We start from the raw sequence: 57,671 nt of genomic DNA, 5'->3' as shown, positions 1-57,671 counted from the left end.
TTTATCGTTTGTGTTTCTTTTCTTGGCCACGGGGCTTTTGGTTTTCCAACTTTTTGTGGGAAACTATATTCTGCTAGACCTTTTGGCGGCCGCTTTAATCATTATTGCCATTTTACGTATCGAAAAACTGCAGCAAGAAGCATTGATTGCCAAAGAAAAGGTGATCAAGCGCCAGCGTGAAATCTACAATGTCACTCATGACAAACTGACTGGATTATACACCAAAGAGGCTCTTTTCCAGAAAATCAAGGACGCAATCGCCAAGAATCCCGATGTAGAGTACTGGATTGCCTACTTTGACATCAAGGACTTCAAAATCGTCAACGATATCTTCGGTAGCGACATGGGAGACAGCGTGTTGCTGAAGGTTGCCTCCTGGCTTCGCGAAAATTCCACCAAGGAATGGGTCTTCGGACGCCTGGGTGGAGACGACTTCGGCATTTGCCTACCGGCAGGAGACGCAAACCTGCAACAACTGGAACGCCGTTTTTCCCGCTACGTCATTTCCAACGGCTCCATCGAGCACCGCATTCTAATGCACATGGGCATCTACAAGATTACCGAACGCGATATCGGCATATCGATCATGTTCGACCGCGCCCAATTGGCATTGACCTCCGTCAAGAACGAATACAACAAGCACATCGCCTTTTACGACAACAAGATGCGCAAACAGGTCATGTGGGACCAGATGATTTCTGCCCAGATCGAAAAAGCCATCGAAGAAAAACAGGTACGGCCCTACCTGCAACCCATTGTCGACAAGGAAGGGCACATTATCGGGGCAGAAGCGCTTATCCGCTGGGATCACCCCAAAGAAGGCTTCTTACAGCCTGAAACCTTCATCCCTACTTTCGAAAGAAACGGCATGATTGCCGACCTGGACAAGTACATTTGGCGAAGCGCCTGCGAAATACTTTCCACCTGGACCGGCGAAAAAGCAAACCTGTTCATTTCTATCAATATTTCGCCGAAAGATTTCTTGTTCATGGATGTCTTTGCAGAAGTCAATTCCCTGATCAAGGAATTCAACATCGAGCCCTCCCGTTTGCGTATTGAAATCACCGAAACCGTGATGATGACCGAAGTCGAAAGCCGCATGGCTATTCTGAATCGGTTCCGCGAATCGGGATTTATCGTCGAGATGGACGACTTCGGCAGCGGTTATTCTTCGCTGAACCAGCTCAAGGACATGCCGCTTGACGTTCTGAAAATCGACATGAAGTTCCTCAGCAGTTCCAAGAACAGCCAAAAGGCAGAAATCATTCTGCGCAACGTTCTAAAGCTTTCTGGCGATTTGGGACTTTATTCCCTTACCGAAGGCGTAGAAACCGAAGACCAGTACAATATGCTGAGCCAAATGGGCTGTAACCTGTTCCAAGGCTACTTCTTTGCAAAGCCCATGACCGTCGACGAATTTGAAAAAATCTGCGAATCTAAAGTCGCCTAACCGACCACTTAATTAGCGGAATCTGTAGTGCAAGCCGTCGGTGCTATCCGTAAGCACCATGTACTCGCTTCCGCCTTCCAATTCGATATTGTCGAACCTGTACGAAGATTCCGTCGTCTTGATTTGCATCGTGAAGGTTCCGACCCAATCCGCTTCGTACACGCGGCTCTTTTCGCCAGCGGGAATCGTATCCTGAATCCAGATTCTGTAGGCAGATCCGTCTTCAGAAACGATACCGATTTCAACTATCGTCTGACTAGTTCCGTTCTCAACCTGGAGTCTTGTGGTAGAATCCACAAACCAATGCGTCAGACACCCCGAAAGCATAGCACAGCAAGAAACCATTCCTGCAAGCAAAGACACTTTTTTCATTGCCGCCTTCATTAGTTACCTCCTTCTGTACTTGCTGCAGGTTGAGTCTTTTCGTAGCGGATTCCCTTGGCTTCAATCGTCTTGGGAGCGCCTTTACCAGAACCTATCGGAGTAATTTCGTTGGAGCTTGACTTTTTATCGGACTGCTTGATAATATCGGTTTCCATCGGTGCGCTACGGGCAGCACCGCGGTTGAACAGCCAGCCATCAACAGTCGTCAAGTTAAACTTGAATTCCACAAGGAAGGTGCCCTTCGCGCCAAAGAAGTTGTCGTAATCGTAAGCGGCATTGTAGGCGAAGCGGGCAAACAGCAAGTCAATTGCACCACCCCACAACAAGTCGCTTTCTTCTTCAACCAAGTCATCGGAAATGCGTTTCTTTTTGACACGGTTCAAGCAAGTCGCTTCAAAACCGATCATGCGGGACGGATCCGGATAAAACTTGAGAGCCGCACTGTGGAACCAGGTATCGTTCAAGTCAATCGCGACTTCGGCATAAAGCTGCTGGGCATACAAGTTCTGTTCCCAAGTGACGCGCATGGAATCAACATCGCTCTCGTCGTCCTCATTGTACATGGCAAGCGATACGTTCGGCAAATAAGTCAACGGTCCCGACTTTTTGCCTCCGTAAATAGAGCGGCTTTCCAAATCCAGCGAGAACCGGAACAAGCGCCAGTCCGTACGGAAGAAATTGGCCTGGGCACTGAATTTGCTAAAGCGCAAGTGAGCCCAACTATAAGCTAGGGAATCCTTTTCGTAAGGGTAAATCTTGCCGCGGTGTTCCAAATTTTGGTGCTGCATACCTGCCGCAAACGTCCAATCCATCTTGGCATCGGTAAAGGTCAAACCCCATGTGACAATGGAGCGCTGGATACCGAAATCACCATAGTGCGGAAGCAGGAGAAAGTCTTCGCCATCCCAACCGGAGCGGTCAAACCAAAGGAGCGCACCCATGTGGCGGTTCTTGGCGACTTCACCGGCGCCAAAGCCCGCAAAATGCTGATTGAACGCAAAGCCGTCGTGTTCACCGTACTCACTTTCAAGAGGCAGCTGTTCACGACTCGGCGTATAGTAAAAACCGAAGTCGATGTGACCGCCACGGCCACCACGCATCACATCGCGGATCTCGGTGAGATGCCTATCTCGAGTGATAGCGCCATCTTTCGCCAAAGCCTCGGGTTTAATGCCGTCGGCAAAAGCAACTCCGACAAGCGTAAGCGCAATCAAAGCGGACTTTAATACAAATTGCATGTAGGAAAAGTAGTAAAAAGTAGGAAGTAGGAAGTAGGCGGTAGACAGTTGGACGTTCTAATTTTTCGCTCTAACGGCATATAGGTACAGACTATAACTCGGATTACTATATTTGGCGGCATGAATGAACAGGAAAAAGCATTAATCGCTGCGTGGAGCAGCCACCCCCGCGAATGGGAAAACAACACTTGGGTGTACCCAGTGATTAGCCGCCGCGCAGGCGGGCTTTCTTTAGGCGTCAATTTGAATCCGGATCACCACTGTTCCTTTTCCTGTGCCTACTGCCAGAGCGGCCCGCAAGAAGGCCACAAGCGCATTCCCGTCGATATTGACGCTGTGGAACGCGAACTCCGTGCATTCCTCGCCTATTACGCCTCTGGCGAATTTGCCAAATGCGACGCCTACAAGAATGTTCCTGAGCAAAACAAGCTTTTGAAGGATATTTGCCTTTCGGGCGACGGAGAATCCACCATCGTCAAGGAATTCCCCGAAGTTTGCCGCCGCATGCGTGAAATCCAAAAGGAATTCGCCCCTAAACTCGGTGACTTTAAATTACGCCTGATCACCAACGCAAGTCACATTGAAGCGGAATCCGTTCAACAGGGGCTTGCCCAATTGCTCGAAAGCAATGGTGAAATTTGGGCAAAGCTTGACGCCGGCACCGAAGAATGGTTCAAGAAGGTGAATCGTTCTCCCCTGCACTTGGCCAAGATTCTAGACAACCTAACCAAGGCCATCAACCTTTACCCGCTCTGCATCCAGACCATGCTCTGCGATTTGCAAGGCGAAATTCCGAGCGAACAGGAAATCGAACGCTACATCGAAAATTTGGCCGCCATCCATTCCGCAAATCCGGACCACCTTGTTGAAGTCCAGCTGTACACGGTTATCCGCGACACCTTGCTTAAGGGAGTAGAACCTCTGCCCAAGGAATTCCTGGAAAGCGTCAAAACAAAAATCACCGACGCACTGCCGGTGAAAGTAAGATGCTTTTAATTGAAAGACGCCGCTAAAAAGCGGCGTTTTTTTAAATCAATTCGTCAGGCGGAAGGTGGTCGAGGCTTTCCGGTTCCTGGTAGCAAGTTTCAGGAACTTGCACCTGCATCTGGAAATAAGCCTTGTGAGCGGCAATCACCTTTTCGCGGGCGAAGTCGGCGTTCTGCCATTCACCAATCTGCACATCCTTACCTTCCAGTTCCTTGTAGTTCTGGAAAAAGTTACGCGTAATGCGCAGGAACATCTGGTCCACGTCGGTGATGTCCCTGATGGGGCGCGGGTTGAAAACCGGAACGCCCAAAACCTTATAGTCCTTGCGACCGCCATCGGTCATGTCAAGCGCACCAATGACGCGGCAGGTGCAAACCGTACCCGTCATCATGGAGGCGGGGCTATAAATCAGCATATCGATAGCGTCGCCATCGTCAGCCTTAGTGCTGGGAATAAAGCCGTAAGTACAAGGATAGCTCATGGAGCTGAGCAAGCAGCGGTCCAGACGGAACACGTGCAGGCGTTCGTCATATTCATACTTGAGGTTCGTGTCTTTGCCGATTTCGACGACACAATCTACTTCATAAGGGTACTTCTTACCGATAGGAAGGTCTAGATAGTTAATTGCCATTTATACTCCAAAAGGCCCACGCTGAGCCCATATTACCTTTTTATTATAAATATGAGTCCTAATTTAGTATTTATCCAAAATTTGTAAAGGGTTGTTTACTTTATTTACGTCGGAATTGGTTATCTGCCACGCCAGCGCGACGTAGACACCTTTTCTATCATGCCAAAGAAGTATTTAGGTTCTCCCCTGTCGGGGCTGTATCCCACTTCAAAACGCAGACGGTCAACAGCGGGAACCACCAGATGAATACCGCCATAGACGGCACCTTCGTAATCATCCCAACCGGGGCGCCCCGAATTCCAAATAAGGCTTCCGTCGAGACCCGCCACCAATTGCACTCCATAGAAGAAATTCACGCCCGCGATACTCGCCGGCTGACGATCCAACAGAATAAAGCGTTCTTCGAGGTTGAGCAAGGCTTCGTGTACGCCCAGGCGCTTTGAATCGCCATAACGGCCACGATAAGAATTCACGCCGCCATGCGAAAAATAGTCGAAGCGGTACACTTCACCCGGACGGTAACGCACGAGCGCCGTCGCCCCCGTCACAAAACGACCAACTGGATAGTAAGCGCGGGCATCGTTCAAAAGTTCCCAATAGTCTTCGCCTTCGGTGTAACAGCTGCCGCCACAGATAGCAATCCGGTCTAATTGCTTCACATGCGTAAGCATGTATTCATAATAGACACCCTTGCGGGTATCAATCTTGGTATCACGGAAATCAAAGGCAAAGCCAAGGCCATATTCCCATAATTCAGCAGAGTCTTCATCGAACGTGAACACCGCTTTTTCCAATTCGCGATACGCGACCGTGCCTAAAATAGAAAGGTGCGGCAGCAGTTGATAGTCCAAATCCAAATCAATCAGCCAGCTGTCATCTTGGTAATCGCGAATGTCATCGTAACTGTCGGTACGCAGGAACTCAAAATTCCAGCCGAGCGGAAGCCCGAACAAGTAAGGAGAACTTGCATAAAAGGCATACTCGTTGTTATCCAGGAACCGTTCAGAAGAGGTGCGGTACTGAACTTCGGCACGGATATCTTCGCCAAGCACATTGAGGTTTGCAAGAGCAAGGCCAATCATGAGCCCGTCGCGCTCGGTCGTCTTACCTGCAGGGGCAGGAATCCAACGGAAGATTTCGACGAAAGAGTATTTCAGATTTCCACCATTACAATCTACCGACACATCGGTAAACAAGTCCAAGTCTTGCAGGCGGCGTTTTTCAAGATCGAACTTTTCGGCAGAGAACGGCTCCCCCGCCTTGTTCAAGAGCTCTCGTTCCACCACGCGAGCCTTCGTATGCTCTAGCCCTTCGTACGAAATCGACGAAATGACCGAGCCTTCAGGACAAGCCGCAACATCAGCAAAGGCTGTGCCCGAAAAAAGCGCCGTTACAGCACATGTAAAAAAAACTCTTTTCAAAAGACTTATCACAGTCACGAATATAGAAAAGCTTGCCTCCTTAAAAAAGCGTCGGCCAAGGAAGGGGAGGGTGCAGGGAGGGGACCGTGCGGCCTTCGCAACTCCGAGCCGGGTCCCCTCCCGCATAAATCATTTATTTTTCTATATTTTCTTTCGTAAAGAAAAGAGGTTTTTATGTTAGATTTTCTCGCCAACTATTGGCCGTACCTTGTAGCCTTGTTTCTCATCGTTATGGGCGTATTTGCATTCCGTGGAGTCCGCAAGGCTCTTAAGGAAGGCGGTGGTGCTTTCAGCCTTGAGACCATCAAGAAGAACACCGAACCGAACTTTGCCGCTCTCAAGCAGAAGTCTCGCGCCCTTTTGGCCGATGCCGACATGATTTGCGAAGTCAAGGAAGGTTCCCACCTCGTGGTGCCCAAGAAAGAAGACCTCAAGTTCTTCCGCCGCGCCGTGTCTCAGAAGTACAAGCTCGCCATGTTCCTGGTGCCCGGCACCAACAAGGTCGCCTACTTCTTCTGCAAGACCGAACAGGGCCTGCGTCGCCGTATCGACAACCTGGTAATCAACCAGAAGTTCCACGAAGGCAAGAAGCCTTACAACGACGTTGCCACCGGCGAAAAGCTCAAGTTCCCAAGGTAGTAGCGAGCACGGCGCAAAGCGCGACCCGTTAGGGGAGCGACCTCACGCCTCAATATGAATTACAAAGATTTAGCACTCGCCGAAGAAGAAGGCAAACTGGAAGCCGCGATAGCGGCTTCTCGCAATTTATTGATTGAAGCGCCGACCGGTTCGGGCAAGTCGCTATTCATCCCCTACTTTTTAAGCAAGCACTGCAAAGGCCGCGTGGTCGTATTGCAGCCCCGCCGCATTGCTGCACTTGCGCTTGCGCAGTTCTCGGCAAAACTCCACGGTGAAAGCTGCGGAAAGACAGTCGGCTACCAGTTCAGGCAAGACAGTTGCAAAAGCGCAGACACGCGCATTCTCTTTCAGACCTACGGTAACTTTCTGCAGGAGTTGCTGCACGGCAAACTGGACGCCGACTGGATTGTCTTTGACGAATACCACGAACGCAAGGCTGACATGGACTTGCTGTTTGCGTTTTTTAGGGGAGCCGAACGGCCTCGTATAGCAGTGATGTCGGCAGCACTCAACCGCGATGAGTTGGAAAACGCCCTCAATGTAAAATGCCTGAGCTTGGGCCACCCGCTCTACCCCGTCCAGATTATCAACCAGACTCCGGCCACGGGGACATCGCTTGTTTCAGGCGTTGGACTTGACGCCGAAGTGGTGCGGGCGCTCCGCACATTATACCGCAACAACATCTGGCAGACCACGCTGGTATTCTTACCGGGCAAAGCAGAAATCGCCCGCTGCCACACCGCCGCCGCCGAAGCCCTCGGACAGAACTGCGCCGAATTCCTGGAGATCTACGGCGGACAGGACCGCGAAACGCAAGACCGCATATTTGAAGTCACCGAACGCCCGCGCGTGATTTTCACGACGAACATCGCCGAAACTTCTATCACCGTGCCGAACGTGACAGGCGTTGTCGACAGCGGCATCGAACGCGTCAGCCTGTATGACGACAGTGAAAAAGTAAATGTACTGCGCACGCTCCCCATTTCTATGCAAAATGCCATTCAGCGCAGCGGCCGTAGCGGCCGTACGCAGAATGGTTGTGCCATACGCCTCTGGAGTGAAGAATCCGAAAAGCGTATGCCCCAAGGGATCGTGCCCGAGGTTCTGCAAATAGAGCCCTCGGAATTGCTGTTGCAGAAAGCAGCGTTAGAGAACACAGACGAAAGAACGCTCGCAGGCTCGCTACAGACGAGAGACGAGAGTATCGCAAAGATCGAGTTGCCGACAGCGATTCCGGAAGCGCGAGAAAAGACGGCGACGGCGCTGCTTCAGAAATTCGGGATGCTCCAAGACGGCGCCATCACCGAACTCGGCCTCAAGGCCATCCGCACGCCCATCTCAAGCATTCCGCTCGCGCTGCTCCTCGCATCGGCCCAAAGCAAAGCAGACCTCCCCGACCTGCTCCTCGCAGCACTCGCCTGGATTCACTCTGGCACCGAATTCTTGCAGAAGGCAAAAGTCGCCTACGATATTCTAACGCTTGCAAGCGATACGTTGTCCAAGAACAGGGATGTTCCGCGAGAAGTTTCGTTCACACTTAGACAGCTGCGTGACTACCGCAACCAGCTTGCAAACCCCACACCTCAAAGGGGCGAAGCTCCGACCTCAAACCTCGTCACCCAAAGTCTCCTCAAGGCATTCCCCGACAGGCTTGCGACTCCGAGCGGAAACGCCTACAAGCTCGCCAACCAGAATGTGATTCGCCTGCAAGTTGCAGAACCGCCTTACGCGATTCTCGCGCTCAGCATGCTCCGCACCGGCACGACCAAGTCGGAACTCAAGGTGAACCTTTACGCGCCCATTTCGCAAGACATGCTCGGCGGAAGCAACGCCAGGACCCGCTACGAGCTTCTGTGGCGCAGCGGCCAAGAAAGATTCATCGGAGTCGAAATCAGCGAATCCGAAAACGCCGACGGTTCTACCACCGAACTTTCCCGCAAAGAAATTCTCACGCAAGAGGCCTCGCCTAAAGTTCTCGAAGAACTCAAGAAACTCACCGTCGACGCCTGGCGCGAAAAAATCGAGAAAGAAAACTGGAGCGGCAGATTCCTGACCGACGTTGTTCAGACGCAACTGATCAAGATGCGCCTAGCCGCTAAGCTTTACCCCGAATACGGCCTCCCCGAATTCAACGAAGAAGATATGGAACTCATCTTCGACGAATTCGCAAGCGGCAAGTTCCTGCTCCGCGATATCAACGAAGACCGTTACCGCAGTATCGTCGAAGATTATTTCGGCAAGTCCATGCTGCAATGGCTCGGCAAGACATTCCCCGACCATTACATGCTCCCGAACGGTAAACGCGCCCGCTACAGCTACCAAGAAGTCGCCGTCACCGACGACGGAAAATCGGTGCAAAGCATCGAAGGCGTTCTGGTAGAAATTTCGGCCCGCATCGAAGATTTGATGCAACTCCGTGGCGAACACAAGATTGCCGACGGCAAATTAAAAGTCCGGTACGACATTCTCGCACCGAACTTCCGCACCATTCAAAAAACTTGGGACTTGACTGGCTTCTGGCAGAACACCTACGCCGAGGTGCGTAAGGAATTGCGCGGCCGCTATCCCAAGCACCCGTGGCCCGAATCCGTTATTTAATCGTATAAATCGTCAGCGTCTTGCTGTATTCGTAACCGACAACGAGCAAAGCTTGGCCGTTCATCGGGCTTTGTTCGGCGGGAATAAAGAGGACGCCTTCAGGCCCACGATCCAGCGGATCCAAATAGTAATCCACCAACTGCGGCGCCATCGGTTCCGTAATGTCGAAAACGGCAATACCACTGGTACGTTCCAAGCCAGCAAAAGCATAGCGACGGGCACCCACTTCGCCCACGGTCACGTTTTCGGGTTCACAGCCCTTATCCGAACTGCGCTTATCCATTTTGGCCTTGCCCTTCTTAGAATTCCAATTGAAGTATTCCGGCGCAATCTTTGCCAAGACACGTTCGAACATTTCACCGGAATCCCAAATCACTTTACCGGTTTCGCCATCGAAAATGCTCACGGAGCGGGAACCGAAAGTATAAGCATATGGGCACTTGCCATTGTGGGTGCGATACTTGCCCTCATCGCAACGTTCCAGCGCACTGACCGAAAGATCCTTCAAGTCCGCCGTCATCTTTTCAGTAAACACGGCTTCATCCAAACGGCCCTGTGCCACAAGTTCCGGCACATTCGTCACATCGGTCCAAGCCTTGTAATCATTGACAGGAGCGCCTTCGTTTGCAGTCAGCACAAAGTGCCTATCACCTGCCATGAACGCGGCAATGCCATCGGGCTGGCGCAAACCACGCAGCGGGTAATAATTCTTGATATCAATCTTTCCATCGCTTACGGCGTCAATTGCAAAGCCATTTCTGGAATGATCCACAAAGCCAAGCGAAAACACCTTCTTGATTTTCTTTGCCGGCACATCAATAATTGCCATGGCGTTATTTTCTTGCAGGCTCACCCACGCCAATTTGGAATCGTCAGACACCGTAATGTATTCCGGTTCCAGCGACTTCAAAAAGCCCTGATTTCCAGGAGCGCGCACGCCAGCCTTCTTCAGCGCATTCGTATCGAGATGGTCAAAGCCGGCCACCGTAAGTTCCGCCGTCTTCCACGATTCGGCATCAGCCTTGGCTACAGACAAGAATGCGATTCCGCCGTCGGGGTCAACTGCAAAATCCGTGCTAGGCGAACCTTCACAAGCCACCAGCAAGTTCTTGCCATCGGGCGTAAACTTGATCATGTCCGGCTGGCTGCAAACCGTGTACAATCCAAGCACTTCGAGATCATCGGTATAACGCATCACCTGCACCTGGCCATTGCGCCATTCTTCTATTTCAAGCATGCTGACCGCGACCAAGTCCCCATGGACCGTCACGCTAGAGGCGTTCCCCGGAATACTCACTTCCGCAATCTTTTTCGGAAGTCCAGGATTCGCCAAGTCCACCACCTCGATTACATTGGCATCGCCAACCACAAACAGCTTTTTCTTGGCTGGCATATACGCCGAAATTTCAGCCGTTTTCATGGACAAGGTAGAAAGCGGTTTTAGCGTATGCCCCCACTGGAAGGGTCCAGCAGGCACTGCGTTTTTCGCAAAACAAAAGCCTGCGCTCAAAAGCAGGCATGCACTCAATACAACTTTATTCATTCGCTCCTCAAGCCCGATTACTTCATAATCAGCCACATGATCAAAAGGCCAATGCCGATACCGCCCAAGAACGAAGACGATGTTGCCAATGCGGCTGCACGGCGGTCGTTATCTTCTTTTTCTTTCTTATTGACATTCACGCCAATAGACGTACTCAACATCTGGGCACACGTTTCATTGTCTTTCTTAATGACGTTGTAACTCTTTTCCCAATTTTCGCTTTTCGCTTTTTCGGTTTCGATAACAGCCCGCAAGGAATCCTTTTCAACGGAGCAGGCGTTTCCCTGTTCTTGCATGACGCTATCGCGTACAGCAATTTCCTGTTTCAATTCGGTTTCTGCAGTCGATGCCTGAGAAGCTACAGCAGGTTCTTCGGCTAGTGCCATTGAACCACAGAACAAAAAGGTAATCGCAAGAATTTTAATCAAACGCATCATGCCGTTAAATATACAAAAAAAAGACAAGTTCCTGGCAAACGCGGCCAGGAACTCGCTGTAAAAGAATTTTAGGCGATCAAAATCTTACGGCAATTCAACCTGTTTTTTCCATCGACCGTCCGCGCCCTTCACGTAATACACGCCAGGCACAAGAACTTCACCGGCCTTGATTTTGGAACCGTCAAGCCTGCGGATTTCGCGAGCCTTGAATGCACGCGGAGAGTTCACCAAGCGGCCAATTACCGTCGTATGCTCCGAAGAACTAGATTCTACTTCAGACGAGCTCGATTGTTCAGAAGAACTCGATGCTTCTACAGACGAACTAGAAACTTCGCTGCTAGAAGACTGTTCTTCAGACGAAGAAGACGCAACGCTGCTAGACGACGCCGGCAGATTCTTATTCGGATCCACCAGCACCCCATGGAGTATCTGTAACTGGACCTTCGAAACCGAATCCGGTACATCTAGGCCATTCACCGATGTATTCGCCGCCGTCAAGGAGTCCAAGGCTACAACGGAAGCATAAGAATACTTAGTTCCTACAAAATAGAAGGCAATTGAATACCACCAGTCAAAACTGAATTCAAACGTTTTTGAAACCATCAAATCATTAGTGGAGAAAGAATTGTTTTGGGGAAGGCTCCCCTTTTTAATGGCAATGATATTGAAGGAATTCGTTGCATCATAACCCTTGAAGGAGAACTGGTTTGCATCCATGATCATGGTTGCGTAATCATTGTCATTATTGACTAGCGACCATTGCAAGTCAGACCATATCGCATACTGGAATAAATTGCGTTGACTTTCTACACAACTCGCCGTTATGGACACCGGAAGCTTTGTGGCACCATTGAATTTATTCTTGTACGGTTTTACATCCAGATAGTCCTTGTAGACCGTCTTCTTGACGGAATCCGCTTTGGACAGATTTTTCGAACCATACCACATCGTTTCTTCAATCTGTTGCAACTGCAATTCCACTTTCTTTGCACCCAGCGTATCGCAAATATTGCGGATATAGGTTTCTTCTTGAGCGAAAGAAAACGCCATTGCAACCATTATCAAGCAAAGAATGCGTTTCATCATGTTAAACCTCCACTTTCACCTAAATATAATTTTTCTTTACAATTATGCAAAGTGAAAAAAAGGAAAACAGGCCAAAAATTCTTTTTAGCCTGTTCTACTGTTCAAAAAAGGGACTTAAATTAGCCGCGAGCCGCTAAAATTCGCTTCCAGCCGTCTTCCGGAATCTGGGCGCCCATCACCTGGACCACTTCGTTAGAAACGACGCTTCCGAGATTTCCAGAACGTTCCATATCCCAGCCGTTCATGTAGCCATAAAGGAATCCCGATGCCCACAAGTCGCCTGCACCGGTAGTATCGATAGCCTTGGCAGGGCCAGCCTGCACATGCACCACCTTGCCGTCCTTGGCAATCAGGGCACCGCGCTTGCCGATTTTCACCACGGCGACCTTCGCCTTCTTGGCGAGGACATCGAGAGCGGCTTCTTCCTTGACGCCGGCATAAGCATAAGCTTCGTCTTCGTTCGCGATAATGATATCGATCATTCCTTCGGCAAAGAGTTCATCAAAAAGCTTGCGGCAGGCTTCCACCACGCCAAAGCTGCTAAAATCGAGAGCGGTTTCTACACCCAGGCTGCGGGCCAAGGTAAAGGACTTCTTGAAACAATCTGCGTTAAAGGCACGGTAGCCTTCGGCATACAGCAAGCCAACGCCGTCGTAAAGAGCCGGCACAAAGTCGTCGCTGCCCAAGAAATCGGAGGCGCCCAGATAAGTCCACATGGAACGCTGGGCATCGGGCGTCACGGCGCTGAAAACGCAACCGGTAGCGGCATCGCTCAAGCCGAGCTTCGATTCCACACCATTGTCTTGCAAGTGCTTCTTGAAAATGTTACCGAGTTCGTCGTTGCCAATCTTCGAGATAAAGGCGGCCTTGCCACCCAGGCGAGAAAGACCCACCATGGTATTGCAGGTAGAGCCACCCGGCACGCGCAGCGGATTCTTGAGTGCGCCCAGGAACTTTTCCATCTGGGGCCAGTCCACCATATTCATGCCACCCTTCTGCACACCCTGGGCTTCAATCCAAGCGTCATCCACATTGGCCAAAATATCAACGAGGGCTGCGCCCATACCTAAAACTTTCTTCATTAGAAGCCTCCTCTGCGGCGGCGCAACTTTTCGCTCGCCTGTAGTAAGAATTGACGTTCAGACTCATTCAGCGAATTGATTCCCTCGCGATTGACTTTCTTGAGGATTTCATCCATTCGCTTGTTTTCGTCCACATAAAAAACTTCACCTTCGATAGCATCAGAATCGGATTTCGATTCCGCACGAGACTCGTTTTCGGAACGGCCTCCCGGATGTACCGTAAACTTCGGGCCACGCATTTTTGCAAATGCCTTGCCGAGGTTACCAAAGCCGCGTTCGTAAAAGTGCATGTAAAGGAAACCACCTACGACACCACCCAAGTGAGCGAGGTGGGCCACACCATCGCCCGAATGAGCCATGAACACATCCACGGCCACCATGAACCACATGGCGTACTTGATTCGCATCGGGAAGAAGAAGAACATCAAAAGCATGCGGTTCGGGAAGAACTTGTAGTACGCCACAAAGATTCCCATGAGGGCGCCTGAAGCACCGATAATCGGAGCATTCGTCATGCCAATCCAGTACATGACCAGGCTAAAGACAGCCGCAAAAATTCCACAGAAGAAATACATTCCCGTAAAATGCTTGGAGCCCATCATGTCGGCCACATCGCTACCGAACATCCAGAGCATGAGCATATTGAACAGGAAATGCCAGAAATCCACATGGATGAACATGTACGACACAAAGCGCCAAGCCTGTTCCGGCGCAAACGGCCAGAAGGCACCAAAGTAGGCAATGTATTCAGCAAGGCTGCCGTAACCGTAGCCAGGCAGGTTCAAATGCAAACCTAGAATCTTACCACCGATAAACGCAAGTCCAAACACAACTGCATTAATTATCAGCAAGGTTCGCAAAACTTTAGGTAAAAATCTGAAAGGTCTCATGGTTAGTAGGAAGTAGGAAGTAGGAAGTAGACAGTGGTTAGTGGTTGGTGGTTAGTAAAGGGATTTCTGTAGCGGGGACATATTTAGCGAGTATTTTTTTCCCGTTGGCACCCTTTGCAACGCCCACTTTCAAGAGTTCGCGAACTACGGTACTGGAGACATTCAAATGTTCCGGAGAGCTGGACAAGAAGATCGTTTCGCATTCAGGGTAAAGCACCTTGTTGTTCCAGGCAATGGACTGTTCGTATTCCACGTCGGCAGCGCCACGGATTCCGCGCACCAGGTACGTCGCCTTCACCATTTTCATATAGTCGACCGTAAGCCCTGCAGCACAGTCCACCTTCACATTCTTCAAGCCTTTGACCGCTTTCTGAATCATCTGCATTCGAGTTCCTTCATCGTACATATACTTCTTAGAAGTATTCTCGAAGATGACCACCCACAATTCATCGAACAGCGCAGAGGCGCGCTTCACGATATCGAGGTGACCTAAGGTAAACGGATCGAACGACCCGGCGAAAACGGCGATTTTCTTCATGCTTACAATTTAGAAAAGTAGGAAGTGAGAAGTAGGAAGTACGAAGTTATATTCAAGAAAAACTGTCTACTTCCTACCGTCTACTTTCTATAGATCACCAGCGAGGATTCGCCGTAGCGGCGGACTTGCACCTTGCCAGCCTCGTCGGCATCCTTGACCCAAGCGGGCAAATTGCGACTCGGAGCTTCGAACACAGCGACACCACCTGGATTCAGCCATTCCCAATAAGGGCGCAAATCAGGATAATCCATATCCTTGAACGGAGGGTCCGCATAAATCAAGTCAAAGCATTCGCTGGCGCACAAAGTTTCCTTGTCAAGCGTTAGGGCGTTCTTTTCTAACAAATTAAGTTTCGATTCCAGAGACAAAGCCTTGTACGCCTGCAACACGAGTCTAGCCTGGGCATGCGCCATTTCAACAGCCACGACGCTAGCTGCACCGCGGCTCAACGCTTCGATTCCCATAATGCCCGTGCCCGCAAACAAATCCAGTACGCGGAAATTTTCAACACCTTGCAAAATGTTGAAGAGAGCTTCCCTGGTACGGGAAGCAGTCGGTCTTGTCTTGGAAGTATCCGGGGAAGGAACATTCCTACCCCGCATGAGTCCGCCAGTAATGCGAATAGGCATCGGGACTATTGCTTGATAACGAACATTTCAAAAAGGATCGTGGTGAACATATCCTTCTTGGCAAGTTTCATTTCGATGTTACGAATACCGATGCGAGAAGGCGATCCCACAAAGGCCGTCACAAAGGCATTCAGCTCGGCAAAGTCAGCCGTAGTCGTAGCCTTAATAGTGTAGCGCTTGTAGACACCGTATTCTTCAATCACGGGCTTTTCAAGTCCACTGAACTGCACCTTCTGAGTGGCAGCCAAAGCCTTCATCGACTTGATTTCGCCATTCACTTCGGAAGTCGGAACAAAAGACGAAACGGCATTCAAATTTACGTTGTTCACGTTGAACATACCGAAAGCGGTAATGTCCGTTGCCGGAGCATTTTCAGGCAGCGGCGGAGTTCTGAAGTCCGCACTCACGGCGCGCAAGCGATCCAAGAAGGACTTCTGGGACACCGGATTGGCGGCAACACCACGCACGTAGAAGTAGTTCGGAGCCTGGAAGATACAATCCGAGAAGCCCACATCGTCAGGCGTTGCGGTATTCAAGAATGTCAAGAACTGACCGACAGAGGCCTTCTGGTACGAAATCTTTTCGAGCGGCAGGTAGCTGCTGTAGTCCGTACGCTTGTTGTTGAACAGAGCCTGCGGATTGATTTCGCCCACCACCTGCTTCACCGTCACGTTTTCACGCTGACGGATCAAAGCAGCAGCAGCGGCGGCTTCCGCTTCGAGCGAACCACCGGCGGAGGTGCGCTGTCCGGCACCGATCGCAAGAGCCGAACGAGTCGGGTCTTCGGCACCAATCAATTCCAAATAAGGAGGCGGCAACAAGCCCTGCAACGGCTGCGGAACACCCGCAACACTCAAGAAGCAGCTGAATGCAACAAACACAAACAGAGCCGCCACAAGAACCGTCAAAGCCTTCTTGCGAGACTTCTTCTGCAGTTCCTTGACGCTAGTCTCGTTGACCGGAGCCACATTTTCGACTTCGACCAAGCGTTCGGCGGCGTCAATCAAGTTCAAATGAATCATACACCCTCCATCACATTCAAGGCAGCACCGATAGCACCTGCGCAAGAAAGCACGGCAGCAGAATCTTCTTCTTCGATCGGGAGCCTCAAGTTAGAGAAAGAATCCATCAAGCTAAGCTGGTAGTCGGAAAGCTTTGCACGAACATCTTCCACAAACAGCATATCGCTAGCCATTTCACCGCACAGACGAATCGCCTTGGTCGAAACAGAGGCATTTTCCTGCTGGGCAATAGAGATTTGTTCGGCAATTTCCCTAGCCAAAATCTGGTAAGCTTCTTCCTTGGTGTTGTTCACCAAAGAAAGCGTGGACACGCAGCGGAGCGCATGCAGGTTGTCCTTGGTAAGCCAAAGCAAGGTCACACCAGCATAGTCAGCCTTGACTATACATGTCAGTTCGGACACATTTTCGGCAAAGTCCATCAGGTTCATGAGCGAAAGCACGTCCACGTCCATGGCCTTAGGAGCTAACATCTTGTTACGGAAGCCTTTACGTAAATTATCGACCCACTGTTCGCGGACGGCAATCAGCATAATCGTGTAGCCGAGTTCCGGGTCGCCACTCATGATTTTGTAATCAATTATATACGCATTGGCATCGGCATTGGTAATCAGCGAAACGTACCACTTTACATAGTCATCGACATTCTTTGTAGCTTCGGCCGGAACAAAGATTTGGCGAACAATCGATCTAAATGCGGGAATCGCCACCGAAACGGCATCGACGGATTCAATCTGGTTGAAATCCATCCATCCTTGGAGGACGGTTTCAAAAGCATAGACATCGTCAAGGGGAGCAGTTTCCGTTTCGAGGACTGCCGTCTTCAAAACACGGCGTTCAGCCGCGTCCAAAAGGGCGACTTTCAGAGAAGCGTCCCCCGTTTCTATACCCATGTAAATCTTCGTATCACTCATATTATCAACGACTTATGAAAAAAACTACACTCTAAAACTAATCAAAAATTACCCCTAAAAGGAGCTTTTCCATTTTTTTCTTGCCAATTCCAGGCACTTTTTGCAAATCTTCGGGGGTTTTGAAGGGTCCGAGGGCATTTCTGGTGGCCAAAATCTTCTCGGCAAGCTTCGGACCGACCCCATTTAGGGCACAAAGTTCATCGATCGAAGCCGAATTGATATGTACCGGAAGGTTCACTTTTTTGGCCGATTTTCGCTCTTTTTTCGGTTCGCCTTCAAATCTATTGTCACTTTTTGACATTTGCAGACTATCTACGGCAACGGAGTCCCGACTCGCTGCCATGGGGGCTTCGTTCGCCACGAAGAATGACTCGCCCACCTCAAAGCTCTCGATCGACGGGAGTCCCCACGGGAGAACCCGGACAATGATTCCAATGACCAAAAGGCATAGTGCCAATCGGACTACGTTTTTTTCAGGTGCATTCATAGGATAACCTCCGTTGGTTATCCTCGACCAAAGGGCTTTTTAAGCGCCACCTCCACCGCATTCACGTCTGAAGGGACATCCACCGAAATCGAAGAGTACTTGCTCTGGACAATGCGAATGGGGCGTTTGCCCAGAATACGCATCTGCTCCAAGGAGCGTTCCTTTTCAACTTCAGTCTGTGGCAAAGACGAAAATTCATCGCGGCACACCCTGGAATAAGCGTAGATTCCCTGGTGCTGGAACCAGCGGGCAGCGTCCTCATTCGCTACCGACCGGGTAAAGTCCACCGCGTAATCGTCTTTCACCAAAACCTTGACCACCGTCTTGAGTTCCGCCTCGGCAGGATTCAAGGGGCACGCGACCGTCACCCATTCATCAGGGTGCTTTTCGAGGGCCGATGCCACATCGCACAACACAGAAGGTTCCACCAAGGGTTCGTCCCCCTGCAAGTTCACCACCAGGTCCAAATTCAAGGCCCGCGCCGCAAAGGCGACTCGGTCAGAACCGGTAGCGGCATCCGGAGTCAAAATAAATTCAAAACCCGCCCGAGAAACCACGTCTGCAATTTCTTCGGAATCGGTCGCGCACACAATGCGGTCAAAACATTCGGCCAAAAGCGCACGCTCTAGGGTGCGCACTATCATTTCTTTGCCTGCGATCTTGATCAAGGGTTTGCCCGGAAATCGGCTTGAACCCATGCGGGCAGGCACTATGCAATGAACAGTCATGGGCTAAAGATTAGCCGCCGATCACCTTCGGAATGGCGAAGTGGTCATTTTCCACTGCCGGAGCATTCATGAAGGCCTTTTCGAGCGAGAATCCCTGCACGGGCACGTCTTCGCGGAGAATCGTGGCGCCGTTTTCGACAGCGGTCATCGGTTCCACGTCGGAAAGGTTCAAAGCCTTGAGAGCTTCAAGGTGGTTGAGCATCTTGTCCAAGTGACCCTTCACGGATTCGATATCTTCTTCGGCGACTTCAAGCCTAGAAAGCTTCGCGAGTTTCAAAACTTCTTCACGTTCGAGCATAAAACCTCTTTTCTTACGGCAACAAAATAGCAAATAATTTCGACGAAAAAGCAACTCAGAGTTGCTAAATGCGCCTTAGCCCACTATTTGCAGCGCCGCATACTTCAAAATAATCGTACGAATGGTCGGATCGTTACCAAAACGCACGTCCACACGGGCATTATCGCCAGTACCGTAGCACTTCACAATAGTACCAACGCCATATTTCATATGGCGCACACGTACACCCGGATGGTACGGATTCTCGCTGAATTCATCGTAGACGACGCGCGGTCCCGAAGGTTCTGCCGGCTTGACAGGGGCGGCCACCTTCACCGGGTTGCGGTAAACGATGTGCTTGTCATTCTTCTTGACGGAGTTCGGAATCGAAGGACGGCTGAACCCGTGCGAACCGAAATTATTCGGGCGCGAAGAACTACCACCGAAACTACCCGAAGGCCTACGCGGGTAAGACGGAATGTTCGGACGCGGCGGACGCGAGAAACCCGACGAGCCGCCGAAATCCTGATTGAAGTCGTTACCGCCAAAGCCGAAATCAGTGCAAGGCGTAAAGTCGACTACCGACGGATCCAATTCCTTAAGGAACCTGGACGGAGCGAACGGACGAATGTTGCCCTGGAAGAAGCGACGTTCCGCGTGGTACAGGTACAACTTCTTTTCGGCGCGGGTACAGCCCACGTAGAACAGGCGGCGTTCTTCTTCCATCTGCTCGTTCATCTCGGCGCCGGACATGGTAGACGACGCACGAATGAGCGGGAAGATTTCTTCGTCGCAGCCGGCGATATGCACAGTGTTGAATTCCAAGCCCTTCGCCATGTGAATCGTCATGAGCGTCACCTGGCCCTTGGAATTGTCCACCTTCTTGTCGGCATCGGTCAAAAGCGAAATATCCTGCAAGAAGGCATCGAGCGTTGCACCCGGATGTTCTTCGTCAAATTCGCGGATGGCGTTCACCATTTCATCCAAGTTACCGATGCGTTCGTCTGCGGTGAGTTCGTCTTCTTTGCGCAGGAATTCCTTATATCCCACATCGGTAATAATCTTTTCAGCCAAAATCGGGAGCGGTGTTTCGCCTGCGGCAAGCAAAGCCTTCCAGCTCTGCACCAAGTCCGTAAAGCCCTTGAGCTTAATCGCCGAGCGGCTTCCGCTGTTGACTTCGGCGAGCAAGTTGTCCCAGAAGGAGCCTTCACCGTTGCGTTCACGTTCGAGAATGTTTTCAACGGTAGTCTTGCCGATTGCACGCGGAGGCGTGTTAATCACGCGCAGGTAGGCGGCATCGTCTTTTTCGTTAGCGAGCAGGCGCAAGTATGCGAGCACATCCTTGATTTCTTTACGGTCCCAGAATCGCATGCCGCCAAAAATGACCGACGGTATACGGCGGTCATTCAGCGCCTTTTCCAAGGCGCGGGACTGCGCGTTGGTGCGGTAGAACACAGCCGTCTTGGCGTAGAAATCTTCACCAGCCTTTGCAATCGTGTCTGCAATGGTAGATGCTTCGGAGCGGTCATCCATAAAGTGGCGCACATGAATGAGTTCGCCAGCGTCTTCTTTAGAGAATACGTTCTTCTGCATTTCTTGCGGGCGAATATTGTGCGCAATCACAGAACCAGCGCCCTTCACGATGTTGGCCGTGGAGCGGTAGTTGCGTTCGAGCTTGACAATCGTCACCGGAGCAAAGTCGCGATGAAAGTTACGGATAATCTTGATATTAGCGCCACGCCAGCCGTAAATACTCTGGTCATCGTCACCCACCACCGTCACGTTCTTGTTTTCGTTGATAAGCAACTTCAAGAGTTCATACTGAACGTCGTTCGTGTCCTGATATTCGTCCACCACCACATAACGAAAACGTTGTGCCAGCTGCGAAGCCAAATTGGGAATTTTTTGCAGCATGTAGACCGTGTTGAACAACAGGTCATCAAAGTCCATGGCATTAGATTCCTTGAGGCGCTTCTGGTATTCAGCATAGATTTTCGCACGAAGGACTTCATCCGGAAAGTTCGCCAAATCCTGCGCGACATCGGGAGTCTGCAGCTGAGCGGCTTTTCCACGATACAAAATCGTGTTCTTGTACTTTGAAATCGCCCCATGCATTTTCTTGACTTCGGAGGGTTCAAAGTTATCGCCCACCTGCTCCTTCATAATTTCTTTCAGGAGCCTTTTCTGGTCGTCATCATCGTAAATCGAGAAATTGCCGTCGTACCACTTGCCTCCCAAAGCATCAAGCACGGACTGCTTGGAAAGGCAAAGCTTCAAAAGGCGCAAGCACACGGAATGGAACGTTCCCATCCAGGCAAAATTCATGTTGGTCGCAAGCAACTTCTGGATACGCGACTTCATTTCGCGAGCGGCCTTGTTCGTAAAGGTCACCGCCAGAATGCGGTCCGGTTCCACGTTATACTGCGAAACAAGGTGAGCAATCTTATAGGTAATGCAACGCGTTTTTCCCGAACCGGCACCCGCCAAAATCAGCATCGGTCCATCAATCTTTTTAGCCGCCGCGGCCTGTTCCGGGTTCAATTCTCTATCTAAAACAGCATTATCTACAATATTCGCCATGGGGGTCCCTTTTAATACACAGATGTGCAATATAGCAAAAATTTCCACAACTGAAAGCCGTTTGAAGATTTCATACATTTTCAAGACATTTTAACTACATTTGCATACATCAAATTATAGACCTATCAGGAGAAAATAAAATGAAAAAAATGCATGTCTTTTTGACTGCAGCACTATTACTCGGCTCTGCCGCATTTGCACAAGAAGCCTCTGCCGTCGTCGCAACAGCATCCGAACAAGAACCGGCTGTCGCCGAAGCCCCCGAAGCAACACCGCAAGCAGCCCCAGCCGAGAAGAAATGGTTTAGCATGCTTGGCCTCGGCTTTGCAGTCCCGGTTTCTAGATACAATATCAACGATAGACACTTTGACGTTATCGGTTACGGTCTCAACATCAACTACATCGGAATGACTCGTACCGGTCTCACGGTCGCATTAAACGTAGACGAAAACGGAGCTGTTTCCAACGATCTCAAGTTTGATGATTCTGACGATGAATGGCAAAGCGGTAGCTATTCCCTATTCAATTTCGGCATCGGTTACACCTTCGGTGTTAACGAACCAATTAGCTTATCCTTACTCGCCACTTTTGGTTACGAAAAGGCAAGATTTGAAAGCGACAAGAAGGAATTCGACCACAAGGATCTCGGCAAAGTCAAAAAATACTTTAGCCAAACCGTCGGTGGTTATATCGGAGGCATCGAAGCCTTGGCCTTCAAGAAAGTTTCTGACCATGCCGGCATATATGCAAGCCTCAGTGCCAGATGGATTGCCGCTTCCGAATCAAGCAGCTCCGTCAATTATGAAAAGGGCGACTTCACCCTTTCCGAAACCTATTCCGATGACGATTCAGGAAACTTTAGCATCGTTCCGTCCGTCGGCGTAATGCTCGGCTTCTAATAGTCAAATAAGCATCAACAAAAAACGGGTGTTCCAAAATTGGAACACCCGTTTTGCATAAATCAGCAAACTAATCATCCGACGTAGAAGCACCGATAGCCTGTTCAAGCGTCGTGTGACCGTCGAGAGCCTTCTGGATACCATCCATACGCAGCGTAATCATGCCGCATTCCTGCATGGCAGCACGCTTAATCACGTCGCCCGAAGAACGCTTGATAATCAGGTTACGCACCGTTTCGTTCGGCACCAGGAATTCGTAAATACCGCAACGGCCCTTGTAGCCCGAGCCTTCACACTTGTCGCAACCCTTGCCGTGGTAGAACTGCATGTCGGGGCTCAAGTGGAATTCGTCACGCATGGCCTGCGAAATTTCAACAGGTTCCTTACAATACTTACAGATGCGGCGCACAAGACGCTGTGCCAGCACACCCTTGATAGCGGTAGACACAAGGAACGGTTCCAGACCCATTTCGAGCAAACGCGGGAATGCACCGGCGGCGTCGTTGGTATGGAGCGTACTGAAGACCAAGTGACCCGTTAAAGCAGCTTCAATAGCCATGGACGAAGTTTCTTGGTCACGCATTTCACCGATCATAATCACATCCGGGTCCTGACGCAGCAGGGCGCGAATGCCCGCCGCAAAGGTAAAGCCTGCGGCGTTGTTGATCTGACCTTGGTTCACACCATCAATATTCAATTCCACCGGGTCTTCCATCGTAGAGATGTTAATCGTGGAATCCAAAATTTCTCGAATAGAAGCATAAAGCGTGGTAGACTTACCGGAACCGGTAGGACCGGTCACCAGCACAATACCGTTAGGAGCATTAATCGCATCAATAAACTGCTTGAGCACGCGCGGGTCAAAACCCATATCCTTCAGCGGGAACTGACCGGAATTCGGGTTCAAAATACGCATAACGATTTTTTCGCAAACGCCGCGCTTACGCAGAGAAATCGGGAACGAGCTCACACGAAGGTCAACTTCGGAACCCTTGTAACGCACGGTAAAACGACCATCCAAGGGTTTACGCTTTTCAGCAATATCCATCTTCGAAAGGAGCTTAATACGCGAAAGAATCTGCGGCATCAAACGTGCCGGAATCGGGGACATCACCTGCAGGTCACCGTCAATACGGTAACGCAGCTTAAGGAACGTTTCCTGCGGTTCCAGGTGAATATCAGATGCCTTACGGGCAATGGCTTCGTGGATCAACGTGGTCACGATTTTCACCACAGCGCGGCCTTCTTCGTCAGAAAGTTCAGGTTCGTCGCTGTTGCCCTGACCGCGTTCCACGGTTTCCAGTTCTTCGCCTTCTTTAGATTCTCCAATAAGTTCAGCAAGAGATTCTTCGTTGCCACTATCACTGTGACCCGCAAAGACGCGTTCAATCGCCTTCATCACGTCGGCTTCGGAAGCCATCACGATGTCGACATCCATACGGACCTTGAACTTCACGATGCTGATCGTGCGCATGTTCGTGGGGTCCGTCATGGCAATGGTCATCACGGAACGGACCTGGCGGCGGTCGTCTTCGCCCTTCTGCACGAACAAGGGAAGCACCTTGTACTGCTTACACATGTCTTCGGGCAAGAAGGTATAGGCTTCCGGGTCAATATTGAAGTTTTCAAGCTTTACGTACGGAACTTCGAACTGTCTCGAAAGAATTTCGATCAAGCGTTCCTCGGGCATGAAGCCCAAGTCCACCAGGGTACGCCCTAGACGCTTGCCCGAAGTCTTCTGCGTTTCTAGAGCCTTGTCCAACTGCTCCTGGGTAATGTAACCCTGAGCAAGGAGCATCTCACCGATACGCATCTTGGTCGAGGACTGCATTTGCGAACCGAGAATGTTCGTCAGCGTTTCTTCGCTCACCATTCCCAAGCGCACCAGGATCTTACTGAGCATAAGACCGGTACGCTTGTGTTCGGCCATGGCATGCGCCAACTGGTCTTCGTCCAATACGCCTTGACGAAGCAGAAGCTGGCCCAAGTTCATCTTATTGCTATTTATCATAAATGCGACCACGCCCGCGGTTGAACGGGCATTTTTTCTCCATTTTTGCAAAGCATGTTCACTGGGTCGCCAACGGATTTTTCCGCAGCATATCCAATTTCGCACACCTCGCCCAATTGGGTATTTTTCATAAATATACTTTTTGGGCTAGAATTTGCAAATAGAAGTTCGTATTCTTCTCCGCCATTTAATGCAAAATTTAGGGGATTTTGGCCATATTTTGCGCACAATCGCAAAACTTCGGGGTCAATCGGGAGTTTTTGCTCGTCAATTTGCAAACTCACATTCGAAGATAGAGCCAAATGGTTCAGTTCCGACGAAAGCCCGTCACTAATGTCCATGCACGCCCCAAAGGCCCCCAAGCGCAAAAGTTCCGCCCCCGCCCGTTCGCAAATCTTGGGCGACAGGTGGTATTCCACCAGCGTCGGGAATTCATCCTTGGCTTCAGGGTGGTTCATCAACAGCCAAAGACCCGCATCCGATTTACCAAGCGTCCCGTTCACGTACAACTTATCGCCCGGTTTTACCGCCGAGCGCAACAGCGGTTTCGAATTTTCATTTTCAAGCAAGCCCAAGAGCGTTGTCGAAAACATTCCCACATCGCCCACGACCGTGTCACCGCCAATCAGCGCGATGCCACGCTTGGCAAAACCCTGTGAAATCGCGGTCTGCACGCGGGTACGGGTTTCTAGGGACCAGTTCTTATTGATGCAAAGCCCGAGAACCGCAAAGCGCGGGATTCCACCCATGGCAGAAATATCGGACACGTTTGAAACGATATGCTTTTCGACCGCCTGTTCCGGCGTTGACCAATCCAACCTGAAATGCGTGTTTTCGACCGACAAATCCTTGGTCACGAGCCAACCGTCAAATTGAGCACAATCGTCGCCCACGCCGAGCCATCCTCTTGTTACGGGAGGTTCTTTTTTAAAGTCGGCGGAGCCCTTCAAAAGGGCCTGAATAAAATTGAATTCGCCTAGGTTAGGAAACATGATTTAGTAGACAGTATGAAGTAGATGGTAGGAAGTATAATAAAAAATATGACTCGCAGGAGCCACTTTTTTATTCACAAATATTCCCGCTTGAGCTTTTAAAAAAAATCGAAATTAACAGTTTGGTAGTAAATTGTTGATAAGTAGAGTGTTTCTTTTGGACAAAAAATATTTTTTGAAAAAGGCGAAAAAATCTATCCACAATTTGGGAGAATTACCTATCTTTTAGGCCATGGGACACATTTTCTTCATCGCTCCGTCCTCCCCCGGTAGCTTAGACCGCCTCAGTCAATGGACATTCCGTTGGCTTTTGGAGCACGGCGATTTGGCAGAAGATTCCACCATGTACACTTGCAATTCAATCGAAGACGCAACGAACCTCCTGGAATCGGCCCTGATTATCGGACAGTCCCCCGCACTTATCATTCTCGACCACGCAGATCGCCCGCACGAACAGAACCTCAAGTTCAGCAAGCTCCTGCACGATGGTATTCCTGAATCGTGGATCGTGGAACTGGTGCCCGACAACATGCCGCTCCCCCAGTGCGACGAAAATTATTACTGGGTCCGCAAACCCGTGAGTGAAGACGAATGGTATAGCACGCTCGAACAGGTGTTGCTCAAGAGCGGATCGCCCCAATGGGCAAACAACTAGCTCTCTCTAAATACTAAATTCTACGCATGATTAAAGGCGTAAGTTATTTTGGCGTGCGTTCGCCCAAGCATGTTCTTGCCGATATGCAAGACATCAAGGCGGCCGGTTTTAACGCGGTTCTCCACACTTGGAGCGAAGAAGACGAACAATATTACTACGGCACCATGAAGGATATCGTGGACCAGTCTGCAGAGCTCGGTCTGACAGTCTACGTGAATCCGTGGGGTGTCGGCCGCGTGTTTGGCGGCGAGGCTTATTCGGAACTCACCGCAAGGAACCATGACTTATGCCAGGTGGCACTCGACGGCAAGCCCAAGGTAGCCGCCTGCCCGAACCATCCGGAATTCCGCGCTTACATGCACAAGTGGATTGAATCTGTTTGCGCTACGAAGGTGAGCACGATTTTCTGGGACGAGCCGCATTTCTATTTCGAGAAGGGCGGCCTTAGCAACTGGAGTTGTCGTTGTGAAAAATGCCAGGCCAAGTTCCGCAAGCAATTCGGGTACAACATGCCCACCGAACTCACCGAAGACGTGAAAATATTCCGTGAGGATTCGCTCATTGATTTTCTGAAAGAAATGACAGAAGATGTTCACGCCCGCGGCAAGCGCAACTGCGTGTGCATGCTTCCGCCGTGGTTCCCCGCAGGCCTCGACGACTGGGGCCGCGTGGCAAGCCTCGAAAGCGTCGACGAAGTCGCATCTGACCCGTACTGGGAAAAGGGAGCGACCGAAGAATGGGTCCGCGAAAAATACGCCGAAACCGCCAAGAAGCTTGTGGATGTCGCCACCAAGTACGGCAAGGCCGTGCAGATGTGGATCAAGGCATACCAGATTGAAGCGGGCCGCGAAAATGATCTCGCTATCGCCGTCGAAGAAAGCCGCAAGGCCGGCATCGACAACATTTTCGGCTGGAGCTACCGCGGCACCGAAACTCTCAGCTGGCTAAAAAGCGAAGACCCCGACGAAGTCGCCCGGGTCTTCAGAAATTCTTTGCGCTAATTATTTCGCGTTAACAGCTAGTTCTGGAGACAGCGAACAGAGAACCCGTAGTGCTTGTTGCCAGTGTTCACGGACGCATCATCGCTGGTGAACAAATCCATGTAGTACGCGCCGTAGCTGCTGTACTCAGTAGCACTCCAGAAGCGGGTTTCGAAGGCATCGTCGTCGAAGGCGTCACCATCGTAGTTCCTTATGCCAACAGGGAGCCCGGTAAAGCCCACGTCATCCGTACCACCGTAATTATCGAACCAGCCCGTCTGCGACTTGAGAACTTTACCGGCATCTGACCCGCCCACTTCAGTAATCAAGGCGTCCCATTCAGCTCGTGTCGGCAAGTGCCAGCCCGGCGGGCAAACACCATACACTGTATCGGGCAAAGTACAGGTCTTGCGGTGACCGCAATCTATAGACTTATCATTATAAAGTTTGGCCGAATCGATTGCCGCCGACCAGGTGTAAAGGCGACCTGCCACGGCACAATTTGCCGTAGTGGTACTATCCGAAGCTCCGAAACACCAACTGCGATCATTAAGGGTTTTGTCAAAGTAATTCAGGTTCTCCGCCATCCAGGTCTGGCCACCAATCTTTATGGTCTTGTACACCTTCTTGTCGCGGCTGTCCGTCATGGTGCCGTAGGTTATATTCGGGTTAAAGCGACACTCCTTAGGAATATTCCAATCCCAGCCAAACTCATCCTCTAAAAGAGCAGAACAATTCAATTCAACAGATGAGCTGCTAGAAGCAGCCTCTCCAGCGCTGCTACTGGATTCCCCACTACTGCTCGGAATGACGGAGGAAGAACTCATGAGAGAGGATGAGGAATTTTCCAAGGCAATGCTACTGCTGGACTCTTCAACGACGCTTATATCAGAGGACGAAGAACTCTGAGTGACAGAAGAGGAAGATTTCGCTGAGTCAATGCTACTGCTGGACTCTTCGACTGCACTCGAGGAAGAATTTGCCGTGGCAACGCTACTACTAGATTCTTTCTTAACGCTGGAAGAGGACTTCGCCGAATCAATGCTACTACTGGACACGTCATTGTCGCTCGGGGTGACAGGGGAAGAACTGCCATCGTCATCGCAGGCGACAAGGAATAGCAGGCAAGCGATTGCCGCAGTCGTTACTAATACATTAGCCAATTTCTTTAGAACCATATAACAACCCCCTTGTAAAGATTTTCGCCTTTAAATCTATAAATTTATTCAACAATACCGGGGCATTGCGGGGTACCCCTCCCCTACAAACAAAGAAAGCTCCCAGCCGAAGCCAGGAGCATTTCTGAAATCTTTTTAAAGCTTACTTAGCTCTTTCGAGGTAAGAACCGTCGCGGGTATCCACGCGGATCTTGGTGTTGTTTTCGATGAAGAGCGGGATCATCACCTTAGCGCCGGTTTCGACGGTGCATTCACGCATCACGTTACCGCTGGTGTTGCCCTGGACTGCCGGAGGAGCGTCGATGATCATGAGGTCAACGAAGGTAGGCGGAATCACTTCGATCGGAAGCGTTGCCTGAGTCTTCGGGTCCTTCCACCAAGTGACTTCGACAGTAGCGCCATCGAGGAGCCAAACTTCGCAGCCATTGAGGGCTTCCTTAGCGATTTCTTCGGTTTCCTGAGTTTCGTTGTTCAGGAAGTACCAGGTAGAACCGTCGTTGTAGAGGTAAGTCATTTCAGTGAAGGTCACGTCGGCTTCTTCAACCGTATCGCCACTCTTCCAGGTGCGTTCGAGGGTGCGGCCAGTCACCAAGTTCTTGATGCGAACGCGGTTAAAGGCCTGACCCTTACCCGGCTTCACGAACTGGTTTTCAATGATTTCGTACGGCTGACCATCAACCATGATTTTAAGTTTCTTGCGGAATTCGTTGGTGCTTACAGTACCCATATTATCCTCTTGTTGATTTTGATTCTAAATTTAGCAATATAATGGAAAGCCCCGTTACCGTTTTTACGCAAATCCCTGACTTTTTGGACTATTTGGGATCCGATTTGGCGACAACTATTGCCAAAACGACCGCACTTGCCAATCTTGACCTGAATCCGAAGTTTCCGTTCCTTTGTTCTAGGCATTATGCCGACCTGATCAAGAAGGCAAACGACCCCGCCGCCCTGTTGTGCGAAATTTTGCCGACCAAAGACGAACTCAAGAAGGTCGATGGATTTGTAGACGACCCCGTGGGCGATTTACCGGCCGGGAAATCCGACTGCGTGATTCAGAAATACGACCAACGCGCCTTGATTGTCTCGACCGCCACCTGCGGTGCCCGTTGCCGCTTCTGTTTCCGCAAGAACTACCCTTTCCAAAACACACCCGACGTTGCACGCCAGGTGAGCCACTGGCTCAATACCCACACCGACGTTTGGGAAGTGATTCTTTCGGGCGGCGACCCGCTGACTCTCGGTCCCGGCGCCTTCCGCGAACTGATTGAAGCGATTGCGATGCACCCCTCGGTCACCACACTCCGCATCCACACGCGCCTCCCCGTGATGCACCCGGACCTGGTGATGCAGCATTTTGAACTGTTGCGCGAACTGCCGGCAAGGTTTAGCTGCGTACTGGTGTCACATGTGGACCACGCCGACGAACTTGACGAAGAATCCGCAACCGTTTTTGCACAACTGCGCTTTAGCGGTTGGACGCTCTTGAACCAGAGCGTGTTGCTGCGGGGTATCAGCGATGACGCCGCCAAGCTCAACGCTTTATGCCGCAAACTTTTTGAACAGGGCGTGCTCCCCTACTACTTGCACCAGCTGGACCATGCGAATGGGGTTGCCCACTTTGAAGTGAGCGATGACGAAGCTCGCAAGCTGATTGCAGAAATTCGCACCAAGTTGCCCGGCTACCTCGTGCCGAAACTCGTCAGGGAAATTGCTGGAGAGAAAAGCAAAACTCCTATTTAGCAATGAGCTCGTGCCAGAGGCACTCTGTGGTATGAGGACGGCACAATGTGCCTTTGAGCTTATATAATCGCAGCTGCGCTGCCAAACTTTGACTCAAAGGGAGCCGGAGGCGACCGACCTCGCAGCTCATAGCTCACACCTAAAATAAAGTTTTTAGTCCGAAACCTATAATGCCGTCGAGGTAATTCTCGCCGTTGCGGAGGGCGTAGTACAGGTTCACGCTCCAGTTGCCACGATACTGCGTAAAGGCGACACCGTAATCGTGTTCCCGTTTCCAGCCATGATCCGGCACAAACGCACGGTAAAGTCCCGGCTGGTAGAACGCCTCAATGCTCAAGTCGTAGCCGTCTTGCCACAGGAGCGCGAATTCGGAATACCCGTAGGCGCGAGTTCGCATAAAGCGAACATCCATGCCCTTGAAGCTATCCATGCCGCCCAGCGCGAAATAATCAAAACGGTCCAAGTCCGCATCCGTCGGGAAGATTCCACCGGCGGCACCGCTAAAGCGCGTAATCCAATTGCCATAAAGCGGCAAATATCGTGAGAATTTAGCCGAGGCCTTCAGGTAATTATCCAAGGAATCGGGACGATCCATATTCCACACAACAGAGCCATCGAAGCGCGTACCCGAGCGCGGCAACACGAAGCGGTCAAGCGACACATAAGAGAGTTCAAACGTTGAAGTTTTGCGGTTGCTACCAACGCCGAGGAACACGCCCACGGCAAAATCAAAGCCGATGTCGCGCGAAATGCCGAGTTCGCCGTAGGCGTCACGAGTCGACGAATCTTCGTCGAAGTAACCGCGGGCAATCACATTCCATTCGGTACCAAAAATCCACGGTTCCTTGTACGAGCCTTCTAGTCTGCGAGCTTCGTCGCCTGTATAACCTTCGATTTGCAAGTCACGGGCGGTTCCGAGAATGTTGTAGAGCGCCACATTCACGTTTCCCTCCCACACATCGGTTTCGCTGGAATAAGTCAAAAGCGCGTACGCCTCGGAAACGGCTGCCGCCTGCATATGATACACCGGAATAATGCGGTTGCGCACCGGGTCACGGAACATTTGCACCGGAGCCGTGCGGTTATAGTAACCAAGGCGCGCTAGCTTCATATCGGAGCGTTCCAAATCTTGCGGCGAAACAAGATCACCGGCGACAATACCCGTCTGCTTGCGGAAAACCTCAAGTTTACTTCCCGAAGAATCCATATTTTCAGGATCTGCCCACACCCAAGCAGAACCTCGGCTGAATTTCAGGGAAAGAACTCCCGCAGAATCGACCGAGCCCTCAAGGTGCGCCGCAAGAAACCCCCGATTTTCATAATAGTCTAAAATACGTTCGCGCGTAAGCGGCCAACTTTCGCAAGACTTACCCACCAACGCCTGCACCTGCGTTTCTTCGTAAGGCTCATGTTCACTCTGCCACTGCACCGATGTAATACGGCAATCTGCAGCAAACGCATGCGCACAAAGCAGAAGCAAAGAAACTAGAATCAACAAAAGATCCTTCGACTTCGCTACGCTGCGCTCAGGATGACACTTAAACCACATCAGAAGTACGCCCTCGCTTCGGTGCTAAGCTTCTGGAAGATATTTTCTTCGGCATCGCCAAACCGCAAAATGTAACTGCAACCCATCGACAAGAAGTCATTCAAATCGACCGAGAGCGAAAATTCAAAACGATACGTACGGCCATCGCTATAGCCGTTCATCACCTGGTAAGGAATAATATCGCCGTCACTATCCACCTGCACCACAGAGAAATTAGCGTACGACTCCACTTTTTTCAAACGACTGTAGCCCAGACGCAAAGCGCCCTCCCAAAGGTTCGATTCAAATTCACCTTCTTCGCGGCCGGAACCATCGGAGCCTTCACCGGTACGATAACGTCCTAGAGGCTGTACATAAAAGCCTTGCAAAAAGTCGAAGCGATAACGGAGTGTTCCGTCGTAAATATCCCAGTTCCATTCCTGCATGGCCGAAAGTTCATTTTCCTGAATCAGCAAAGTGGCGCCCACAAAATGGTCCAAATTAATGCGGTAGCCAGCCTCGAATTCATGCGAGTACGACGTTTCGTAATATGAAATCGAAGAAAGCTTTTTATCAAAAGAGGCTCCCGGCTTATAAGCTAACGACACACCCGAAGGGTGTTGCCAATCCACAAGGCCTTCCACCGCCATGCGGCCCGAGGTCATGTCGTGCAACTGAGACGTTGTCACCGGCGGGAAGTAGATTTTTTTGCCCGTCGTATCACTACCTTCGCCTTCATAAGAACCGCCCAAGGTCACATCGCGCAAGAAACCATCTCGCACACCAAAGACAAGCCCCGGATTAAAGCGGATTTCGATATCAAAAGCGGCATCCGAAGAAAGCACCGCACCTACGGAATCGTTACGGCCCATACCCTCGTAAACGAAGTCGCCATTGTCCACGCCCTCGATATAGCTAGAAGTCAAGCTGTCGTAACGCACGTCGCCCGTTCCAGGCGCCACCGCCTTGTAGACCGCCGTATAGATTTGTTCTTCCGTCAGGCCCAATCTATAAGAAACGTTGCCCTGCCAGCCTAATTCCTCGCCGCCAAAGCGGGAATTCAAATTGCCCAGCCAACTGTTTTCGCTTTCCGAGGAATCTGTGCGCATGCGTTCGTATTGCAACAAGTGCGACAGCGTAAAGTAGCGGCTGTTGTAATTTGCCTCTTGCACCCAAGTAGAAGCCCACAAGGAATCCGCCCATTCATCACCGTAGGTATCGCCGCGACGCTTTGCCATTCGCCCGCCCATGCTTTCACGGATTTCGCCATGATTAAAATAAATTCCCAATCCGCTCGAAGATTTGCCGTAAACCACTTCGTCGTGAACGTCGGAATCCAAGGCATCAATTCTTGTGTACCGCAAATCGCCTGCACCAAACGGGCGCACCATTCCCTGTAGGTATTCGCCATTCAAGGTTCCCTGGTAGCGTTCCATTTCTTGTTCCTGCACACTGGCCACGCGAATCAATGCCAGATTTCCCATAGCATTGCGGTTCCTGTGCTGCAAGCCCATTTCTACGCGAGAAGAATTCCAGTCTTCATCGGCATTGCGGCGATAGCCCCATTGTGCACTTCCAAACCATTCCTTTGCAAATCGCGCCCGCAAGGTGAATTCATCATGCAGCAAGTCATCGTTCAAAAAAGAAGTATCTGTATACGCCAAGTCCCAGCTATCGCGCAGACCGTAAAGATTCCAGTCCAAATCAGAGCCCGGATATTTCAAAATGTCATAGCCCTCTTCCACGCGGTTTCCGTAAACGGACATGGCCAGCGGAAAATGCGTCAAATCACGGGTGGAATCCGTCGTCACGAACCAGCGGAAAGCCTTGCCCGACGAGCCATCGACATGGCTCGACACAATATTTGTGTCCGTACGGTTAAAGGCCATCTCAAAATCAGTATAAAGCTGCCGATTATACTGCGTACGGATACGGGCATTCATACGCTCCGTACGGTCGGGCCTATGCAGCGGAGGCAAAGTATCATCACGAACAAATTCATCACCACGATCCGCCTTAAGCAAGGCATAATCATCATCGGTCCATACGCCGCGCTTAAGGCGGTCTACATCGTTTTCAAGCCTAAAGCCAGAAACATCCAGGTACAAGTTCGGATGTCTGTAACTTGCCGCCGCACCCTTGAGCATGTAGATGTTGTCGTTTTCGTAGGCGTCATATTCCACGCGAATTTCATCGTCAAAGCTCGGGAGAACAGCCCCCTTGAAATCCAGCATACCACCGGCGTAATTCACCAAATAATCACGGCCCCGCGTGAGGCGCACCCCATTCAGCCACACCGTTTCGGACTGCGGCACCACCGCGATAAAGCTACCGTAACCATCAAGCGAATAGCCCAGCTGCTGACCACTTACACCGTTAAACGTTCTCGTAAAATGCTGGACTTCATCCGTACCGATAACGCCGCGAACCTGTGCGTAACCGCCACCGAAATCACCACGTACGCCGCCCATGGCACCGAGGGACGCTCGCGACATTCCTGTGAAACCCATCGAAGAGTCCACCCAAGTCAAGTCGCCCAAATGCAAAAAGTAATGCGGAGATTCCACTCGAAAATAAATCTGGTCCACCTCACGCAAAGTCGCCGTCGTCTGGTCTCCGGCACGGCGCCCCACGTCAGAAAGCAAGGCGTCAATGTACACGCTATCCGTGAGGCGCCCCATAATAGAAAGGCGGAGTTCCTGATCCACCTGGGTACCGCCATCGCCGACGGTAATCTGCACCGTCTTGTAGCCGTGTGTTTCAAGGGAATCTTTTCGAACCGAGGTATCCGCATTTTGATCAAAGGAATTCCCTCGGGCCAAAATGGAAGGATCCCACACCGGCAGGGAATCAATATCCATGCCGAAAGCGCATACCGCAAGCAATAGAAGTCCCAACCAGAACTGCCGGGACATTCCAACTACCTTTCGTTAGATTCTACGATAAACTGGCGGGTCGAAAGCAGTTTACGTCCCGCCACCAAGTCCACACTCCACTCGCCCGGTTTCAAAAGATTCGGCACAATGGTCGTCAGGCAAACGTCCTGGGTCATATCGCAGGCCAGCTTTTGCACCGTGTCGGCACCGTTGAACCAGATGTGCATCAAGGTGTCATCCCCTAGTTGCAACGCCGAAGAAACCGTGGAGTAATAATAAAGACGCATGCCCTCTTCGAACACGCTGTCGACACCGAACGGAGATCCATTCACAATATGGCTACAGACCACGCTTTGTGCCATGGAAAGTTCCGTATCGGCAGAATTCCAAATTGTTTCGGCGCCATGCATGGCAACCACAATTCGGTGAATCAAAAAGCCAAGAAAGACCACCATAACGACAATCGTCGTTTTCCGCAAGTTGCGAAGCGGAGGTAACTTTGTCACGAGGCGGTCCTAAATGAAAGGTTTAACGAACCAGGCTGCTAGTGTTCTGCGTAAATGCAGGCACGGCATCGACCAGCTTTTCGACCAACAGGCGGTTGAAATCTTCGATGCGGTTCGGAAGCTTGGAACCCGGGAAAATCTGCACCAACAAGAGCGCCTGGTCCACAGGAGCAATGTAGATGGAACGGCTTTCACCGGTGAAAGATACTGCCTGGAAATTTTCACCACCGAGCATCAGGCCCACCTGACGGGCGGAGTCGAAAGACGCCGTGCTAAGCACAGCAAGCGGAGTTGCATCTATACCTAAAGAACCAACTTCAGCAATAATCGATCCATCACGATGGCAAAGAACAATATATTCAGCCTTGACGCTTGCCTGGTAGGCAGTCATTAAACGCTGAACCTTGGCGGCATCATCAGAATAAATGGTAAAATCGCTCATTATGCACCCTCGTTAAATTACTTCTTCTTAGGTACGTACGGACGCAATTCAATTTCGTCATCAGCATCGGCAGCGGGTTTCGCTACATCGCGGCCAAAAGTCGGCATACGCGGAACCGTGGTGGCAGCGCGGGGACGACCAAAGGGCGAAGAAGTCGCTCCTTTCTGGAACAGACCGGCGCCGGCAGTCGAAGGCTGGGCAGGAGCCGCTGAAGGCGGTTTTGCCGCAAACGACGGCATACGACGGAACGGAGAGGCCGGCTGGGCGGGAGCTGCTGCGGGAGCCGCAGGCTGAGCTGCAGGGGCAGCGGGCTGGGAAGCCTTCACCGAAACACCTTCCTTGGTAAGCGAGACATCGTGCACGCCGGTATTACCGACATTGGCAGCTGCCTGGCGGAGGAAGCCCTGCTTCACGTTAAACTTTTCAATCACGAGCATGGCAATGGTCTTAAGCGTCGTCACCACACCCTTACCGTTGTGGGCGGTGGCCGGGAAGAAAGGCACATTGCGCGGATTCAGTTCGGCATTCAGTTCATCAAGGGTGAACACGTTGTCCATATCGCGCTTGTTGTACTGAAGCACAAAAGGCATATCATCCAGATCCATGCCGTAATCCTGCAGGTTCTGGCGCAAATTCTGCAAACTTTCCAGGTTTTCTGCCTGACGGGACCTCTGGGAGTCCGCCACAAAAACAATGCCGTCTACACCACGAAGCACAAGCTTACGGGTACTGTTATAATAGACCTGACCAGGAACAGTATAAAGCTGGAACCTTGTTTTGAACCCCTTGATATCCCCTAAATTAAGCGGCAAAAAGTCAAAAAAGAGCGTACGGTCACCTTCAGTCGCAAGGGACACCATATCGGTACGCTTATCCTGGGGCATCTTCTGGTGGATCACCTGCAAATTGGTGGTCTTACCACTAAGGCCCGGTCCGTAGTAAACGACTTTACAACTAATTTCTCGTGTAGCAAAGTTTATCGAAGACATTACACATCCTTGATATATCTGTCCCTAAATCTAATAAAAAAATAAAATCGCAGACCATAAAATCTGCGATTTTAACATTCTAAGGCGGAATATGTCCGAAAATTTAAATTTGCGGAGCATTTGTCCAATGGACAACCCGCTGCGGGAACGGAATCGTAATTTTTTCTTCAGCAAAGCGCTTTTTAATCTCGGCCGTATACTTCCAGCGCAAGTTGAAGTAGTCCTGCGTACGGGTCCAGGCCCTAAAGGTCACATTCACGGCGCTATCTTCGAGGCCCGAGACAAAGAACTGGGGTTCCGGCTTACGCATAAAGAGCGGTTCAGTGGCCACTACGTCACGCATAATGTCAAGCGCCTTTTCCGGGGAGTCCCCGTAGTCGATTCCGACCGTAATTTCGAGCCTGCGAAGCGGATTTTTACTGAAATTCACAATAGGCTGGCCCCAAAGAGAGGTGTTCGGGGACGATACGTAGAGGCCATCCAAAGTACGGAGCGTGGTATTGAAGAGCCCGATTCCGATGATATTCCCCTTGATATTGCCGCATTCAATGTAATCACCAGCCTTAAAGGGGCGAAGGAACAGCAGCAACAAGCCTGAGGCAATGTTTGCCAGGGCATCTTTCAGAGCGAGGCCGACGGCCAAGCTCGCTGCACCTACCAAGGCCACGATACCAGCAGTATTCACGCCCAGCACGTGGAGCACTAACAACAAAGTAACAATGTAGATGCAGTACGAGAATAGCGAATAGACCAGCGGTTTGGCCGAAGAATCAAGCCCACGACTTTCAGCATGGCTAATGACGTACTTCAAGAAAATCAAAAGAAGACGCGCCGCCACCAAAAGCAGCATCGCGATAAACAGGCGCTGAATCACGGAATGATCCAGGATTCCGCCAAAACGAGTTTCAAGAAAAAGCCTAATCGAATCCATCATCATAGACAAATATAGAAAAATGAATATACACGAATAGCCGACACACTCAGTGTATCGGCTTATTCAAATTCGCTCTAAATCGACTTAGCGATTAATTAGGCGAGACCGTTAACGACCTTAGCGGCCTTGGCCTTGTAGTTAGCGACGCGGTTAGCGCAGAAACCGGCACGACCCTTGGCAGCAGCCTTGTCGAGCATGCTAAACAGAGCCGGCATGGCCTTGAGGGCTTCTTCCTTAGAAGTTGCGCTACGGACAGCCTTGAGGGCGGTACGGATAGCGGAACGGGTAGAACGGTTCATGGCATTGGCCTTTTCGGCCTGAAGCAGACGCTTTTTGCAAGATTTGTGTTGAGGCACCTTATTATCTCCGGGTGAAAACCTACTTAAAAATGTTGGTTCAAAGTTAGTAAATATTGGAAATTTTTCAAGGGGTGGGCAAAAATTTATATCTTTGGGCGCATGATTTCCTTTGTAAATTTAACTGCACAACGCGAAAAATACCGTTTTGAACTCGAAAAAGCCGAACGAGAGGTGTTGGATAGCGGTTGTTACATAGGAGGCCCCCAGGTACAGGCACTTGAAAAGGAACTTTCGGAGTATTTGGGCGAAAACACCCACGCGATTACCTGCGCCAGCGGCACGGACGCCCTCACTATCGCCCTGATGACCATGGATTTACACCCTGGTGACGAGGTGATTGTCCCCGACTTTACCTTTATCGCCCCCGCAGAATGCGTCGCCCTTCTCGGCGGCATCCCCCAATTTGCCGACATTGACCGAGAAACCCTGCAAATCGACCCCAAAAGCGTCAAAAAACTGATCAGCAAGCGCACCAAGGGCATTATTGCGGTAAACCTGTTCGGCCAGTGCGCCCCCTTCAAGGAACTGCGCGAAATCGCAACGAAACACAAGCTTTGGATTATCGAGGACAGCGCCCAGGCATTCGGGGCCAGGACCAGCCAGATGGCATGCACCTTCGGAGACATCGCCATTACCAGCTTTTACCCGAGCAAGCCACTCGGCTGCTACGGAGACGGCGGCGCACTCTTTACCGCGAACGAAGCCTTCGCCCAAAAGATCCGCATGATCGCAAACCATGGGAGCGCCGGGCGTTACCAGCACGAAATTGCCGGTATGAACAGCAGACTCGACGCACTGCAGGCGGCGGTTCTCAGAGTCAAGCTCAAGCACTTGGACGAAGAACTTGTGGTCAGGCGCCAAAATGCAGCCAAGTACGACGAATTTTTCGCTGAATACAACTGCATCGTCACTGATGGTCAAAAGATTGTTCCGCAAAAAATCGAAACCGGATGCAAGTGCACCTACGCCCAGTATACGGTTTTGGCCGAGAATCGCGAAAGTTTTATTCAGAAGCTGAAAGCAGCCGAAATTCCCTACTGCATCCACTACCCCGCCCCGCTGCAAGAGCAACCCTGCTTTAAAGTTCCCATCGCTGTATGCGGAATGATGATGACAGAAGAAGAATGGGCCGCAAACCAGACCGGAGCGGAGTGGGCCTCGGAGCACGCCATCAGCCTGCCCGTCTGCGCCTTCACCGATGTAGCTGAAATTATCGAAAAGCTAAAGGCTCACCTGTAGCCCTAAACTGCTATTGCAGTTCTTTCATTCGCTGCACCGCTTCCTTAAAAGTCGCAGGTTCTTGCAACAAGCTAATCACCACCCAGCCGTCTTCGTCGAAATCGAAGAAGAATCCAGGCTGCACCAGTACATGTTTTTCCTTAAGCAAGCGAAGCGTGAGTTCCTCGTCGTCTTCGCCGAGGCGCACGACAGCATACCAGCCGCCCAGAACTTCGGGGCAATACTTGGCCGGGAAAGCTTCGCGGAGCGTCTGCCAATTTGCAAGCAAGCGTTCCTTGACTTGTGCTTCGTAGACTGCGGCCTTGGGCAACAGCGACGTACCCAGCGCCTGCGCCGGAGCGGACACACTCAAGTAAGCGTCTTCCACAAATTCGAGAGCCGCGCGGATTTCTTCAAAGCGTTCACGCGGGGCATAGAAAGCCATCCAGCCGAGCTTGAGTTGCGGCGAGCCGACAGCCTTGCTTAAGCCATTCAGCCAGAATATCGGGCACTTGGGGCCGTTCTCCGGCAAATTGATGAGATCGTTACCGCCCGCATCCCAGAGTTGTTCCTCGCCTAATACATACTTCCAGCTGCGCTGGGCCTTGTTCGAAAAGCCGTAATCGCCGAAGACTTCGTCGACCACAAGAATCATGTCGTTGTCTTCACAGAAGCGGACCGCCACATTCCATTCTTCGCGGGATACGCAATGGCCCGTCGGGTTATGCGGCGAAACCAGCAGCAGGATTTTCGCTTTCTCCGGAGCAGCAAGCAAGCTGTCGGAATCCAACACAAATCGAAAAGAAGACTTCTCTCGTTTCAGCTGCAGAAAATAAGGCGAGCATTCCAAATGTTCCAACTGAGCAAGCGTATCAAGCAGCGGATATCCCGGCATCGGCGTCAAAATTACATCGCCAGGATCGCAGAAAGTCTTGAACAAAACAGAGTAAGCTTCGCTGGTACTTGCGGTCAGAATAATCTGACCCGCGGTAAAGTTTCCGCCGCGTTCGCGGTAATACTCCACCACCGCTTCGCGTGCCGACTTCCAGCCAGCCGCGTCCGGATTCCAGCAACCAAAAGACTCGCGGCCTTCATCGACAGCGGCATCCAGCTCCACCGGCAGTCCCGCCTTCACAGGCGAAGAAACCGTCATGTCGATGAACGAAAGACCACCCTCGGCAGCATCCTTTTTCGCGCACGCCTTCGCGCGTTCCAGTTCAGCAAAGAACGGCGATGGAGACAGATCTTTGGGGAGTCGAGACGAAAGCATTACTTTCTATGTCTGTGGAAAATACCAGCAAGCACCACGGCAATAAAGATACCCGCAGGGAGTACCACCGCAATCGTGAGGAGGATCAGCTTCTGAAAATCAGAGAGTCCCTTGAGCGAGGCTTTGAATTCCTTGAGCCTTGCCTTCAGGCCAGGCTTTGCGGCACCCTCGGCTTCAACGACGGCACCATCAGCAGAAGGTTCAGCCTGGTCTTCTAAACCAGCAAAGGCATCCAGCTTCGGGAACATCGCGAACAACTTGGACGCAGATTCCTTAACAGGACCGACAAAGTTCCCCGCATAAGAGCGGACCTTATCGTAGCGTTTTTTGAAAGGGCGTTTCAGTTGTTCGAGCATAAGCCACCTCTAGGCATTTATTCGTTTAAGGAACAAAGACCCTGTAACTTGTTCCCATATACCTCAAAATATACATTCCTCGGCGTTCAAGCGCAATAGATAAGTTACTACCCGTTGACATTTCTCGCTTTACCAGATTACCCTGCACATCAAACAGCGTCACAGGCACTCCAGCAGTCAACCCGTAAACATGGATCCAGCCTCTTTCCACCGAGTATTTCAGCGATACGCTTGCCAAAGGCAGCTGAATCGTTTCAGTTTTCGACGAGGAGCTTTTTTCTTCGACAGAGGAACTCGAACTAATCTTTTCAGAAGACGAGCTTGACAAAGGAATCGTATCATATACGGCATAAATTGTCGTATCCGAAAGAACGGCAAACGAATCACAATTTACATTCCAGCCTTTAAAAACATATTCATTTAACGAATCCGTGCAACTGCCGGGATAATAGCGGCCACACAAATGCGCTTCATTTCCATAAATAGAAGTATCCTGCCTACTGTAATCTCGATTAAGGCAAACTGCACTATAGGAAACCTGGTATTTTCTGTAAGTCGAATCGTAAAGAGCCTTATAAACCTGATTGTAATGCACTTCGGTTACAGCAGGGCTCCACCCCTTGAACGTGTAACGACGCATTAATCCAGTAGAATCGCGGAATAATTCCGGTCCAGAATATTGAGGAACCGTTCCATAAGGAATATTTTTTAATTCTTGTAAAACAACACCATTATAATCCAAGAAGGTCACCGTAAAGTCCAGGTTTTCCTTTGCATCAAGAACAGCGTAAATACTGGTATCACTTTTAAATATATGCTGATCAGTAATTTTTGCAAACGAGTTCCCATTACGATAAGCCCAATAAGCAAGTGATTTTCCATTATCGCCTTCAGGAATACGATCATTCCAAATAGCATGCCCCAGATAATTCGTATAAAGCGTATCATAAGCAGCTTCATTCACATAGCGAACAACCCGATATGTAGGTATTTTATCCATATTTGCAATAAGCGGATACCAATCATCGTAGGTCCACACACCATTATTCTTTGCAGACCCCATTTGGGTATTTAAAAGCCAGGCATACTTTGCGGAGCGCATCGTCGAAGTCGGAAACCCCGCATTTTCGTCATCAAACTTAACAGACAGATAAGTCGAATCATAATGGTTCGAGCTGTGTTTTTTTGTTGAATCCACTATATAATACATCGGCTTATATTTGTCGCCTTGAAGAAGATTCGAATTTGCCGCATAGGATCCAATGACAGAGCCAGAATCTAGTCCCACAAGACCTCCGACATAGATATTCCTTGACTTGGTAGTCGATGAAACACCAACACCCACGATCCATACGGCCGCGCCACAATTTTCTATAACCCCCTGCGGGCCTTGCGTCGCAGAAACGCCGCCAGCCGTTCCTTCCGCCGGCAAAATAGACACGCCCATCATCTGATATTCTTGTGCATTTTTATTCACCGTGATGTTCGAATTTTTCGTCTGGAACATTCCACTTTCCGTTATATAGCCATTGTTATACGCAGTAACGCCACCACCATAAGTCGTATAAGACGCAGAGCCCCTTATCGAAGTTGTCATGACAGCCCTTTTGATTGTCCCCAAGTTATATGAGGCAATACCGCCCGCACTACCTTCGTTATTATAGACAATGCCCCTATTTTCAACATTTTCGATAGAACCATAATTATAGCCGCAAATACCGCCAGCAAAGCCTATATTCGGCAAATTCACATATTTGAGATTCACTCCATTCTTGACAGAGCCCCTATTTATACCGACAGCGCCGCCTGCATAGCCAATATTAAAGCTAAGGCTCATTATACCTCTGTTGCGGACATTGAGTTGCGCATCCGATTCAAAGCCGTCAATAACCCCATCATTTATAGCAGCGATATTGCCTGCGATATAGTTGACAATGTAGATATTACCGGTTCTCGCACCAGAAGTAACCTTGGAATCTCCCGCGGCAACAACAGAATCTCCGACAAACGAAACATTCTGCAACAAGCCCTTATTGTAGCCTGCAATTCCTCCCACCGCAGAATACAACTGAGGAGCTACAGCGTCTTCTGCAGAAGTATCCGTAATGGTATCGGAACCCGCGTAAACAGTCTTAATAAAAGACTGTTTCAACGTCAAATTTTTCACAACTCCAGACTCACCCACATAGCGGAAAAAGCCATTCACCAAGGTGTCCAGGTTTCTTTCTTCGTAAACAGAATGCGCTCCAGCAACCGTTTTTCCGTTACCGTCAAAAGTACCCTCAAAGGCAAGCGAGTCCGAAGGACCAATCGGATTCCAATAGTTGGTATCACCCGAAGCCGGATTCCAGAGAACAATGTCATTCTTCAAAACGGCATTAATACCCGTTTTTCCAGAAGCGACTTCTTTCGAAAACCAAGCTAGTTCCTTTGCAGAAGAAATCTCATAATAAGAATCTCCGCTAGATTCGACGAGTTTGGGTTTTACGGCAACATCAACCCAATCAGTAGCAAAGCTAAAGCTTGCGGCAAGCAAAAGAGCTACAATTAAAAGCATGCAACCTCCTAATTTTCATCCCATAAAAAATGCCGGGTAAAAATACCCGGCAAAGAATTTTACACCTTCTTATACAGCAGGTTCACGCCACCGAAGAGAGCGCGCATGTTTGCCTTGAGCGTATCGCTCGACACACCGCGGCCTTCGACTTCAACGTTGTTCGCCTTCAGCACAATGCGGCTGAGGCCTCGGCCCGCCCACATCTTATCCTTTTCGGGCACAACGAGCTGGCGGTACTTCACGAGTTCCACCGGCATGCCGATTTCACGCATGAGCATGAGGGCCGCCTCGATCGGGCCTTCGGCCGTCACGGACTTCACCAAAGATTCGCCATCCTTCTTGAAGTGGAAGATAAAGCGGTTTTCGTCGGGCACGACTTCGATGTTGTTGAAAATCAGGCGGCCGTTTACATTCACGAAATGTTCGCGGAACACATCCAGCACGCGTTCGGCAGACAGTTCGCCTTCCTTTTCGCTGCAAGCCTTCAGAATCGGCTGCAGTTCGGCGGCTTCGGCAAGAGACATCTTGTAGCCGAACTTCGTGATGATTTCATAAACGGCGGTACGGCCACTCTGGCTGGTGAAGCTGAGCGAATCGTTCTGGTGACGACCGATAATCGAGTAGTCGATCGGGCGGTAGGCGCCCTTCTTCATGTCCTTCGTCTTGGAGGCGCCATCCTGATGGATGCCGCTACGGTGCACAATCGCTTCGGCGCCAATCAACGGAGCGCGGCTGTAAATACTGATACCCGACCACTGGGAAATCAGGATGGCCGTTTCGTAAATGCGCTCCATGTGCAGGCCCGTATTCACGCCGGAGTTATGCAGCGCGACTGCGACTTCGTAGAAGTTCGTGTTGCCGCAACGTTCACCGAGACCATTCAGGGCAACTTCCAGCTGGGTCGCACCCACGAAGAAACTTTCGACGGTCGCAGCCGTTGCCATACCCAAGTCGTTGTGGCAGTGGACAGAAATCGTGATATTCTTCGGCAGGGCTTCGTACACCTGCTTGATTTGATTCACGTACAGGAACGGACGATAACGTTCGACCGTATTCGGCAGGTTGATGGTCGTCGCGCCGGCTTCGACCACGGCCTTCAGCACGTCAATCACGAAATCCATGTTTTCGAGGCAGTCGCCAAAATGTTCAGCGCTGAATTCCACATCACCCTTGTCACCCACGAGCGACTTTGCAAACTTCACGCAATGCACCGCCTTTTCCTTCACCTGTTCCGGCGTCATGTGCAGCACATGTTCCATCGAGAGCGGGCTTGTGGCGAGGAAGGTATGGATACGCGGATGCGGAGCGTACTGCACCGCTTCCCAACAGCGCTGGATATCGCTTTCCACACAGCGGGCCAAGCCAGAGACCACGATGCGCTTCGCGACTTCGTCGCCTTCTTCGGCCATTTTCGCAGTGAGCTGCGCGAGTTCCTTACAAGATTCAAAATCCATTTCAGAAGATGCCGGGAAACCGACTTCGGCACCCTGCACGCCCAGCTTGAGCAACTGAAGATAAACATCCTTCTTTTGCGCATTGTTCCAGGGCTTCGGAAGCGCCTGGTTACCGTCGCGCAGTGTTACGTCATAGAAGAAGGGTTGTCTTGCATTCGTATTTTCGCTCATTTTTTCCTTATCTCCTTGCCTGTCCAACAAGGCTCAAGTTCGTTTTTACGTTCAAAAAATAGAAATTTGACCTAAAAAAAGAACCCGCATCCTCATTGGAGCGGGCCTTATGGTTTAAATCCTTGGGTTAAAACTCTAAAATCGTCTTGAACCTATGCTTAAAAACCGGCTTGCGCTCCAGCGCAACGTCCTAGTAGGTTAATAAGTCGTAGATCCAGAATCATGTTCATGTGCAGAAAGGTAATAAAAGTAGGGATTTTTGGCAAGAGTAATTGAAAGCTCCCGGGCGTGCACGCCCGGGAGCTACTCCACACAAAGTTCCAGTTCAGGACCAAACACCTCTGACTTCCTGAACGGAACTATGCTACATTCTATTTCTTTACGATCGTCTGCTGGTAGGCCTTGCCGCCCGCCACCAGGCGCACCAGGTAAACTCCCGGCTTAAGGTTACTCAAGTCTACGCTGGATTGAGATACTGCTTCGGTCGAGAGATTCACGACATTTCCATTGACAGCGAAAATATCCAAACGACGGACATTTTCAGCAAAAATTTCGAGGCGGGCACCGCTTGCAATATAGCGCATCGGAGAAGCAACCTGCATCTTAACGGCAATCGCCTGGGGCGTCGTGTCGGAGCTGCTAGACGATTCTTCGACAGAACTGCTCGAAGCCTCAGAGCTGCTCGACTTTTCAGAGCTAGACGAAACCTCTTCGGAGCTAGAGGACTTGGCTTCGGAACTTGAAGACTTCGCCTCAGAGCTAGAAGACTGTTCAGAAGAGCTCGATTCCACGGAACTGCTGGATGCCGGCGCCACAGAACTGGAGCTTGCATATTCCATGACTTCGCCGTTGCTGCCCTTGTAAGCCATCAGGGCGTCTTTCAGTTTCTGGTTCACTTCATAAGCGGCATCGTCAACCGAGTTGTCAAAGGTCCACTTGAAATCACCACCCTGCACGCGGCCTGCATAGGCACGCACATTCGCCATGGCCTGCGCCGGAGAATCCGCCGTGTAGCTGTACATCACGGAATTGTCGGTATCGAAGTTGTTGTAGGTATTCGCACCGGCATAAGACTTGACCGTATTCGGAACCTTGTCGTTGCGGCTAGAAACCACGTAGGCGTCAAAGTCGGCCTTGGTATCGATGGAGCCAGCAGCCGTTTCAGAGCCCTTGAGCACATACTTGCTTGCACCATACGGAATGAACGTGTAAGAACCTTCCATGTGGTTGTTATAAGCCTTGATCGTACCGCCATCTTCGCTGCTGAATGTCGGATTGTTCTTGGTATCGCGAGTGGTGCCGCCAGCATACACGTCGCTTCCCTGCATAGACGTCATCATCGGGTACTTGCAATTACGGAAGTAGTTCGCTTCCATAAACACGGAAGAGCCCTTCGTAGAACCGGCGCCGTATTTGGCCACGCCATCGTAGTAGTTATTGTACACATGGGCGCTGTAGAAGCGCACGCGCGGGTGGCGGCTATCGGAATGGTCGTACCAGTTGTGGTGATAAGTGATGTAGAGACCGTCAGTCGTACCTTCGGAAAGGCCGAGTAAGTTCGACTTACCGTTATCCCAGAAGTGGTTGTAGCTGAAGGTCACGTAGGTGGACTTTTTGCAGTCCAAGGCACCATCGCCCTTGACCTGGTCCTTATCGCTACCCGCATGGCCGTAGAAGAAGTCGCAGTTGTGCACCCAAATGTACTGGTTATCCTGCTGCAGGCCAATGTTGTCGCCTTCGTCGGAATCGACATTCATAACACCGATGTTGCGGATTTCAACATCGAAAGCGTTCTTGATACGAATGCCCCAGCCGTTTGCCGTAGCGTCGTTACCGATACCTTCGATCGTCATGGCGCCACCTTCCTTTTTGCCCATGTCAATCAAGATGTCGCCCTTGTCGGTCACTTCGGGGTCGGTCACGTTGCCAATCAAGCGAATGGCAAGCGGACGCGTATCGTAGCCCTTCTTGAACGCCGTCAAGATATTCTGGAGGCCCACGCATTCCGTTACAGCACCCTTGCTGCTCGTCACCACATCAAGCTTGATGGTATTCTTGGTCGATTCGGTCACATAGAGAACCACGGCGCCGCTCTTGAGCGTACCATCGGTCTTGTAAGCACCCGGAACATGGCCGTTGCTAAAAGCGAAGCCCGCGCGATCATGGGCCTTAACGGTCAGGGACTTCGAAGTCGTCGAAGCACCTTCTTTGCCGCCCTTGACGGAGGCCACCTTGAGCGTGTAGCTACCGGCCTTGAGACCGACCACGTCGACACGGTACTTGGAGCCGTACTTGCGAACGAGCTGGCCGTCTACCTTGACATTGCTTGCGCCAGCGCCCGAATAGTAAACATTGTAGCTGTCCGAACCGTCAGAAGCCCATTCGGCAAATGCCGATTCGAGCCAGCCTTCGGCAGAGCTGAGCGTCACCTGGGCATAAGCCCCGGCAAATCCGAGCAACGCAACACCAAGCGCCACCCTAGAAACCATTTTGGAACCTGTTGAAACCATATTCATCCATCCCTTTTGAAAATGTTCTCAAATTTCTTCTCAAAATATACACTCAAAACCCAACAAAAGCAATACAAAAATCAATATTTATTTGATATTTTTGAAGATTTTACAATTCACAATGTTCTCAAAATCATTTAAAGCAATTTTAAAAACCCTCAAAATTTCGCAAAAATCCGCACTTTGGGGGCTAAAATCTTCATATATTGAAGGTATGAAGTTGTTTGAGCGTATTTTTTCTACCCTTTTGGTGCTTGCGGCATTCTGTTTCGCCGACACCACATCAATCGCCCCGGTCGATTCCGCCAAAACGGCAACCGATTCGGTCATTACCCAGGAAACTAAAAAGCATGCCGTCTGGATTAAGCTGGAAGGCGACGTAGAACCGTCGATGTACGATTTCTGCGCCCGCGCCATCGATGACGCGCTCCAGGAAAACCCGGACTACATCGTCTTTGAAATCAACACCTTCGGCGGCCGCCTCGATGCAGCCTTCGACCTAGTGGACACCATTATGGCCGTCAAAGGCCCAACCACTATCGCGCTCGTAAAAAAGAAAGCGATCAGTGCGGGCAGTCTTATCGCGCTCGCCTGCCAAAAACTTTACATGCTCGAAGCCACTACGATTGGCGACTGCGCCCCCATCGTACAAGGTGGTGACGGCACTCCGCAAATCGTCGGCGAAAAAATCCAGTCTCCGCTCCGTGCCAAGTTCAGAAACCTTGCCCAGCGTAACGGTTATCCGGAGCTCCTGAGTTCCGCCTTCGTAACGCCGGAACTCGAAGTCCTTGAACTCACCGCCACGCTCGACAAGGGTAAAAAATCTCAGCGCGACACTACGCTCATTATCGAAGGCTCCAAGTACAGCGTCCTCGACAGCGCCGACAAAGCTTTTTGGGGAGCCCCGAAGATTCTCGTGAAAGAAGGCGAACTTCTGACCATGACCGACAAGGAAGCGCAGGAACTCGGATTCTCGCAGGGCACCTTCAAGAGCCGCGACGAATTTGAAACCAAGCTCGCCATCGAAAGCAGGAGCGAAGTCGAAACCACCCTCGGCGAAGACATCGCCTCGGCCATCGCCGCGATTTCCGGCCTCCTCCTGATTCTCGGCTTCGGCGCGCTTTACATCGAATTCAAGACGCCGGGATTCGGCCTGTTCGGTATCATCGGCATCATCCTCATCGGCATCGTGTTCCTCGGACAGTTCGCCCCGCAGCTCGATGGCTATATTCCGGCAATTCTGCTGGTGGCCGGCGTGGTGCTGTTCCTGGTCGAAATCTTCGTGATGCCGGGAACGTTCCTGTTCGGCATCGGCGGTATCGTGTGCATGATTCTCGCACTCGCGCTTTCGTTCGAGCCCTCGGAAATGCCCGAATACGTCCCCGAAACCATTGAGACAACTTTCGACGCCACGCCCTGGCTACTCGGGCTACTCTACATGTTAAGCTGTGCGGCAATCGCGCTCGTATTCCCGATCGCCGCAAGCAAGTACCTGATTCCGCTTTTGCCCGAAGGTTGGACGCCTATGCTCAAGACCGACCTTGAAACCGCAGCCTCGCCCACCGAAGCTGTACAAGAAGTTTCTGTCGGCGACGAAGGCATCGCGAAAACGTTCCTGCGCCCAGTGGGCCAAGCGCTCATCAACGGCAAGCTGTTTGACGTGCAGACCCACGGCGAAATCATCGAAGCAAGCACCCGCATTCAAGTGACCGCCATTCAAGAAGGGCACATCTGGGTAAGCGTTGCCCACAGCGAAATGGAAGGATAAAGTTAATCCTTCACGCAGCGGACTGACACCCCGTATTTTTTCCGGGTTTTCGAAAAACGGACAAATTTGTAAATAGTGAATTCAGCAACCATCGCCGCGTCTTTCTCCGATTCATTTGACAGCCAAATTTGGGCATTATTGCGGGCAGTTCGAACCGATTCAAAGAACCATTCCTTGGTATAATCTTGACGCCAATCTGCAATATTCGAAGGCAAAACCGTAAAACCATAATAATCAAATCCACCTCCGCGGGACACCCAATCCCGGGAAGATTTCAATAAAGGCCCACAATTATTTTGACCATCCTCAACACAGTTCAGTTCCGAGAACAATGCGTTCCATTCGGTCGTATCCGGCAAATGCCAACCTTCCGGACAGACTCCACGAATAGTCCCCTTCGGGTTGCATAATTCACTAAAGCCGCATCCCTTGCCTCCGTCACTAAAGATTCCCGCCGAATCCATCGCCGCAGGCCACGTGTAATAGCGGCCATAAGAAGAATCACAGTTTCCCAAGCTATCGGTGAGGCAAACAGAACCATATATCGATACGGAATCTCCCACCTGGTAGTCGTAATTCAAGTTTTCCGCCATCCAGGTCTTGTCGCCAATTTTTACGGTCTTGTAAACTTGCCCATCACGAGCATCCGTCATCGACCCTTCCTCCACCTCGGAAGGCAAGATTCCCGGAATATACCTGCTCGGATCATCAATATGAGTGTACCCCTTTATGCAACGAATGTACAACTTATCTGCGGCGCCCTGATAAACGGCATCGCTATAGAAACTAAAATACCTTCCGTTTAGATGAGAGCCGACGCTCCAAAAACCAACATGAGTATGATTGTTACTGCCGCTCAAATCGGGAGAAGGCCTCGCAGAAAAACCATACTCATCGGAACCATTGCCGTCGTAAAACCACCCCGTTAGCGATTTTAATTTTTTGCCAGCAACATCTGCACCCCCTACGGCATCAAGCAAGGTATCCCAATCACTGTCACCCGGCAAGCGCCAACCTTCAGGACAAATTCCACGGACCTGTTCATTTGGCTTACACACTAACCCATTACAGTCCAAACCGTCATCACTAAAGACTCCAGCTGAATCCATCGCGGCGCCAAACGGGTACAAGCGCCCATACAAATCACAAGTTTTAAAGCCGTCAGGAAAAACATAATCGTTGCCGTAATAGATGGGACATACACCTTCTTCCTTAAGAAGCGAATCTACCGCATAGATATAGTTCAGGTTCTCCGCCATCCATGTTTGATTACCGATCTTCACGGTCTTGTAAACCTGACCGTCACGTTCATCGGTCATTTCTCCATACTCGACTTTCGGATTGAAAAAATCTTTCTTGTCTGCTTTATCCCATAAAGCGAGATTTTCGGTATTCAGCAAAGATTTCTCGTAAGGACCACTCCCGTCCTTCAGGCATCGCACGGGAACACCCCTAGTAACTTCATTGAAATAGCCCATAAACCAACCCGTAACAGAGGTTTCGTTATTGTAATAATAAGCTCCGGCTCGATAATTAAACGCTATGCAACTCCGTTCACCCGTATTTTCGTTATCATAGTAATCAGAAGTCAAAAAGAAGACCTGGGAACAATTCCGTTTACTCATCGGCATCGCCGAGAAACCAAAAGCATCCACCCCTTGTTTTCCATCAGCCCAGCCGAACCTTGATTTCAGCATCGCAGCATCAACTTTGTCATCTTTACCAACTGATCTGAGGAGTACATTCCACTCAGCAACACTAGGGAGATGCCAACCTTCTGGACACGAACCTGACATTGTATACCACCTGCCATAAATTTTGCAGTTACTTTCCAGGCTATCTGGGCACATGGAACGATCAGCAGCATAATTCAAGTTTTCCGCCATCCAAGTTTGATTGCCGATCTGCACAGTCTTGTAAACTTGGCCGTCGCGTTCATCGGTCATTTCACCATAGTCAATATCAGGGTTCAGGAACTGCGACTTGGAGGTTACCTCGGGGCATTTTACTTCAGCGAACATAGACGAATCAGACGGATCTTTTGAACCATCTTTGTCCTTATCCGAGTCGTTCTCCTTCTGTGGAGCATCATTCGCTGCAACGCTGCTTGAGCCTCCGTCTTCGAGACAGGCGTTCAGGCATAAACAGGCAAAAGCCATGAAAGCACAAAATGCAACTATTCTGAAAAAAAGTCTATACATGACCAGGTTCCTCCCTTGTCCAAATATTCTTATATCAAAGATAAATCTTTTCTTTACTCAAATTATGTATATTACGAAAAGAAAACAAAAAATGGAGAAAATCAAATGGACACTCTTTTAATCGTTGGAATCATCATCGCGGCGATTGCCGTTATCATCTTGCTCGCCTTTATCGGCAAGTTCTTCAGCCTCTGGCTGCAGGCCTTGTTCTCCAAGGCAAACGTGAGCATTTTCCAACTCATCGGTATGCGTCTGCGTAAGGTTCCGCCGCAGGTGATTGTGGAAGCCCGCATTCTTAGCTGCAAGGCAGGTCTCCCGGTCGACACGAACCTGCTTGAAGCCCACTACCTGAGCCGCGGTAACGTGCTCCGCGTGATCCAGGCACTCATTGCCGCAAACAAGGCAAACATCAAGCTGGACTTTAAAGAAGCTGCCGCCATCGACCTTGCCGGCCGTAACGTGCTCGAAGCCGTGCAGATGTCCGTGAACCCGAAGGTGATTGAAACGCCGAAGGTTTCCGCTGTGGCTCTCGACGGTATTCAGCTGCATGCCGTGACCCGCATTACCGTGCGCGCAAGCATCCAAAAGTTGGTGGGTGGCGCAGGCGAAGACACTGTGGTCGCTCGCGTGGGCGAAGGTATCGTTTCTTCTATCGGTTCTGCAAAGAGCCACAAGGACGTGCTGGAAAATCCGAACATGATTTCCAAGAAGGTGCTCGCCTCTGGCCTTGACGCCGGAACCGCATTCGAAATTCTTTCGATCGATATCGCCGACGTGGACGTGGGCCAGAACATTGGCGCTATCCTCGAAACCGACCGTGCCGAAGCCGACAAGAAGATTGCCCAGGCAAAGGCAGAAGAACGCCGCGCCATGGCATACGCCGCCGAACAGGAAATGAAGGCGAAGGTCATGGAAATGAAGGCCAAGCTCGTCGAAGCCGAAGCCCAGATTCCGATGGCGATGGCATCTGCCCTTCGCGACGGCAAGCTCGGCGTAATGGACTATTACAACCTCAAGAATATCGAAGCCGATACTCAAATGAGAAAAGAAATCGGAGCTGCCCCGGAGACTAAGTAGTAACCATGGAAGGACTACTCATTCTCATAGGGATATGGGTTCTCGATATCGTCATTAAAAAGGTTGCGGCAAACCGAAGGGAACAACAGCAGCGTGAACAACAGCTGCCGCCGCAATACCAGCCTGATGATGACGAATTGGACGAATCCGAAGAACAGGCGCAAGGGTACAACCCTCCGCGCTCGTTGCAGGATTTAATCCGCCAGTTCGAAAACGCCCAGCAACAGGCGGCACAAGGGAACATCGAGCCCGCAACACCACCTGTCAAAAAACGCAGGATAATCCAAAGCAAAGAGGCCGTTTCGCTTCGTTACATCGCCGAAGTCGTCATCCAGGTGGACTTTATCAACTTGGAATTTCTGATGGAAGAATTCGATGTTGACGAAAACAGGGCCGCCGAAATGCTGATGGAGTTGCAAGCCCACCGCATCGTGGGCCGCGACATGGGCGAAGGCGACTGCGACGTACTCGTGCACGACATGGAAGAACTCGACAACTTGCTGCTCCACGAAAAGCGAGCCGAGCAAGAAAGGGAATCCGCCGCTCGCGAGCATCACGAAGCCGAAATGGACGAGTTGCGCCGCAAGGAACTGGAGCGCCAGCGTGAGCTGAACGCTCTCGAAGATCGCGCCAGGGCCGCACGCGAATCCGCCGCAGCATTCATGGGAAATGATGTCGTGAGCGGAACCGAACAGGCACCGCGCCGCGCACCCCTTGTTTCGACTAAAAACCTTACCGACGTGCGTAAGGGATTCATCTGGGCTAAAGTCCTGGACGAGCCCCGCTTCAAGCGCCGCTGGAGCGCTCAGTACCGGTAACTACTTACCGAACCACTTGACCGTAACATCAACGAATTTGCCGTCTTTCTTCATCGAAGCAAGGACGGCATTTATTGTATCGCGGAGAGCCTTGTCAGCTTTGCGGAATCCGACCGCATAAAACTCATTGAACACGCCATCTTCCAAAATGGCATATTTTTTATTGTTCAAGACATTCCAGTACTTGGCAGCGACTTCATCCATAAACACGGCATCGACAGAATCTTGCACCATGGCGTCCAGCGCAAGGTTCATAGTTTCAAACTGCACGATTTCCTTGACATCCTTTTTAATTTCAGACTGTTCAATCATTGACCAAGCAGTCGATGCATGCTGAACACCAATCTTTTTGCCTTTCAAGGAATCCAGGCTATTATAGGACTTATTCTTTACCGTGAAAACGAGTCTGTTGGTAAGGTACGGATCACTCAAGTTCATTGCCGCTGCACGAGCACTATCAACGCTCATGCCATTCCAGATGCAGTCTATATTTCCATTGTACAATTCCTTTTCCTTGTCGGCCCAAGAAATCAAGTGCAATTTAAGTTTCACTCCCAAGCGGGAGCAAACTTCACGCGCCAGGTCCACGTCGAAACCCACGACGTTGCCGTCCTTATCGGTAAAGACCATGGGAGGGAAATCACCCATGTGCCCCATGACCAAAATACCAGAAGCCTTTACCCTATCGAATGAATAATCCGAATGCAGGGATTGTTTTTTCTCATTGCAGCCAGAAAGCGCAACAGCGCAGGCAATGGCAGATATAACCGTGAAAAACTTGTTCATGACGTTTTCCTTTTCAAACTTATTTGCCAAACCATTTCATTGAAATTTTCACAAAACGACCATCGACCTTCATCGCCTTCATCATATCATTTACGGCATCGCGGAGAGCAAGGTCGTTCTTGCGGAAACCGATAGCAAGTTTTTCTTTAATATGAGGATCCGCCCACAAGAAGTATTCTTTCTTGGATTTAAAAATCAAATACTCTGCGATGACTTTATCCATGTACACAACATCGACATCGCCGCTGTCCAATGCCGCAAGCGCCTTGAGGTTGTCTTCAAAAGCAACGATTTCCTTAGCGGACATCCCTATCTCGGATGTGACCAGATGGTCTTGCGAAGTGGAGCCCTTCTGCAAGGCAATTCTCCTATTTTTAAGGGAATCCATATTCGCAAGCGAAGAATCCTTCACCAAAAAGTACATGCCATTATTAAAGTACGGATCGCTCAAACTCATGGTCAAAGCGCGGGAGCTATCGACACTCATGCCATTCCAGATGCAGTCAATTGCACCCGAATTCAGTTCATGTTCCTTGTTTTCCCAAGTAATCGGAACCGTCTTGAGTTTGATGCCCAGACGGGCGCAAACTTCTACGGCAAGATCTATATCAAAGCCAACGATGTCACCGTCCTGGTCATAAAAGCCCATAGGCGGATAATATGCATCGAGGCCAATGACTAATTCGCCCTTTTCAATGACCTTCTTGTAGGAATCATCTTTTTTTTCACAACCGATGAATACCACAGCAAAGGTGATAAAGGCTATAAACGCAAAAATCTTTTTCACTTTACAATCCTTCTTCGCCCTAAAAAATAAGAAAAAAAAAGCGGCAGTAGCAAGCTAACTGCTAAAAAATGTAAAAAGGGCCGCATCGCTGCGGTCCCTTTTTATGTTACAAGAAATCAATTTTTAGAAAATCTTGACAGGAACTGCGCGAGGCGTTCGTTACCCGATTCGCGGAACACGTGGTCGGGGGATCCCTGCTCCACGATGACACCGCCGTCCATAAAGATGACCTTATCCGCCACATCACGGGCAAAAGCCATTTCATGCGTCACGATAACCATCGTCATCTTGTCTTCGGCAAGCTTCTTGATAATCTTGAGCACTTCGCCAGTGAGTTCCGGGTCCAGCGCAGAGGTCGGCTCGTCGAAGAAAAGAATCTTCGGGTTCATCGCGAGTGCGCGGGCAATGGACACGCGCTGCTGCTGGCCACCGCTGAGTTCGCAGGGGTAAGCCTTTTCCTTACCCTCGAGGCCCATGCGTCTAAGCAAGAATCGCCCCATGGCGCGGGCTTCTTTGCGTTCGTCCCCAAGCACGCGCACCGGAGCGAGGCAAAGGTTCTGGAGCACCGTCAGGTGCGGGAACAGGTTGAAATTCTGGAACACGAGCCCCGTAGAAAGTCGAATATCGCGGAGCGTTTTCGCCGGCGCATACTTGACCGCCGGGCCCTTCGCCGAAGCATTAGGCACCACCATGTCCTTGCCATCGACCTGCACCAGGCCACCGTCAACCGTTTCGAGCTGGGTAAGGCAGCGCAACAGCGTACTCTTGCCGGAACCGCTGGGCCCGATAATCGAGAGCACCTCACCCGCCTTCAGGTCAAAAGAGATATCCTTGAGCACATGCAAGTCGCCAAAGGACTTCTTGACATGTTCAACTTTCAGGATCGGCGCAGATTCATTCACATTTTCCATTCCACGCCTCACTTATAGTAATTGAGCTTGCGTTCCACGTAGGCAAAAAGCACGCTCAGCAAAAGGTTCGCCACATAGTAGAATACGCCCGCCACGAACAGCGGGTAAATGCTCGCGTAGGCGGCCTGCTGTTTCTTGGCCAACGCAAAAAGTTCCGTCACCGCAATCACCTGCGCAAGGGAGGTGTCCTTCACCAGCGTAATGACTTCGTTCGCGCTCGCGGGCACTACGCGCTTCGCCACCTGCGGGAGGATGATGCGGAAGAACGTCTGCGTGCGGGTCATGCCCAGCATGTAGGCCGCCTCGTACTGCCCCTTGGGTATGGACTGGATACCGCCGCGGAAAATTTCGGCAAAGTAAGCCGCATAGTTTATCGAGAACGCCACGATTACCGCCGGGAAGCGGTCAAACGAAAAATCCACGCCCGCATATTCGCTCAGGTAGTAGGAGCCAAAATAAATCGCCACAATCTGGAGCAGCAACGGGGTGCCGCGCATCACCGAGATGTAGAACGATACCGGGTAGCGCACCACACGCCACTTGCTCATCTTGAGGACAGCGATAAGCAGGCCCAGCGGAATCGAAAACAGGAGCGTAAGCCCGAAAATGGCGAGCGTCGTGCAGAAGCCGCCCCAGAGAATCGGGAGTAAATTGCTCAGGTCAGACATATTAACTCAGAGGCGCACAGCGCCGAACTCATACCACAAAGCTCCCGCAGGGAGCGACCTCACACCTATTTGCCGAACCACTTGGCAGAGATTTCGTCGAACTTGCCGTCGGCCTTCATGGCAGCCAAGGTGGAATTCACAGCATCACGCAGGGCCTGGTCCTTCTTGCGGAAACCCACGGCATAGACTTCGTCGGAGAGACCTTCCTCAAGCACCGCGTAGTCCTTCGCATTCGTCACAATCCAATACTTGGCCACAATTTCGTCCAGGAACACGGCATCCACGCCGCCCTTGTCCAAATCCATGAGCGCCGTCTGGTTGTCGTCAAACGGGACGATTTCCTTGGCGGCCTTGCCCGCTTCGGAGGCATCCAGGAGCTTCTGGGCGGTAGAGCCGTTCTGCACGGCAATCTTCTTGCCGGCGAGGGCAGCGAGATTTGCAAGAGCCTTGTCCTTCACCGTGAAAATCATGCGGTTCTTGAGATACGGGTCGCTCAGGTTCATGGCCTTTGCGCGAGCGCTGTCCACGCTCATGCCGTTCCAGATGCAGTCAATCTTGCCGGTGTTCAGTTCCTGTTCCTTAGCATCCCAGGAAATCGGCTGCGTTTTGAGCTTCACGCCCAGGCGCGCACAAACTTCGGTAGCGAGGTCGATATCAAAGCCCACGATGTTGTTGTCCTTGTCGCGGAAACCCATCGGCGGAAAAGAATCGTCGAGACCGAGCACGAACTCGCCCGCCGCCTTCACCTTGTTCAGGGATTCATCGGCCTGAGCCTTGGATTCCGCCTTCTGGTCATTACAGGCAGAAAGAACCGCGGCACACGCAACCGCCGCAAACATCGCAAAAATCTTTTTCATTGAAACTCCTTTTTTTACCAAATATAAAAAACTCATGACGATCTAAAATTAAACCGTCATGAGCGAGGTGTTTAGAAATAAAAAATCCCCTAACCATTTTAAAGATAAACAACGACGGTATTACTTGTCTATAGCCCAAACGGGTTATTTTCGGGGGTTATTTTATGGCTGAAAAACGTTGCTAACGCTATCAAGAAGCGCTTCTTTCGTAGGCGAAGGAATCCCCTTCAAAATTTGCTCCAGGTCAGTCTTCAGGAAATTCGGATGGTATTCAAAAAACACCCGTATATGCCTTTCACTTTCCTTGAAATTGCCCCTCTTGTTATTGCAGGCAATCAGCATAAGCCTTGCTAAGGTCGATTCCGGATGGAACATCAGAACTTGATTCAACGTTTCTTCACATTCCGCAAACTTGCCCTGCAAGAAAAAGATGAACGCCCTTGGTGTAGAATGAAGGAGCACGCCTTCTGGCCCTTTAATAAACCGGGAGCCTTCATTCAGCAAATGCAAGGCCTCGTCCATTTGCCCCGCAAACATACAGAGCTGGACCAGAATTCGCCGAGACCTCACACACTGCGGAAGATCCGCCAAAATCTGCCGAAGGTACGGAAC

General features: G+C 50.7%; 51 protein-coding genes and 1 pseudogene (1 of these 52 only partly in view). 12 read left to right on the top strand and 40 right to left on the bottom strand.

Features of this window, described 5'->3' with window-relative positions:
• Positions 1-10: 10 nt before the first annotated feature.
• Positions 11-1,450, top strand: a complete 1,440-nt coding sequence (locus BUA40_RS01245; protein ID WP_178299490.1) for a putative bifunctional diguanylate cyclase/phosphodiesterase — start codon at positions 11-13, stop codon at positions 1,448-1,450.
• A gap of 12 nt (positions 1,451-1,462) precedes the next feature.
• On the opposite strand, the gene BUA40_RS01240 is transcribed toward BUA40_RS01245, so the two are convergent.
• Together BUA40_RS01240 and BUA40_RS01235 are read right to left on the bottom strand one after the other, a co-directional pair.
• The gene (locus BUA40_RS01240; protein ID WP_143149645.1) at positions 1,463-1,822 is read right to left on the bottom strand and encodes a hypothetical protein; all 360 of its coding nucleotides are present in this window, start codon (positions 1,820-1,822) and stop codon (positions 1,463-1,465) included.
• An 11-nt stretch (positions 1,823-1,833) separates the two neighbouring features.
• Positions 1,834-3,072, bottom strand: coding sequence for a hypothetical protein (locus tag BUA40_RS01235; protein ID WP_072797446.1), 1,239 nt, complete (start codon positions 3,070-3,072; stop codon positions 1,834-1,836).
• Between the two features lie 120 nt (positions 3,073-3,192).
• Here BUA40_RS01235 and BUA40_RS01230 point away from each other — a divergent pair, with 120 nt between their 5' ends.
• On the top strand, positions 3,193-4,068 hold the full coding sequence (locus BUA40_RS01230; RefSeq protein ID WP_072797445.1) for a radical SAM protein: 876 nt from the start codon (positions 3,193-3,195) through the stop codon (positions 4,066-4,068).
• A gap of 31 nt (positions 4,069-4,099) precedes the next feature.
• Here the strand turns inward: BUA40_RS01230 and BUA40_RS01225 are convergent, their stop codons facing one another.
• Together BUA40_RS01225 and BUA40_RS01220 are read right to left on the bottom strand one after the other, a co-directional pair.
• Positions 4,100-4,690, bottom strand: a complete 591-nt coding sequence (locus BUA40_RS01225; RefSeq protein WP_072797444.1) for an inorganic diphosphatase — start codon at positions 4,688-4,690, stop codon at positions 4,100-4,102.
• 119 nt (positions 4,691-4,809) lie between these two features.
• Entirely contained in the window at positions 4,810-6,111 is a 1,302-nt protein-coding gene (locus BUA40_RS01220; RefSeq protein WP_255369152.1) for a POTRA domain-containing protein, read from the bottom strand.
• 174 nt (positions 6,112-6,285) lie between these two features.
• Here BUA40_RS01220 and BUA40_RS01215 point away from each other — a divergent pair, with 174 nt between their 5' ends.
• Entirely contained in the window at positions 6,286-6,750 is a 465-nt protein-coding gene (locus tag BUA40_RS01215) for a hypothetical protein (protein ID WP_072797442.1), read from the top strand.
• A gap of 54 nt (positions 6,751-6,804) precedes the next feature.
• Positions 6,805-9,348, top strand: coding sequence for an ATP-dependent helicase C-terminal domain-containing protein (locus BUA40_RS01210; RefSeq protein ID WP_072797441.1), 2,544 nt, complete (start codon positions 6,805-6,807; stop codon positions 9,346-9,348).
• On the opposite strand, the gene BUA40_RS01205 is transcribed toward BUA40_RS01210, so the two are convergent.
• The 13 genes from BUA40_RS01205 to BUA40_RS01145 form a co-directional block, all read right to left on the bottom strand.
• Positions 9,341-10,891: a choice-of-anchor I family protein gene (locus tag BUA40_RS01205; RefSeq protein WP_072797440.1), complete on the bottom strand. Its 1,551-nt coding sequence runs from the start codon at positions 10,889-10,891 to the stop codon at positions 9,341-9,343. The genes BUA40_RS01210 and BUA40_RS01205 overlap by 8 nt on opposite strands.
• A gap of 17 nt (positions 10,892-10,908) precedes the next feature.
• Positions 10,909-11,328 carry a hypothetical protein gene (locus BUA40_RS01200; RefSeq protein WP_072797439.1) on the bottom strand — a complete coding sequence of 140 codons (420 nt, stop codon included), beginning with the start codon at positions 11,326-11,328 and terminating at the stop codon, positions 10,909-10,911.
• A gap of 84 nt (positions 11,329-11,412) precedes the next feature.
• On the bottom strand, positions 11,413-12,414 hold the full coding sequence (locus BUA40_RS14465) for a hypothetical protein (RefSeq protein ID WP_072797438.1): 1,002 nt from the start codon (positions 12,412-12,414) through the stop codon (positions 11,413-11,415).
• A gap of 119 nt (positions 12,415-12,533) precedes the next feature.
• Positions 12,534-13,496 (bottom strand): adenosine kinase, encoded by a 963-nt coding sequence (locus tag BUA40_RS01190; protein ID WP_072797437.1) that lies wholly within the window; start codon positions 13,494-13,496, stop codon positions 12,534-12,536.
• Positions 13,496-14,347: a rhomboid family protein gene (locus BUA40_RS01185; protein WP_255369151.1), complete on the bottom strand. Its 852-nt coding sequence runs from the start codon at positions 14,345-14,347 to the stop codon at positions 13,496-13,498. The genes BUA40_RS01190 and BUA40_RS01185 overlap by 1 nt, the downstream gene beginning before the upstream one ends.
• A 76-nt stretch (positions 14,348-14,423) precedes the next feature.
• The gene (coaD, locus tag BUA40_RS01180; protein ID WP_072797435.1) at positions 14,424-14,924 is read right to left on the bottom strand and encodes a pantetheine-phosphate adenylyltransferase; all 501 of its coding nucleotides are present in this window, start codon (positions 14,922-14,924) and stop codon (positions 14,424-14,426) included.
• Between the two features lie 80 nt (positions 14,925-15,004).
• Entirely contained in the window at positions 15,005-15,553 is a 549-nt protein-coding gene (gene rsmD / locus BUA40_RS01175; protein ID WP_072797434.1) for a 16S rRNA (guanine(966)-N(2))-methyltransferase RsmD, read from the bottom strand.
• Positions 15,554-15,558: 5 nt separating this feature from the next.
• Positions 15,559-16,575 (bottom strand): hypothetical protein, encoded by a 1,017-nt coding sequence (locus BUA40_RS01170; protein WP_072797433.1) that lies wholly within the window; start codon positions 16,573-16,575, stop codon positions 15,559-15,561.
• On the bottom strand, positions 16,572-17,486 hold the full coding sequence (locus BUA40_RS01165) for a type IV pilus biogenesis protein PilM (RefSeq protein ID WP_072797432.1): 915 nt from the start codon (positions 17,484-17,486) through the stop codon (positions 16,572-16,574). The genes BUA40_RS01170 and BUA40_RS01165 overlap by 4 nt, the downstream gene beginning before the upstream one ends.
• 37 nt (positions 17,487-17,523) lie before the next feature.
• The gene (locus tag BUA40_RS01160) at positions 17,524-17,973 is read right to left on the bottom strand and encodes a ComEA family DNA-binding protein (RefSeq protein ID WP_072797431.1); all 450 of its coding nucleotides are present in this window, start codon (positions 17,971-17,973) and stop codon (positions 17,524-17,526) included.
• Between the two features lie 17 nt (positions 17,974-17,990).
• Positions 17,991-18,701: a 3-deoxy-manno-octulosonate cytidylyltransferase gene (locus tag BUA40_RS01155; RefSeq protein ID WP_072797430.1), complete on the bottom strand. Its 711-nt coding sequence runs from the start codon at positions 18,699-18,701 to the stop codon at positions 17,991-17,993.
• Between the two features lie 10 nt (positions 18,702-18,711).
• Complete coding sequence (gatC, locus tag BUA40_RS01150; RefSeq protein ID WP_072797429.1) at positions 18,712-18,999, bottom strand: Asp-tRNA(Asn)/Glu-tRNA(Gln) amidotransferase subunit GatC; 288 nt, start codon at positions 18,997-18,999, stop codon at positions 18,712-18,714.
• A 75-nt stretch (positions 19,000-19,074) separates the two neighbouring features.
• Complete coding sequence (locus BUA40_RS01145; protein WP_072797428.1) at positions 19,075-21,558, bottom strand: ATP-dependent helicase; 2,484 nt, start codon at positions 21,556-21,558, stop codon at positions 19,075-19,077.
• A gap of 140 nt (positions 21,559-21,698) precedes the next feature.
• Between BUA40_RS01145 and BUA40_RS01140 the strand changes: the two genes are divergently transcribed.
• Complete coding sequence (locus BUA40_RS01140; RefSeq protein WP_072797426.1) at positions 21,699-22,457, top strand: hypothetical protein; 759 nt, start codon at positions 21,699-21,701, stop codon at positions 22,455-22,457.
• Between the two features lie 70 nt (positions 22,458-22,527).
• On the opposite strand, the gene BUA40_RS01135 is transcribed toward BUA40_RS01140, so the two are convergent.
• Positions 22,528-24,468 carry a GspE/PulE family protein gene (locus BUA40_RS01135; RefSeq protein ID WP_255369150.1) on the bottom strand — a complete coding sequence of 647 codons (1,941 nt, stop codon included), beginning with the start codon at positions 24,466-24,468 and terminating at the stop codon, positions 22,528-22,530.
• On the bottom strand, positions 24,465-25,460 hold the full coding sequence (gene thiL / locus BUA40_RS01130) for a thiamine-phosphate kinase (protein ID WP_255369149.1): 996 nt from the start codon (positions 25,458-25,460) through the stop codon (positions 24,465-24,467). The genes BUA40_RS01135 and thiL overlap by 4 nt, the downstream gene beginning before the upstream one ends.
• Positions 25,461-25,692: 232 nt before the next feature.
• Here thiL and BUA40_RS01125 point away from each other — a divergent pair, with 232 nt between their 5' ends.
• On the top strand, positions 25,693-26,115 hold the full coding sequence (locus BUA40_RS01125) for a hypothetical protein (RefSeq protein ID WP_072797422.1): 423 nt from the start codon (positions 25,693-25,695) through the stop codon (positions 26,113-26,115).
• 26 nt (positions 26,116-26,141) lie between these two features.
• Positions 26,142-27,116: a hypothetical protein gene (locus tag BUA40_RS01120; RefSeq protein ID WP_072797419.1), complete on the top strand. Its 975-nt coding sequence runs from the start codon at positions 26,142-26,144 to the stop codon at positions 27,114-27,116.
• Positions 27,117-27,133: 17 nt separating this feature from the next.
• On the opposite strand, the gene BUA40_RS01115 is transcribed toward BUA40_RS01120, so the two are convergent.
• Both BUA40_RS01115 and efp read right to left on the bottom strand, forming a co-directional pair.
• Positions 27,134-28,273, bottom strand: a complete 1,140-nt coding sequence (locus BUA40_RS01115; protein WP_072797417.1) for a fibrobacter succinogenes major paralogous domain-containing protein — start codon at positions 28,271-28,273, stop codon at positions 27,134-27,136.
• A 142-nt stretch (positions 28,274-28,415) separates the two neighbouring features.
• The gene (efp, locus tag BUA40_RS01110) at positions 28,416-29,000 is read right to left on the bottom strand and encodes an elongation factor P (protein ID WP_072797414.1); all 585 of its coding nucleotides are present in this window, start codon (positions 28,998-29,000) and stop codon (positions 28,416-28,418) included.
• Positions 29,001-29,041: 41 nt separating this feature from the next.
• Between efp and BUA40_RS01105 the strand changes: the two genes are divergently transcribed.
• On the top strand, positions 29,042-30,016 hold the full coding sequence (locus BUA40_RS01105) for a KamA family radical SAM protein (RefSeq protein ID WP_072797412.1): 975 nt from the start codon (positions 29,042-29,044) through the stop codon (positions 30,014-30,016).
• 139 nt (positions 30,017-30,155) lie between these two features.
• Here the strand turns inward: BUA40_RS01105 and BUA40_RS01100 are convergent, their stop codons facing one another.
• The 7 genes and pseudogenes from BUA40_RS01100 to rpsT all read right to left on the bottom strand — a co-directional run bounded on the left by BUA40_RS01100 (position 30,156) and on the right by rpsT (position 37,647).
• Positions 30,156-31,565, bottom strand: a complete 1,410-nt coding sequence (locus tag BUA40_RS01100) for a BamA/TamA family outer membrane protein (protein ID WP_072797411.1) — start codon at positions 31,563-31,565, stop codon at positions 30,156-30,158.
• Positions 31,565-34,459, bottom strand: coding sequence for a hypothetical protein (locus BUA40_RS01095; protein WP_072797410.1), 2,895 nt, complete (start codon positions 34,457-34,459; stop codon positions 31,565-31,567). Before BUA40_RS01095 ends, BUA40_RS01100 begins: the two co-directional genes overlap by 1 nt.
• A 5-nt stretch (positions 34,460-34,464) precedes the next feature.
• Positions 34,465-34,926 carry a hypothetical protein gene (locus BUA40_RS01090; protein ID WP_255369148.1) on the bottom strand — a complete coding sequence of 154 codons (462 nt, stop codon included), beginning with the start codon at positions 34,924-34,926 and terminating at the stop codon, positions 34,465-34,467.
• Positions 34,927-34,948: 22 nt separating this feature from the next.
• Positions 34,949-35,368: a roadblock/LC7 domain-containing protein gene (locus tag BUA40_RS01085; RefSeq protein WP_072797408.1), complete on the bottom strand. Its 420-nt coding sequence runs from the start codon at positions 35,366-35,368 to the stop codon at positions 34,949-34,951.
• A gap of 425 nt (positions 35,369-35,793) precedes the next feature.
• Positions 35,794-36,357: pseudogene (locus BUA40_RS14875) on the bottom strand (ATP/GTP-binding protein); the annotation flags it as partial.
• A 103-nt stretch (positions 36,358-36,460) separates the two neighbouring features.
• Positions 36,461-37,294 (bottom strand): mechanosensitive ion channel family protein, encoded by an 834-nt coding sequence (locus BUA40_RS01075; protein ID WP_255369155.1) that lies wholly within the window; start codon positions 37,292-37,294, stop codon positions 36,461-36,463.
• A gap of 92 nt (positions 37,295-37,386) precedes the next feature.
• On the bottom strand, positions 37,387-37,647 hold the full coding sequence (gene rpsT / locus BUA40_RS01070) for a 30S ribosomal protein S20 (RefSeq protein ID WP_072797405.1): 261 nt from the start codon (positions 37,645-37,647) through the stop codon (positions 37,387-37,389).
• 102 nt (positions 37,648-37,749) lie between these two features.
• Here rpsT and BUA40_RS01065 point away from each other — a divergent pair, with 102 nt between their 5' ends.
• Entirely contained in the window at positions 37,750-38,889 is a 1,140-nt protein-coding gene (locus BUA40_RS01065; RefSeq protein WP_072797403.1) for a DegT/DnrJ/EryC1/StrS family aminotransferase, read from the top strand.
• A gap of 10 nt (positions 38,890-38,899) precedes the next feature.
• Here the strand turns inward: BUA40_RS01065 and BUA40_RS01060 are convergent, their stop codons facing one another.
• The 5 genes from BUA40_RS01060 to BUA40_RS01040 all read right to left on the bottom strand — a co-directional run bounded on the left by BUA40_RS01060 (position 38,900) and on the right by BUA40_RS01040 (position 47,192).
• Positions 38,900-40,138 carry a pyridoxal phosphate-dependent aminotransferase gene (locus tag BUA40_RS01060; RefSeq protein ID WP_072797401.1) on the bottom strand — a complete coding sequence of 413 codons (1,239 nt, stop codon included), beginning with the start codon at positions 40,136-40,138 and terminating at the stop codon, positions 38,900-38,902.
• Complete coding sequence (locus tag BUA40_RS01055; RefSeq protein ID WP_072797399.1) at positions 40,138-40,494, bottom strand: hypothetical protein; 357 nt, start codon at positions 40,492-40,494, stop codon at positions 40,138-40,140. The genes BUA40_RS01060 and BUA40_RS01055 overlap by 1 nt, the downstream gene beginning before the upstream one ends.
• Before the next feature lie 25 nt (positions 40,495-40,519).
• The gene (locus BUA40_RS01050; RefSeq protein WP_072797397.1) at positions 40,520-43,051 is read right to left on the bottom strand and encodes a hypothetical protein; all 2,532 of its coding nucleotides are present in this window, start codon (positions 43,049-43,051) and stop codon (positions 40,520-40,522) included.
• Between the two features lie 59 nt (positions 43,052-43,110).
• Positions 43,111-44,676, bottom strand: coding sequence for a 2-isopropylmalate synthase LeuA2 (gene leuA2 / locus BUA40_RS01045; RefSeq protein ID WP_072797395.1), 1,566 nt, complete (start codon positions 44,674-44,676; stop codon positions 43,111-43,113).
• Positions 44,677-45,047: 371 nt separating this feature from the next.
• Entirely contained in the window at positions 45,048-47,192 is a 2,145-nt protein-coding gene (locus BUA40_RS01040) for a pectate lyase family protein (protein ID WP_255369147.1), read from the bottom strand.
• Positions 47,193-47,400: 208 nt separating this feature from the next.
• Here BUA40_RS01040 and BUA40_RS01035 point away from each other — a divergent pair, with 208 nt between their 5' ends.
• Positions 47,401-48,954, top strand: a complete 1,554-nt coding sequence (locus BUA40_RS01035; protein ID WP_072797393.1) for an NfeD family protein — start codon at positions 47,401-47,403, stop codon at positions 48,952-48,954.
• Between the two features lie 2 nt (positions 48,955-48,956).
• Here BUA40_RS01035 and BUA40_RS01030 read toward each other — a convergent pair whose 3' ends face one another.
• Positions 48,957-51,155, bottom strand: a complete 2,199-nt coding sequence (locus tag BUA40_RS01030) for an FISUMP domain-containing protein (protein WP_072797391.1) — start codon at positions 51,153-51,155, stop codon at positions 48,957-48,959.
• A 105-nt stretch (positions 51,156-51,260) separates the two neighbouring features.
• Here BUA40_RS01030 and floA point away from each other — a divergent pair, with 105 nt between their 5' ends.
• Both floA and BUA40_RS01020 read left to right on the top strand, forming a co-directional pair.
• Positions 51,261-52,232: a flotillin-like protein FloA gene (gene floA, locus BUA40_RS01025; RefSeq protein ID WP_072797389.1), complete on the top strand. Its 972-nt coding sequence runs from the start codon at positions 51,261-51,263 to the stop codon at positions 52,230-52,232.
• Between the two features lie 5 nt (positions 52,233-52,237).
• Positions 52,238-53,050, top strand: coding sequence for a hypothetical protein (locus BUA40_RS01020; RefSeq protein ID WP_072797387.1), 813 nt, complete (start codon positions 52,238-52,240; stop codon positions 53,048-53,050).
• On the opposite strand, the gene BUA40_RS01015 is transcribed toward BUA40_RS01020, so the two are convergent.
• The 6 genes from BUA40_RS01015 to BUA40_RS00990 all read right to left on the bottom strand — a co-directional run.
• Positions 53,051-53,836, bottom strand: coding sequence for a transporter substrate-binding domain-containing protein (locus tag BUA40_RS01015; RefSeq protein ID WP_072797462.1), 786 nt, complete (start codon positions 53,834-53,836; stop codon positions 53,051-53,053). It lies immediately after the preceding gene.
• A 19-nt stretch (positions 53,837-53,855) separates the two neighbouring features.
• Positions 53,856-54,623, bottom strand: coding sequence for a transporter substrate-binding domain-containing protein (locus BUA40_RS01010; RefSeq protein WP_072797385.1), 768 nt, complete (start codon positions 54,621-54,623; stop codon positions 53,856-53,858).
• A gap of 116 nt (positions 54,624-54,739) precedes the next feature.
• Positions 54,740-55,534 carry an amino acid ABC transporter ATP-binding protein gene (locus tag BUA40_RS01005; RefSeq protein WP_072797383.1) on the bottom strand — a complete coding sequence of 265 codons (795 nt, stop codon included), beginning with the start codon at positions 55,532-55,534 and terminating at the stop codon, positions 54,740-54,742.
• A gap of 8 nt (positions 55,535-55,542) precedes the next feature.
• Positions 55,543-56,202 (bottom strand): amino acid ABC transporter permease, encoded by a 660-nt coding sequence (locus tag BUA40_RS01000; protein WP_072797377.1) that lies wholly within the window; start codon positions 56,200-56,202, stop codon positions 55,543-55,545.
• A gap of 65 nt (positions 56,203-56,267) precedes the next feature.
• The gene (locus tag BUA40_RS00995; protein WP_072797375.1) at positions 56,268-57,059 is read right to left on the bottom strand and encodes an amino acid ABC transporter substrate-binding protein; all 792 of its coding nucleotides are present in this window, start codon (positions 57,057-57,059) and stop codon (positions 56,268-56,270) included.
• Positions 57,060-57,221: 162 nt separating this feature from the next.
• A protein-coding gene (locus BUA40_RS00990; RefSeq protein WP_072797373.1) for a LuxR C-terminal-related transcriptional regulator crosses the window boundary here: on the bottom strand, positions 57,222-57,671 show its end. 885 nt of this gene lie beyond the right edge of the window; 450 of the gene's 1,335 nt are visible here — the last part of the coding sequence; its start codon lies off the right edge, out of view; its stop codon occupies positions 57,222-57,224.

This window comes from Fibrobacter sp. UWT2, from assembly GCF_900142545.1.
Classification (GTDB): Bacteria; Fibrobacterota; Fibrobacteria; order Fibrobacterales; family Fibrobacteraceae; genus Fibrobacter.
This window is presented reverse-complemented; position numbering and strand designations above follow the sequence as displayed.

Excerpts from the sequence above, each read along its gene's own strand:
- BUA40_RS01050 (WP_072797397.1), bottom strand. The coding sequence starts at position 43,051 with ATGCTTTTAATTGTAGCTCTTTTGCTTGCCGCAAGCTTTAGCTTTGCT.
- BUA40_RS01060 (WP_072797401.1), bottom strand. The coding sequence starts at position 40,138 with ATGCTTTCGTCTCGACTCCCCAAAGATCTGTCTCCATCGCCGTTCTTT.
- BUA40_RS01105 (WP_072797412.1), top strand. The coding sequence starts at position 29,042 with ATGGAAAGCCCCGTTACCGTTTTTACGCAAATCCCTGACTTTTTGGAC.
- BUA40_RS01115 (WP_072797417.1), bottom strand. The coding sequence starts at position 28,273 with ATGGTTCTAAAGAAATTGGCTAATGTATTAGTAACGACTGCGGCAATC.
- rsmD (WP_072797434.1), bottom strand. The coding sequence starts at position 15,553 with ATGCCTATTCGCATTACTGGCGGACTCATGCGGGGTAGGAATGTTCCT.
- BUA40_RS01000 (WP_072797377.1), bottom strand. The coding sequence starts at position 56,202 with ATGTCTGACCTGAGCAATTTACTCCCGATTCTCTGGGGCGGCTTCTGC.
- BUA40_RS01170 (WP_072797433.1), bottom strand. The coding sequence starts at position 16,575 with ATGATTCATTTGAACTTGATTGACGCCGCCGAACGCTTGGTCGAAGTC.
- leuA2 (WP_072797395.1), bottom strand. The coding sequence starts at position 44,676 with ATGAGCGAAAATACGAATGCAAGACAACCCTTCTTCTATGACGTAACA.
- BUA40_RS01155 (WP_072797430.1), bottom strand. The coding sequence starts at position 18,701 with ATGACTGTTCATTGCATAGTGCCTGCCCGCATGGGTTCAAGCCGATTT.
- BUA40_RS01075 (WP_255369155.1), bottom strand. The coding sequence starts at position 37,294 with ATGATGATGGATTCGATTAGGCTTTTTCTTGAAACTCGTTTTGGCGGA.
- BUA40_RS01240 (WP_143149645.1), bottom strand. The coding sequence starts at position 1,822 with ATGAAAAAAGTGTCTTTGCTTGCAGGAATGGTTTCTTGCTGTGCTATG.
- thiL (WP_255369149.1), bottom strand. The coding sequence starts at position 25,460 with ATGTTTCCTAACCTAGGCGAATTCAATTTTATTCAGGCCCTTTTGAAG.
- BUA40_RS01230 (WP_072797445.1), top strand. The coding sequence starts at position 3,193 with ATGAATGAACAGGAAAAAGCATTAATCGCTGCGTGGAGCAGCCACCCC.
- BUA40_RS01145 (WP_072797428.1), bottom strand. The coding sequence starts at position 21,558 with ATGGCGAATATTGTAGATAATGCTGTTTTAGATAGAGAATTGAACCCG.
- BUA40_RS01035 (WP_072797393.1), top strand. The coding sequence starts at position 47,401 with ATGAAGTTGTTTGAGCGTATTTTTTCTACCCTTTTGGTGCTTGCGGCA.
- BUA40_RS01030 (WP_072797391.1), bottom strand. The coding sequence starts at position 51,155 with ATGTATAGACTTTTTTTCAGAATAGTTGCATTTTGTGCTTTCATGGCT.
- BUA40_RS01100 (WP_072797411.1), bottom strand. The coding sequence starts at position 31,565 with ATGTGGTTTAAGTGTCATCCTGAGCGCAGCGTAGCGAAGTCGAAGGAT.
- BUA40_RS01085 (WP_072797408.1), bottom strand. The coding sequence starts at position 35,368 with ATGAGCGATTTTACCATTTATTCTGATGATGCCGCCAAGGTTCAGCGT.
- BUA40_RS01040 (WP_255369147.1), bottom strand. The coding sequence starts at position 47,192 with ATGAATATGGTTTCAACAGGTTCCAAAATGGTTTCTAGGGTGGCGCTT.
- BUA40_RS01095 (WP_072797410.1), bottom strand. The coding sequence starts at position 34,459 with ATGTCCCGGCAGTTCTGGTTGGGACTTCTATTGCTTGCGGTATGCGCT.
- BUA40_RS01135 (WP_255369150.1), bottom strand. The coding sequence starts at position 24,468 with ATGATAAATAGCAATAAGATGAACTTGGGCCAGCTTCTGCTTCGTCAA.
- BUA40_RS01225 (WP_072797444.1), bottom strand. The coding sequence starts at position 4,690 with ATGGCAATTAACTATCTAGACCTTCCTATCGGTAAGAAGTACCCTTAT.
- BUA40_RS01015 (WP_072797462.1), bottom strand. The coding sequence starts at position 53,836 with ATGAACAAGTTTTTCACGGTTATATCTGCCATTGCCTGCGCTGTTGCG.
- gatC (WP_072797429.1), bottom strand. The coding sequence starts at position 18,999 with ATGCTCGAACGTGAAGAAGTTTTGAAACTCGCGAAGCTTTCTAGGCTT.
- BUA40_RS01165 (WP_072797432.1), bottom strand. The coding sequence starts at position 17,486 with ATGAGTGATACGAAGATTTACATGGGTATAGAAACGGGGGACGCTTCT.
- BUA40_RS01200 (WP_072797439.1), bottom strand. The coding sequence starts at position 11,328 with ATGATGCGTTTGATTAAAATTCTTGCGATTACCTTTTTGTTCTGTGGT.
- BUA40_RS01215 (WP_072797442.1), top strand. The coding sequence starts at position 6,286 with ATGTTAGATTTTCTCGCCAACTATTGGCCGTACCTTGTAGCCTTGTTT.
- BUA40_RS01065 (WP_072797403.1), top strand. The coding sequence starts at position 37,750 with ATGATTTCCTTTGTAAATTTAACTGCACAACGCGAAAAATACCGTTTT.
- BUA40_RS01120 (WP_072797419.1), top strand. The coding sequence starts at position 26,142 with ATGATTAAAGGCGTAAGTTATTTTGGCGTGCGTTCGCCCAAGCATGTT.
- BUA40_RS01020 (WP_072797387.1), top strand. The coding sequence starts at position 52,238 with ATGGAAGGACTACTCATTCTCATAGGGATATGGGTTCTCGATATCGTC.
- BUA40_RS01005 (WP_072797383.1), bottom strand. The coding sequence starts at position 55,534 with ATGGAAAATGTGAATGAATCTGCGCCGATCCTGAAAGTTGAACATGTC.
- coaD (WP_072797435.1), bottom strand. The coding sequence starts at position 14,924 with ATGAAGAAAATCGCCGTTTTCGCCGGGTCGTTCGATCCGTTTACCTTA.
- BUA40_RS01205 (WP_072797440.1), bottom strand. The coding sequence starts at position 10,891 with ATGAATAAAGTTGTATTGAGTGCATGCCTGCTTTTGAGCGCAGGCTTT.
- BUA40_RS14465 (WP_072797438.1), bottom strand. The coding sequence starts at position 12,414 with ATGATGAAACGCATTCTTTGCTTGATAATGGTTGCAATGGCGTTTTCT.
- efp (WP_072797414.1), bottom strand. The coding sequence starts at position 29,000 with ATGGGTACTGTAAGCACCAACGAATTCCGCAAGAAACTTAAAATCATG.
- BUA40_RS01140 (WP_072797426.1), top strand. The coding sequence starts at position 21,699 with ATGAAAAAAATGCATGTCTTTTTGACTGCAGCACTATTACTCGGCTCT.
- BUA40_RS01235 (WP_072797446.1), bottom strand. The coding sequence starts at position 3,072 with ATGCAATTTGTATTAAAGTCCGCTTTGATTGCGCTTACGCTTGTCGGA.
- BUA40_RS01055 (WP_072797399.1), bottom strand. The coding sequence starts at position 40,494 with ATGCTCGAACAACTGAAACGCCCTTTCAAAAAACGCTACGATAAGGTC.
- floA (WP_072797389.1), top strand. The coding sequence starts at position 51,261 with ATGGACACTCTTTTAATCGTTGGAATCATCATCGCGGCGATTGCCGTT.
- BUA40_RS00995 (WP_072797375.1), bottom strand. The coding sequence starts at position 57,059 with ATGAAAAAGATTTTTGCGATGTTTGCGGCGGTTGCGTGTGCCGCGGTT.
- BUA40_RS01125 (WP_072797422.1), top strand. The coding sequence starts at position 25,693 with ATGGGACACATTTTCTTCATCGCTCCGTCCTCCCCCGGTAGCTTAGAC.
- BUA40_RS01210 (WP_072797441.1), top strand. The coding sequence starts at position 6,805 with ATGAATTACAAAGATTTAGCACTCGCCGAAGAAGAAGGCAAACTGGAA.
- BUA40_RS01190 (WP_072797437.1), bottom strand. The coding sequence starts at position 13,496 with ATGAAGAAAGTTTTAGGTATGGGCGCAGCCCTCGTTGATATTTTGGCC.
- BUA40_RS01160 (WP_072797431.1), bottom strand. The coding sequence starts at position 17,973 with ATGAATGCACCTGAAAAAAACGTAGTCCGATTGGCACTATGCCTTTTG.